This window comes from Aureibaculum flavum, from assembly GCF_016406085.1.
GTDB classification, from domain to species: Bacteria; Bacteroidota; Bacteroidia; order Flavobacteriales; family Flavobacteriaceae; genus Aureibaculum; species Aureibaculum flavum.
The window spans coordinates 1-57,671 of sequence record NZ_JAEHFJ010000012.1 but is presented as its reverse complement, the minus strand read 5'-3'; the positions used below and the strand labels follow the sequence as shown (position 1 = coordinate 57,671).

At 32.1% G+C, this 57,671-nt stretch carries 37 protein-coding genes and 1 pseudogene (1 of these 38 running past the window's edge); 18 read left to right on the top strand and 20 right to left on the bottom strand.

The features are described from left to right. The 6 genes from JBL43_RS17945 to JBL43_RS17925 all read right to left on the bottom strand — a co-directional run. A protein-coding gene (locus JBL43_RS17945; RefSeq protein WP_198842769.1) for a CvpA family protein crosses the window boundary here: on the bottom strand, nucleotides 1-459 show its 5' portion. Its footprint begins 51 nt before the window's first position; only the first 459 of its 510 coding nucleotides appear in the window; the start codon lies at nucleotides 457-459; its stop codon lies off the left edge, out of view. 69 nt (nucleotides 460-528) lie between these two features. Next, the gene (locus tag JBL43_RS17940; protein ID WP_198842768.1) at nucleotides 529-3,690 is read right to left on the bottom strand and encodes a UvrD-helicase domain-containing protein; all 3,162 of its coding nucleotides are present in this window, start codon (nucleotides 3,688-3,690) and stop codon (nucleotides 529-531) included. A gap of 28 nt (nucleotides 3,691-3,718) precedes the next feature. Beyond that, nucleotides 3,719-5,134: a nucleoside recognition domain-containing protein gene (locus JBL43_RS20495; RefSeq protein ID WP_438839437.1), complete on the bottom strand. Its 1,416-nt coding sequence runs from the start codon at nucleotides 5,132-5,134 to the stop codon at nucleotides 3,719-3,721. A 9-nt stretch (nucleotides 5,135-5,143) separates the two neighbouring features. Then, the gene (locus JBL43_RS20490) at nucleotides 5,144-5,908 is read right to left on the bottom strand and encodes a FeoB small GTPase domain-containing protein (protein WP_394344119.1); all 765 of its coding nucleotides are present in this window, start codon (nucleotides 5,906-5,908) and stop codon (nucleotides 5,144-5,146) included. Continuing rightward, on the bottom strand, nucleotides 5,898-6,932 hold the full coding sequence (locus JBL43_RS17930) for a metal-dependent transcriptional regulator (protein WP_198842767.1): 1,035 nt from the start codon (nucleotides 6,930-6,932) through the stop codon (nucleotides 5,898-5,900). Before JBL43_RS17930 ends, JBL43_RS20490 begins: the two co-directional genes overlap by 11 nt. Next, nucleotides 6,929-7,585, bottom strand: a complete 657-nt coding sequence (locus tag JBL43_RS17925; RefSeq protein WP_117883926.1) for a metal-dependent transcriptional regulator — start codon at nucleotides 7,583-7,585, stop codon at nucleotides 6,929-6,931. Before JBL43_RS17925 ends, JBL43_RS17930 begins: the two co-directional genes overlap by 4 nt. A gap of 138 nt (nucleotides 7,586-7,723) precedes the next feature. Between JBL43_RS17925 and JBL43_RS17920 the strand changes: the two genes are divergently transcribed. The 3 genes from JBL43_RS17920 (at nucleotide 7,724) to JBL43_RS17910 (ending at nucleotide 12,074) form a co-directional block, all read left to right on the top strand. Continuing rightward, the gene (locus JBL43_RS17920) at nucleotides 7,724-9,949 is read left to right on the top strand and encodes a TonB-dependent receptor (protein ID WP_233098824.1); all 2,226 of its coding nucleotides are present in this window, start codon (nucleotides 7,724-7,726) and stop codon (nucleotides 9,947-9,949) included. 82 nt (nucleotides 9,950-10,031) lie between these two features. Next, nucleotides 10,032-11,183 carry an aminotransferase class V-fold PLP-dependent enzyme gene (locus JBL43_RS17915; RefSeq protein ID WP_198842765.1) on the top strand — a complete coding sequence of 384 codons (1,152 nt, stop codon included), beginning with the start codon at nucleotides 10,032-10,034 and terminating at the stop codon, nucleotides 11,181-11,183. Between the two features lie 24 nt (nucleotides 11,184-11,207). Beyond that, nucleotides 11,208-12,074 carry a hypothetical protein gene (locus JBL43_RS17910; protein WP_198842764.1) on the top strand — a complete coding sequence of 289 codons (867 nt, stop codon included), beginning with the start codon at nucleotides 11,208-11,210 and terminating at the stop codon, nucleotides 12,072-12,074. A gap of 1 nt (nucleotide 12,075) precedes the next feature. On the opposite strand, the gene JBL43_RS17905 is transcribed toward JBL43_RS17910, so the two are convergent. Beyond that, nucleotides 12,076-12,513: a tellurite resistance TerB family protein gene (locus JBL43_RS17905; protein WP_198842763.1), complete on the bottom strand. Its 438-nt coding sequence runs from the start codon at nucleotides 12,511-12,513 to the stop codon at nucleotides 12,076-12,078. Nucleotides 12,514-12,637: 124 nt separating this feature from the next. Here JBL43_RS17905 and mfd point away from each other — a divergent pair, with 124 nt between their 5' ends. From mfd to JBL43_RS17890, 3 genes are all read left to right on the top strand, one after another. Continuing rightward, nucleotides 12,638-15,976 (top strand): transcription-repair coupling factor, encoded by a 3,339-nt coding sequence (gene mfd, locus JBL43_RS17900; RefSeq protein ID WP_198842762.1) that lies wholly within the window; start codon nucleotides 12,638-12,640, stop codon nucleotides 15,974-15,976. 58 nt (nucleotides 15,977-16,034) lie between these two features. Then, the gene (locus tag JBL43_RS17895) at nucleotides 16,035-17,045 is read left to right on the top strand and encodes an energy transducer TonB (protein WP_198842761.1); all 1,011 of its coding nucleotides are present in this window, start codon (nucleotides 16,035-16,037) and stop codon (nucleotides 17,043-17,045) included. Between the two features lie 85 nt (nucleotides 17,046-17,130). Continuing rightward, on the top strand, nucleotides 17,131-18,477 hold the full coding sequence (locus JBL43_RS17890) for a TlpA disulfide reductase family protein (RefSeq protein ID WP_198842760.1): 1,347 nt from the start codon (nucleotides 17,131-17,133) through the stop codon (nucleotides 18,475-18,477). A gap of 62 nt (nucleotides 18,478-18,539) precedes the next feature. Here JBL43_RS17890 and JBL43_RS17885 read toward each other — a convergent pair whose 3' ends face one another. Both JBL43_RS17885 and JBL43_RS17880 read right to left on the bottom strand, forming a co-directional pair. After that, a complete protein-coding gene (locus tag JBL43_RS17885; protein WP_198842759.1) occupies nucleotides 18,540-18,899 on the bottom strand; it encodes a YraN family protein in 360 nt (119 codons plus the stop codon). A gap of 108 nt (nucleotides 18,900-19,007) precedes the next feature. Continuing rightward, nucleotides 19,008-19,994: a S66 peptidase family protein gene (locus JBL43_RS17880; protein WP_198842758.1), complete on the bottom strand. Its 987-nt coding sequence runs from the start codon at nucleotides 19,992-19,994 to the stop codon at nucleotides 19,008-19,010. A 103-nt stretch (nucleotides 19,995-20,097) separates the two neighbouring features. Between JBL43_RS17880 and metG the strand changes: the two genes are divergently transcribed. The 5 genes from metG to JBL43_RS17855 all read left to right on the top strand — a co-directional run bounded on the left by metG (nucleotide 20,098) and on the right by JBL43_RS17855 (nucleotide 27,898). Then, nucleotides 20,098-22,167, top strand: coding sequence for a methionine--tRNA ligase (gene metG, locus JBL43_RS17875; protein ID WP_198842757.1), 2,070 nt, complete (start codon nucleotides 20,098-20,100; stop codon nucleotides 22,165-22,167). A 9-nt stretch (nucleotides 22,168-22,176) separates the two neighbouring features. Next, entirely contained in the window at nucleotides 22,177-22,974 is a 798-nt protein-coding gene (locus JBL43_RS17870) for a copper resistance protein NlpE N-terminal domain-containing protein (protein ID WP_198842756.1), read from the top strand. Nucleotides 22,975-22,986: 12 nt separating this feature from the next. Then, complete coding sequence (locus JBL43_RS17865; protein ID WP_198842755.1) at nucleotides 22,987-24,438, top strand: hypothetical protein; 1,452 nt, start codon at nucleotides 22,987-22,989, stop codon at nucleotides 24,436-24,438. A 302-nt stretch (nucleotides 24,439-24,740) separates the two neighbouring features. Continuing rightward, nucleotides 24,741-26,864 (top strand): Tex family protein, encoded by a 2,124-nt coding sequence (locus JBL43_RS17860; RefSeq protein ID WP_198842754.1) that lies wholly within the window; start codon nucleotides 24,741-24,743, stop codon nucleotides 26,862-26,864. A gap of 131 nt (nucleotides 26,865-26,995) precedes the next feature. Then, a complete protein-coding gene (locus tag JBL43_RS17855; RefSeq protein ID WP_198842753.1) occupies nucleotides 26,996-27,898 on the top strand; it encodes a DMT family transporter in 903 nt (300 codons plus the stop codon). A gap of 94 nt (nucleotides 27,899-27,992) precedes the next feature. Here the strand turns inward: JBL43_RS17855 and JBL43_RS17850 are convergent, their stop codons facing one another. The 6 genes from JBL43_RS17850 to JBL43_RS17825 all read right to left on the bottom strand — a co-directional run bounded on the left by JBL43_RS17850 (nucleotide 27,993) and on the right by JBL43_RS17825 (nucleotide 42,759). Further along, nucleotides 27,993-30,575 carry a phosphoenolpyruvate carboxylase gene (locus tag JBL43_RS17850; protein ID WP_198842752.1) on the bottom strand — a complete coding sequence of 861 codons (2,583 nt, stop codon included), beginning with the start codon at nucleotides 30,573-30,575 and terminating at the stop codon, nucleotides 27,993-27,995. A 424-nt stretch (nucleotides 30,576-30,999) separates the two neighbouring features. Beyond that, nucleotides 31,000-34,185, bottom strand: a complete 3,186-nt coding sequence (locus tag JBL43_RS17845; RefSeq protein ID WP_198842751.1) for a DUF2135 domain-containing protein — start codon at nucleotides 34,183-34,185, stop codon at nucleotides 31,000-31,002. Between the two features lie 253 nt (nucleotides 34,186-34,438). Then, nucleotides 34,439-38,992 carry an MG2 domain-containing protein gene (locus JBL43_RS17840; protein ID WP_198842750.1) on the bottom strand — a complete coding sequence of 1,518 codons (4,554 nt, stop codon included), beginning with the start codon at nucleotides 38,990-38,992 and terminating at the stop codon, nucleotides 34,439-34,441. Next, complete coding sequence (locus tag JBL43_RS17835; protein WP_198842749.1) at nucleotides 38,992-41,766, bottom strand: carboxypeptidase-like regulatory domain-containing protein; 2,775 nt, start codon at nucleotides 41,764-41,766, stop codon at nucleotides 38,992-38,994. Before JBL43_RS17835 ends, JBL43_RS17840 begins: the two co-directional genes overlap by 1 nt. 192 nt (nucleotides 41,767-41,958) lie before the next feature. Continuing rightward, the gene (locus tag JBL43_RS17830) at nucleotides 41,959-42,516 is read right to left on the bottom strand and encodes a hypothetical protein (protein ID WP_198842748.1); all 558 of its coding nucleotides are present in this window, start codon (nucleotides 42,514-42,516) and stop codon (nucleotides 41,959-41,961) included. Nucleotides 42,517-42,540: 24 nt separating this feature from the next. Continuing rightward, the gene (locus tag JBL43_RS17825; RefSeq protein WP_198842747.1) at nucleotides 42,541-42,759 is read right to left on the bottom strand and encodes a hypothetical protein; all 219 of its coding nucleotides are present in this window, start codon (nucleotides 42,757-42,759) and stop codon (nucleotides 42,541-42,543) included. Nucleotides 42,760-43,189: 430 nt separating this feature from the next. Between JBL43_RS17825 and JBL43_RS17820 the strand changes: the two genes are divergently transcribed. Continuing rightward, entirely contained in the window at nucleotides 43,190-45,268 is a 2,079-nt protein-coding gene (locus JBL43_RS17820; protein ID WP_198842746.1) for a TonB-dependent receptor plug domain-containing protein, read from the top strand. A 70-nt stretch (nucleotides 45,269-45,338) separates the two neighbouring features. After that, nucleotides 45,339-45,977 carry an HmuY family protein gene (locus JBL43_RS17815; protein ID WP_198842745.1) on the top strand — a complete coding sequence of 213 codons (639 nt, stop codon included), beginning with the start codon at nucleotides 45,339-45,341 and terminating at the stop codon, nucleotides 45,975-45,977. 116 nt (nucleotides 45,978-46,093) lie between these two features. Here the strand turns inward: JBL43_RS17815 and JBL43_RS17810 are convergent, their stop codons facing one another. Next, on the bottom strand, nucleotides 46,094-47,878 hold the full coding sequence (locus tag JBL43_RS17810; RefSeq protein ID WP_117883904.1) for a ribonucleoside-diphosphate reductase subunit alpha: 1,785 nt from the start codon (nucleotides 47,876-47,878) through the stop codon (nucleotides 46,094-46,096). Beyond that, nucleotides 47,878-49,152, bottom strand: a complete 1,275-nt coding sequence (locus tag JBL43_RS17805; protein ID WP_198842744.1) for a ribonucleotide-diphosphate reductase subunit beta — start codon at nucleotides 49,150-49,152, stop codon at nucleotides 47,878-47,880. Before JBL43_RS17805 ends, JBL43_RS17810 begins: the two co-directional genes overlap by 1 nt. A 322-nt stretch (nucleotides 49,153-49,474) precedes the next feature. On the opposite strand from JBL43_RS17805, the gene JBL43_RS17800 reads away from it, so the two are divergent. Beyond that, entirely contained in the window at nucleotides 49,475-50,116 is a 642-nt protein-coding gene (locus tag JBL43_RS17800; RefSeq protein ID WP_198842743.1) for a spermidine synthase, read from the top strand. 79 nt (nucleotides 50,117-50,195) lie between these two features. On the opposite strand, the gene JBL43_RS17795 is transcribed toward JBL43_RS17800, so the two are convergent. The 3 genes from JBL43_RS17795 to JBL43_RS17785 all read right to left on the bottom strand — a co-directional run bounded on the left by JBL43_RS17795 (nucleotide 50,196) and on the right by JBL43_RS17785 (nucleotide 53,601). Beyond that, nucleotides 50,196-51,257 (bottom strand): mandelate racemase/muconate lactonizing enzyme family protein, encoded by a 1,062-nt coding sequence (locus JBL43_RS17795; RefSeq protein WP_198842742.1) that lies wholly within the window; start codon nucleotides 51,255-51,257, stop codon nucleotides 50,196-50,198. 194 nt (nucleotides 51,258-51,451) lie between these two features. Further along, nucleotides 51,452-52,522 (bottom strand): N-acetyltransferase DgcN family protein, encoded by a 1,071-nt coding sequence (locus tag JBL43_RS17790; protein ID WP_198842741.1) that lies wholly within the window; start codon nucleotides 52,520-52,522, stop codon nucleotides 51,452-51,454. A gap of 17 nt (nucleotides 52,523-52,539) precedes the next feature. Further along, on the bottom strand, nucleotides 52,540-53,601 hold the full coding sequence (locus JBL43_RS17785; RefSeq protein ID WP_198842740.1) for a pyridoxal-phosphate dependent enzyme: 1,062 nt from the start codon (nucleotides 53,599-53,601) through the stop codon (nucleotides 52,540-52,542). A 236-nt stretch (nucleotides 53,602-53,837) separates the two neighbouring features. Between JBL43_RS17785 and JBL43_RS17780 the strand changes: the two genes are divergently transcribed. The 4 genes and pseudogenes from JBL43_RS17780 to JBL43_RS17760 all read left to right on the top strand — a co-directional run bounded on the left by JBL43_RS17780 (nucleotide 53,838) and on the right by JBL43_RS17760 (nucleotide 56,262). Next, complete coding sequence (locus tag JBL43_RS17780) at nucleotides 53,838-54,479, top strand: PA3715 family protein (protein WP_198842739.1); 642 nt, start codon at nucleotides 53,838-53,840, stop codon at nucleotides 54,477-54,479. Nucleotides 54,480-54,482: 3 nt separating this feature from the next. Next, the gene (locus JBL43_RS17775) at nucleotides 54,483-54,830 is read left to right on the top strand and encodes a hypothetical protein (protein WP_117883897.1); all 348 of its coding nucleotides are present in this window, start codon (nucleotides 54,483-54,485) and stop codon (nucleotides 54,828-54,830) included. Further along, nucleotides 54,827-55,896: pseudogene (locus JBL43_RS17770) on the top strand (glycosyl hydrolase family 18 protein); the annotation flags it as partial. The gene JBL43_RS17775 and the pseudogene JBL43_RS17770, both read left to right, overlap by 4 nt. 84 nt (nucleotides 55,897-55,980) lie before the next feature. Next, nucleotides 55,981-56,262, top strand: a complete 282-nt coding sequence (locus JBL43_RS17760; protein WP_157972943.1) for a T9SS type A sorting domain-containing protein — start codon at nucleotides 55,981-55,983, stop codon at nucleotides 56,260-56,262. The last annotated feature ends 1,409 nt before the right edge of the window (nucleotides 56,263-57,671 follow it).

Genomic DNA, 57,671 nt, shown 5'->3' with positions numbered 1-57,671 from the left:
AATTAAGGGTACAAAACCTCTAACGGGTTCGTACAATTCTGATTCCTCTATTTGCTCCTCTGTAAGAAAAGGTATTGTTCTATTTAATTTACTAAATACTACTAAAACTACGCTTAAAATCAATCCAATCTTAGCAACGCCAAATACACCGCCCATAAATTTATTAAAGAGGCCTAATGCTGCAACATCTGCAATTTTAGTCAATAGTTTACCGGCCAAAGAAATTGCAATAATAATCACTAGAAAAGTGACAGCAAATGAGGCAATTTGAATCTGTTTATCATTCCATTCCACACTTCTTTCTATATAATTAGAGGCAAAATGTGAAAAATGAATAGCTCCATAGAGTCCTAACGCCAAAGCTGCTAATCCGGCAACTTCTACAAAAAAACCTTTCATAAATCCACGGACCAATCCGAAAAGTAATAAGGCTGCTAATATTATATCTAAGGTATTCATAGGTTAGGTTTAATGCTCAAAAGTAGCGGTTTGAGATTTAATAGGACAATTTAATTTAAAATCAAGTTATTATAAAACCTCTTCTACTGCGATAGCTTCATCTATATAAACCAACATTTTTTTAGCAACAGTATAGCCTAATTGTGATACAACATTAGCATAACTATTCAGTTGATGATGGTATTTTTTTTCTGGTTTTCCTGTTTTATAATCGATAATTGTGGCTTTATTCTTTTCATCAATTACCAAGCGATCGGGAATGATAATCTCACCTAATTCTGTAAAGATCTCACGTTCGTTATAGACTGTATTGTTCTGCTGGTAATAACTTTCTAAACTTGGATGTGATACGATTTGATGGATTAAACCATTAATTGTTTCCTTATCACTCGCAATAATATTCCCTAAACTCACATATTTTTGAATAACCTCTTCAATATCATCTGCCGTTTTGATCTGAGCCATCAATTCGTGAATTAAATTACCATATTTAATAGATTCACCTCGCTCACTATCCCATAATAATGAAGAATTTGCCACAATAGCAATGTTATGCGATTGCCAAGAAGTACTCATTAATTGATTGAATTGTACCGTGTTTTTCTTGTCCTCAGGCTTAACAGAAACTCTTTCTTTATTTCCGAAAGTATATTCCGTTTTAGTCTCACTCCACTCCCCTTTTTTATCTAGAAAATCCATTAAAAACTGAGAAGAAGTGGCAGGTTTATCCTTCAGCGTTTTTTGCTCTCCAATAATATATAATTGCTCAATGGCCCTAGTAAAAGTTACATATAGCAAATTAATATTGTCTAATTCTTTTTCATTTCGATAGGATTGATACAACTGCTGACCTAGTTCGCCAATATTCTCTAACGATTTACTCTGATTGACCAATAAAGTCTCAAAATTATTAAAGTCTTCAGGGTTTTCAATCGAATACCAACCTTTAGACCCCATATCTCTATAAATATCTAAATCGAAAGGAAAAATAACTACTGGAAACTCCAGTCCTTTAGACTTATGAATGGTCATAATCTGAACGGCATTTTTTTCTTCAGGCACTACGATACTGAGCTTATCTTTTTTATCTTTCCAAAATTCTAAAAACGCTCGAGTATCTGTTGATTTTTTTAGTGAATATTTTAATACCTCATCTAAAAAGAATTGTAAATAGGCATCAGAAGTTTCATTAAAATGAACGCTTCTTAAAATATACTCAACACTTTCATAAAGTGGTAATTGTCCAATTTCTTTAGGGTCAAAGTCAATTTGAAAATCGTTTAAATACTGAAATAACTCTACGACAGACAAGTCAATTAATTCTTTAAAAAACAAGTGCTTATCACTAGTCACACCTAAATGATTATATAAAAAATAGAGCAGATTAAACTTAGCCTCTTTATCGTTGTTATTTTGAAGATAGGTTAATACATCAATCACATAATTAACCTTTTCAGAATTCTGTAATAACAACGTTTCTGAACTGATAATATCGACATTATTTTCTGTTAAAAAATTGGCAATAGCAACACCATGCTTCTTTGTTCTTGTGAGTACACAAATTTCATTTAATTGAAAATCTTCCGCTGCATTTTTAATAATCTGTAGTACTTTTTCTCCGTAAGCCAACTCCTTTTCATCAGCAACTAAGCCTTTTTCAACAAAAGATAACGAAACATACCCGCCCACTTTATTGGTTTGTTGTTGCCTATTCTCATTAAAGTAAATATCCTTGTAATCAACTTCATTAAAATAATTAGAAATGTATTGAAAAAAGTTGTTGTTAAAATTAATAACCTCCGTATAGCTTCGATAATTCGTTTCTAAAGACCGTAACTCTTTTTTTATATGAAAAGGGTTATGAGCATGCGTATCTCCATCTTGAGCCAATTTTAGGAACTGCTCTGGCTCACTTCCTCGCCAACGATAAATGGACTGTTTGGTGTCACCCACCAAAAGCAATCCGGTATGTTCTTGAGACAAAGCGTTTTTTATTAACGGAATGATATTATGCCATTGCAGCAAGGATGTATCTTGCATTTCATCAATAAAATAATGCTTGAATTTTTCACCAATACGCTCGTAAATATAAGGTGCCGGTTGATCTTGCAAATTTTTACTTATAAGCTGATTAAACTCAGCATTTAAGCGAATATTCTTTTCTTCTTTTATCTCGTTTAAGGTCTTGTTAATACGACTTAATACGGCAAGTGGAATTAAGTTCTTAAGAAAAAGTTGCTTTAAAATATATTCTTGATATATTTTTTCAGACTCAAAATACAAAGAGCTTAATTCAGAGGCTACGCCATCAATGGCTGCTTTTATATCAGGTGATTTTGATTTTGCATAAAACTCTTGATTCGTTACCTTTTCTCTTAAGCTATTTACATTAAAAAATTTAGCCTTTTCTAAATTGTAAGCTATATTTTTAAAATGATTGGGTAACATTGACCTAAAAAAGTCATTGAAATTTAATCCCAAATTTTCAATAATTCTTATACCTTCTTCACCAATTGACTTGAATTGGCTTTCTAGTAATTTTTGATCTTTAAGTAACTGATTTTTTAAGTCAATAAAATCTTTTATTGGTTTTTCTTGAATTTTTTCGAGCTGTATTTTATCATTTTCATTCAATAATATTTTGGCAATTTCTTTTAGTTCTCGTGTTATATCCCACGACTTATCATCATCTGTTTTCTGTAATGCAAAATCGATTAAAATGGTTGTTAATTCAGCATCTTCACCAATTTGAGAAATCAATTGATCTACAGCCTCGTCTAATAACGAATTGGCATCCATTTCAACATCAAAATTAAGCGACAGTCCCAAATCATGAGCAAAACTTCGAATTAACCGATGTGTAAAACTATCAATGGTGGTTATATTAAATGCAGAATAATTTTGAAGAATAGCATTTACTACTTTTTTGGAGCGTTGATGTAATGCAATATCATTTACAATTACTCCTTCCTTTAAAAAATCAGCTTCTATTGTCTTAAAAAGGTCTGTTTTATTTTTTAAAATATCAGGATTAGAAAATGCTCTTAGATTTTCTATCACCCTAGTTTTCATTTCTGCCGCTGCCTTATTGGTAAAGGTTACGGCTAAAATATGTTGAAAACGATACGTCTCTTCCGTTTCTAATAAAATCTTTAAATAAGACTTTACAAGCGTAAATGTTTTACCACTTCCTGCGGATGCATTATAAACTTGAAATGTTGATGGTTGCAAATCGATTTTTTTATAAAAGTATATTATATCAAAACAATCGCCAAATTTGTGCAACTAAAAAAGTAACTACAAAACCCATAATTACTGGTAAAAGAGTAGCCACAGTTGTCCATTTTAAACTATTTGTTTCTTTATATATGGTATAAATAGTTGTACTACACGGATTGTGCAACAAGCTAAATAACATCAAATTAACCGCTGTAAGCAAGGTCCAGCCTCCTGATCGTAATAAATCGCCTGTGGCATTTACTGAATCTAATTCAAACATAACTCCCGCACCTTCACCTCCTGTAACACCAGTAACTAAAACAGTTAACATCAAAATAGTTGGTATAACAATTTCATTTGCTGGAATAGCTACGATATACGCCAATAAAATGACTCCATTTAAACCCAGTAGAAAACCAAAACTATCTAAAGAATCTATTGTCCAAGCGGCAATACTTTCATTACCTATATAAATATTCGAGATTAACCATATTACCGCACCGGCCGGAGCTGCAAAAACAATAGCTCTCCATAAAACAATTAAAGTTCTGTCAATTAATGAAGTATAAATTGTTTTTAATACTCTTGGAGGACGATAAGGTGGTAATTCCAAATTAAAAGTGGAAACCTCTCCTTTTAACACCGTTTTCGTTAGAGCCCATGATGTTAAAAACATAAAAAATATTCCTAAAATTGCAATTCCAATAACCGCCGACATAGAAGCAACGGTAGAAAGTGAAGAAGGAACTACGGCACCTATAAAAATGGTAGCTATTAATATCTGAGTAGGCCAACGACCATTACATAATGAAAAATTATTAGTAATAATTGCAATTAAACGTTCTCTTGGACTATCAATAATTCGTGTTGCTACTACTCCTGCAGCGTTACAGCCAAAACCCATACTCATCGTTAATGCTTGTTTACCATGAGCTCCAGATTTTTTAAACAAATAGTCCATATTAAAGGCTACTCTAGGCAAATAACCAAAATCTTCAAGCAATGTAAATAAAGGAAAAAAGATAGCCATGGGTGGCAACATTACAGCAATAACCCATGCGACAGCTAAATAAACACCATCAATTAAAAATCCGTCTAACCACCACGGCATTCCTATACCCGCTGCCAATCCTTTTAAAAAGGGATGAACAATATCTAGCAATACATCAGCTAACATAGCTGATGGGTAATTAGCACCTATAATTGTAATCCATAATATCAAAGCCAACACTAAAAACATGATTGGAAATCCCCACGTTTTACTCGTTACAATTCTATCAATCTTCGCATCTAAACGAAACTTTTTCTTCTCATTATCTTTGCTTACTGATGCATTTGAAATTTCAGAAGCATCAGCATAAATACCTTCTGCTAAACTATCGTGAAAATCGTCGCCGATTTTCCAGCGTAAATCTGAAGATAAGGTTATTAAATTTTCTATCTCGTCTTTATTCATTTGTTATTTTTAAGCAAATTCACCTGTTTTTAACGCTTTTATAATACGATTATCACCTTCTAACAATCTAAAGGCAATCCATCGACTATTTGGTATCGTTGGAAACTGTTTTTTTATCTCTGTACTCAACTTTTCAACAGCATCTTCAATTTTTTTGGGTACATTTTTTATTCTATGTGGTTTACAAATTATTTTTCCTGAAGCCACTTCGCTAATCGTTTGTATTAAATCAGGAATCCCTTCGTTAAACCGAGCACTTGTTGGCACCACAGGTATTCCCAAATCTCTAGAGAGCGTTCTTTCATCTATTTTAATGTTATTTCTTTTGGCCTCATCCATAAGGTTTAAGCATAACACTGCTTTATCTGTAATCTCTAATATTTGTAATACTAAATTTAGATTTCGTTCTAACCTACTGGCATCTACAACAATTACAGTTACATTAGGCTTTCCGAAAAGAATAAAATCTCGTGCCACCTCCTCATCTTGCGATGTAGATAATAGTGAATAGGTTCCTGGTAAATCAACCAATTTAAATTTACTGTCATTATACTCAAAAGCACCTTCGGCTCTAACCACCGTTTTACCTGGCCAATTTCCTGTATGTTGACGCAAACCAGTTAATGCATTAAAAACGGTACTTTTTCCTGTATTTGGATTACCCGCTAAAGCGACTACATAGTCAATATTATCTGTATGAACGCCTAACTTTTTTAATCCTTTCGCATTAAATTGCGGGCAGGTTTCACAAGCACTATTTACTTTATTTTCCATTTTCTATACCCTTTTTGATGAGAATTTTAGAAGCTTGATCATGCCTTAAAGCAATGCTGGTGCCTTTAATTAAATAAGCAATAGGATTACCAAAAGGGCTCTCTAAATCAATGCTTATTTTAGCACCCCTTACAAATCCTAAATCCAATAATCTTCTTCTGCTATCTCCTCTACTTTCTTTTGAAATTCCTATAATAGAAGCCTCTTCATTATCTTTTAAACTAGATAATCTAGCCATATTCTCTTCTAATGATTCTTCTTTTTCAAGAAGCGTAATGGTAATATTTGCCGCAACTATTGGAGCTAAAACAAACTCTTGGCCTTCCGCATAAAAAACCACGCGTTCTTTATTATTTTCTATAACTCTTATTTGAGAACCAATATGAATTTTCTCTGCAAGTATTTGTTTGTAAATTACATCAGGCTCATCTTCTATATGCACTATTCTACCAACAGAACCAACTTTTAAAGATGACAAAAATTCACCTTCTAAATCAGCCACTTTTCCCAATTTGGTGGGAATAGGATCTCCATGTGGATCATATTGCGGATTTCCTAAATGTGTGGCTAATAAATCGGTTTCCTCATGGCTCAATTTATGCTCCATATCTTCTGCTCGATCGTGCCACTCCATTTTATCAAAACCTGTTTTTTCAGCTAAATATTTTTCCCAAAGCCTATGCACTCTAACAATTCGCAATGCATAATCTCTACCAGAATCCGTTAATTTTAAATTTTCGCCATCAAAGGTTAACAATTCAATAATTGTCATTTTTTTAATAACATCAACTATGGTTCTTTCATCAAATTTCAATGAATTACTTAGCTGATGTAAATTCATATCTTTTCCGGCATTCTCCGTGTGATATAATTGTTTTAAAACATCTTCAATAACTATTTTTTCGTTTGATTTTAAATTATTCTTAATGACCCAAAACCATCCTGATTTTGGTCTAAACAATAAATATGATATCAGAACCAGTCCGAAAAATATTAATAATGCATATGTTGGATTGTAATTCATTTTTTTATTAAATATAAGTTATGAGCCGCTTTTTGTGAAATTAACATCTCCTTTTTTCCAACTTTAATCGTTAAAGAATTATCAAAAGGCTCTTTAGCAAGTACCGTAATTTTTTGACCTATTGCAATCTCGTTTTTATCTAAATATCTTAAAAATTCGTCTGACGAATCTTTAACTCCTAACAAAGTACTTTCTTGGTTTACCTCTAAATAAGACAATTGAATTTTTTCCCTTTTGGTAATGTTACCATCCTTATCTGGAATAGGGTCCCCATGTGGATCTATCGTTGGGAAATCCAAAAATTCATCAAGCTTATCCACCAAATCGTCTGACTTTATATGCTCTAACTGTTCTGCAATTTCATGTACCTCATCCCATGCAAAATCTAATTTATCTACTAAAAAACATTCCCATAAGCGATGTTTTCTTACCAAATAAACTGCAATTCCTTTTCCCTCTTTAGAAAGTTGAACACCTTGATATTTTTTATAGACTACCAATTTTTTATCAGATAACTTCTGTACCATATCCGTTACAGATGATGCTTTGGTATTCATTTTTTTTGCAATAGCATTGGTACTAACTCCTTTGGGCTCAAGAAGCTCAAGATGATAAATCGATTTTAAATAATTTTCTTCAGAAGAACTAAGCATATAATAATTTTGACTATGCAAATATACGTTTTTAATTTTATTAAATATATTTTTAGTCAAACCTAAAAATATATTTATATTTGTCAAAATATTAATATACAATTACCAACTATGTTTAGAGTATTTACCCTTATTTTTATGATACATACTGCCGCTTTATTTAGTCAAACCAGTACTATTTCGGGATTAATCACTAGTAATGATGGGCCTTTACCTTTTGCAAATGTTTATTTATCTGACTCAAAACAAGGTGCTGCAACCGATAAAAATGGATTTTACACCATAGTGAACGTTAAGGAAGGTTCATACACTATATTTGTTTCCTTTTCAGGATACGGTACCGTAAAAAAGAAAATAAATGTTACCAATACTCCATTAAAAATAAACTTCAATTTAAAAGAAGACAATTCTTTAGAAGAGATTGTAGTCACTGGCACATTAAAGGCCGTAAGTCGATTAGAAAGTCCCGTACCAGTTGAAGTTTACACGCCTACTTTTTTTAAAAGAAACCCTACCCCAAATATTTTTGAAGCCTTACAGAATGTAAATGGAGTACGGCCACAATTAAACTGTAATGTTTGTAACACAGGTGATATTCATATTAACGGATTAGAAGGTCCGTACACTATGGTTTTAATTGATGGAATGCCAATAGTTAGTGGATTGTCAACAGTCTATGGATTATCTGGAATTCCTAATTCATTAATTGAACAGGTAGAAATTGTAAAGGGACCTGCGTCCTCTCTATATGGTAGTGAAGCTGTTGGTGGACTCATAAATATAATTACAAAAATACCTGAAAATGCTCCTCAATTTTTCTTTGATGGAAATGCCTCATCATGGGGTGAAATAAATGCTGACTTTGGATTTAAATCAAAATTAGGAAAAAAAGCAACAATGCTATTTGGAGCAAATTACTTTAACTATAGCAATCCTATTGATAACAACGACGATAACTTTACAGATGTAACTTTACAAGATAGAATTTCACTATTTCAAAAATGGGATTTTAAACGCAAGGATGACAGAGTTTTTTCAATTGCTGGTAGATACTTTTATGAAGACAGATGGGGTGGTGAAATGGATTGGAATAAAAGCTACAGAGGAGGAAATGAAGTTTATGGTGAGAGTATTTACACCTCTAGATTTGAAGTTTTGAGTAAATACCAATTACCCATAAAAGAAAAAATGATGCTTTCATTTTCCTATACCGATCATGACCAAAATTCTGTTTATGGCGACGTTGCCTATTTAGCTCAACAACGTATTGGTTTTGGACAATTAACATGGGATAAAAAACTCAACAATCACGATATTTTAATGGGTGTTGCTGCACGGTACAATTATTATAATGACAATACTCCAGCAACTAATAAAGCGGATGAAGTTACCATTCCTTCATTATTTCTTCAAGACGAAATAGCATTTAACAAAAAGCATACCCTCCTTTTGGGTGCTAGATATGATTATGACAGCCGACATGGTAATATTTTTACACCAAGGTTAGCCTATCGATTTAAACCTTCTGAAGAAGCTATAATCAGACTAAATGCTGGTACAGGTTTTAGAGTAGTGAATTTGTTTACTGAAGAACATGCAGCACTAACAGGTTCACGAGAGGTTATTATTACTGAAGACTTAAAACCAGAACGTTCTTACAATGTTAATCTTAATTTTCTTCAAAAATTCTATACTAAAAATGATATCATCTTTTCAGTAGATGCTTCTGCATGGTATACTCATTTTACCAATTTAATTTTACCAGATTATGATAGCAATCCAAATGAAATCATCTATAGTAATCTTGATGGACATGCAACTACAAAAGGTTTAAGTGCAAATGTTGATGCTGTTTTCAGCAACGGATTAAAAGTAATGGCAGGTGTTACTTTTCAAGAGGTATCAAAAACTGAAAATAATATAAAAACCAACCAGATTTTAACGGAAAAGTTTACCGGAACATGGTCAATATCCTATAAATTTTTCAAACCAAATATCATTGTTGATTATACAGGTAACATTTACGGACCAATGCGATTACCTCTTTTGAGTGATTTAGATCCTCGAAATGAATACTCGCCAGCTTGGAGCATACAAAATATTCAATTCACTTATGATGGATTTAAAAACATAGAACTTTATGGAGGTGTAAAGAACTTATTAAACTGGACACCAAATAAAGGAAATCCCTTTATAATTGCCCGTGCTAATGATCCTTTTGATAAAAATGTACAATTTGACCCAAATGGTAATGCTGTAGCCACAGCCGATAATCCGTATGCCCTAACTTTTGACCCTGCTTATGTTTATGCACCGAATCAAGGAATAAGAGGTTTTTTCGGGCTCCGTTATTTATTACATTAATTTTTTACCTATTTTTGATTCAGTAGAAACAATCCAGCACATACATCGGTATTCCGTTTTATAGACATCAATTCTTTATTTCATGCTAACAAATCAAAAATCATTATTTAACCTTCCTGAATCCATAACTTATCTTAACGGGGCTTACATGTCTCCGCAATTAAAAAGTGTTGAAAAAGCAGGACATGACGCAGTATCAAAACAAGGATTTCCTCATACAATAGGTGTTGACGATTTTTTTAATGGTCCAGAAATGCTAAAAAAAGCTTTTGCTGAACTAATTGATGTGCCCGATTTTAACAATACAGCAATAATTCCTTCCGCCTCGTACGGTTTAGCAAATGCCGCTAATAATGTAAAACTTGAAGCTGGTGACGAAATTATAATAGTAGATGCTCAATTTCCTAGTAATGTTTATGCTTGGCAAAAAGTAGCTGCCCAAAAAAAAGCAACAATAAAAGTAATTGCTACTCCAAAAAATCTCACAGAAAAAGGTAAAGCGTGGAATAAAAATATATTAGATGCCATAAATAAAAAAACTGCTGTGATTAGTTTAGGTCCAATTCATTGGGCAGATGGTACAATATTTGACTTAATGGCAATTAGAGAAAAATCAAAACTGTATAACGCAGCATTGATTATTGATGGCTCACAATTTATTGGAGCCGCTCCATTCTCCGTTAAAGAAATAAAACCAGATGCCGTCATATCTGTGGGTTACAAATGGCTAATGGGCCCTTATGGATTAGGTATGGCCTATTATTCTGACGATTTTAACGATGGCGAACCGCTTGAAAATAATTGGATTAACCGTTATAAAAGTGAAGACTTTACACAATTGGTAAATTACAATCCTGGCTATCAACCAAAAGCAGGACGCTATAATATGGGGGAATGCAGTAATTTTATTTTGGTTCCGATGTTAACTGAAAGTATTAATCAACTATTGAAATGGCAACCTGAACATTTTCAAAATTATTGCCATTCTATTTCTAAGAAAGGAGTTTCTGAACTAAGAAACTTAGGATGTATTATTGAAGATGATGCTTATAGAAGTAAACATCTGTTTGGTGTTTATTTACCTGAACATATTCAATTACAACAATTAAAAACAAAATTTAAAGAGGAACAAATTCATGTTTCTTACCGTGGTGATGCCATTAGAGTTTCACCAAGTGTTTATAACTCTGATGATGATTTTCAAAAATTTGTAAGTTGTTTTAAAAACAAATAATAGACCTGAAATTTACCTTCTTTTATGAATTTTTCTAAATACGAAGCACAAAATCATTCAAACCCAACATCTGCAATATTGGGATTTTTCTTTATTTTTTTAATATCAGTATTTCTAGGTTGGCTTTATAATCTGACATACTTAATACCAATTATATATTTTAATTTTTTTATAACTGTTGGATTAGGATTTACTGTAGCATTTTCTATTCAAATAACCGGTAAAATATTTAAAATTACAACAAGAACAAGAAGACTTTATTTGACCCTTTTTTCGTTAATTATTGTTTATTATTCACATTGGATTGCTTTTATACTATTTACTCTTTCAGGCAGTATTCCTAACCTAAATGAATTTACTAGCTATTTCTTTTATCCTAATAACTTCTTTTCAATAATTGCTGAAATAAACAAATATGGCACATGGTCTTTAGGCAGTATGGATGCTCCAGTAAATGGGTTAATACTTACCGCTATTTGGATCGTTGAAGCTCTAATTATTTTCTTTATAGCAATCAGATACACCTTATTATTTCCTGAAAACCCATATTCGTTAAAATTCAACAATTGGTATACTAAACTAACTTTAGATTTTGATTTTAATTCTTTTTATACAGAAGAAAAAATAATTGCAAACCTAAAAGAACAAGGTATCGATTTGATTAGCAATGCTGAAAAAGGATTGGCTTATAAACATTCAAAAGTTTCTATCTTTTTTCTTAAAAATGAAGAAAATCAATATCTCTCAATTGATAACATTTTTATAGAGGTAAGAAATAAATCTAAAAAAACAATAACGCCAATGTTAAGTCCAATAAAAATTACGAATACTGACGCTCAGCTATTAATCACCAAATTTGGAACTAAAAAGGCCTTTTATTTCGATTTTTAAGCTATTTGCTTTTATTTACTGCTTTAATTGCTTGTGTAAATTCTTCGAGGTCTTCGTCATTTAATACAAGGTGAACGGCTTCATCACAAATTGTTTCTACATTAGCTGTTGGAAAACCTAAGCCTATAGCAACACGTCTCAACACAATCATTTCAGAACCGGTAACTTCATCATCTGCAAAAATCATTTGTGTCAATTTAAACAATCGCTCAATACGTTCATCGTAACTATTCGGTGGACGTATAGCAAATTTATCAGCATCTTTTACTATTTCTTGATACTTATCATCTCCAATTTCAAATGTTTTTGACAATTTCTCCAATAGTCCATTTTCAGAATCTGTTAGCTTTTCATCAGCCAAAGCTAATTGAACAATATTGGCAAAATGGCTCAAATTATCTTTTTGAGCACCACTTGAATATAAATCTGATATGGACATGTCTAATTTTTAAGTTGTCAAATATAAATAAACTGAGGATATTTTAATAAGGTTATTTATAATTTTATCTTTGCACCCTCACACTCGATTACCATTTGGCTAATGAGTTTAAAATTCTAAACAATTGAGCAAACAAGCCATTGTTAAACTTTATGAGCAATCTGACAACGTAAAGCGAATTGCTACATTATTAAAACAAGAAAACCAAAAGCTATTTTTATCGCATTTGGCAGGTTCTTCATTGTCTTTTGTCATTTCAAATACTTTTTTATCTGTAGAAAAACCGTACGTACTCATTTTTAATGACAAGGAAGAGGCTGCTTATTATCTCAACGATTTAGAGCAACTATTAGGGGACAAAAATGTGCTTTTCTATCCTGGCTCTTACCGTCGTCCCTATCAAATAGAGGAGACAGACAATGCCAACATTCTATTACGCTCTGAAGTACTTAATCGAATTAATTCTCGTAAAAAACCTGCAGTAATAGTTACCTATCCTGATGCTCTTTTTGAAAAAGTAGTTACAAAAAGTGAATTGGACAGAAATACCCTAAAACTGAGTATTGGTATGGCAATTTCACTCGATTTTGTCAATGAAATGCTTTTTGAATATCATTTTAATCGCGTTGATTTTGTTACTGAACCTGGAGAATTTGCTGTAAGAGGTGGAATTGTAGATGTTTTTTCTTTTTCTAATGATGAACCTTATCGAATAGAATTTTTTGGAGATGAAGTAGATAGTATCAGAACTTTTGATATTGAAACGCAGCTTTCCATTGAAAAGCTAAAGAGAATAAGTATTTTACCGAATGTTGAAAATAAAAAACTGCAAGAAAAACGAGAGAGTTTTCTTAAATACATTTCCAGTAAAACAGTTGTTTTCGCAAAAAATACTGACCTAATTTTTGATAGCCTAAATGGACTATTTGAAAAAGCAAAATCAGCATTCTCGGAGCAAAAACAGACCGTAAAATTAGCGGAACCTGAAGAGTTGTTCTGTGATGGTAACTTTATAAAAAATCAGCTCCAAGAATTTAGCTTGGTTGCTTTTGGTAATAAACAACACGGAGAACATCAAGCGGTTGAAATTTCATTCCAAATTAAACCGCAACCTTCATTTAATAAGCAGTTTGATTTATTAATTAACAACCTTAACGAAAACACCAAACTTGGCTTAAAAAATTATCTTTTTTGTGCCAATGAAAAGCAAGCTCAACGTTTTCACGATATTTTTAAAGACATTGATGAAAATGTTAAGTATAAAACCCTTGTTTTTCCAATATATGAAGGATTTATCGATAATGATTTAAAAATTGCCTGTTATACAGATCATCAAATTTTTGAACGTTATCATAAATTCCGACTTAAAAGTGGCTTTTCGAAAAAGCAATCTATTACGCTGAAAGAGCTGACCAATCTAGAAATTGGTGATTATGTGACCCATATGGATCATGGAATTGGTAAGTTTGGTGGACTGCAAAAAATAGATGTTGAAGGTAAAAAACAGGAAGCAATAAAACTAGTTTATGGAGATAGAGATATTCTATATATCAGCATCCATTCACTACATAAAATAAGCAAGTTTAGTGGCAAAGAGGGTAAACCGCCTAAAATTTATAAATTGGGTTCTGGTGCTTGGAAAAAACTCAAGCAAAAAACTAAAACTCGTGTTAAGCAGGTTGCATATGATTTAATTCAACTCTATGCCAAGCGAAAATTACAAAAAGGGTATCAATCTAAACCCGATAGCTATATGCAGTTGGAATTGGAATCGAGTTTTATGTATGAAGATACGCCTGACCAATTATCGGCTACGCAAGATGTAAAGTCAGATATGGAGAGTCAGCAACCTATGGACAGATTGGTCTGTGGTGACGTTGGTTTCGGTAAAACAGAAGTCGCCATTCGTGCAGCTTTTAAAGCAGTCGATAATGGCAAACAAGTTGCAGTATTGGTACCTACAACTATTTTGGCATTCCAACATTTTAGAACATTTGCTGAACGGCTAAAAGACTTACCTGTTGTGGTAGATTATATGAACCGATTTAGAACTACCAAACAACGAAATGAAATTATTAAAGGTCTTGAATCTGGAAACATTGATATTGTTATTGGTACACATCAATTGGTGAACAAGAAAGTGAAATTTAAAGATTTAGGGTTGCTAATTGTTGATGAAGAGCAAAAATTTGGCGTTGGCGTAAAGGACAAACTAAAGACTATAAAAGAAAATGTAGACACATTAACGTTGACCGCAACTCCTATTCCGCGTACCTTACAATTTTCATTGATGGCCGCTCGTGACTTATCAGTTATCAATACGGCTCCACCCAACAGGCACCCAATAGAAACGAACGTGATCCGCTTTACTGAAGAAACTATTAGAGATGCCATTCAATATGAAATCTCAAGAGGTGGACAGGTGTTTTTTATCCATAATCGAATAGAAAACATTAAAGAAGTGGCGGGACTCATACAACGCCTTATTCCAGATGCTAAAGTTGCCATTGGCCATGGACAAATGGACGGAAAAAAGTTAGAACAACTTATGATGGCTTTTATGAATAATGAGTTTGATGTATTGGTTTCTACAACTATTGTGGAAAGTGGTCTAGATGTACCTAATGCGAACACTATTTTCATTAACAATGCTAATAATTTCGGATTGTCAGATTTACATCAAATGCGAGGTCGTGTTGGACGATCTAACAAAAAAGCCTTTTGTTATTTTATAACACCTCCATATCATATGATGACGGATGATGCCCGAAAGCGTATTCAAGCATTAGAAGTGTTCTCTGATTTAGGGAGTGGTTTAAATATAGCCATGAAAGATTTAGAAATTCGTGGAGCTGGAGATTTATTAGGTGGTGAGCAAAGTGGTTTTATTAATGATATTGGTTTTGATACCTATCAGAAAATATTAAACGAAGCCATTGAAGAACTAAAAGAAAATGAGTTTAAAGACTTGTATAAAGACACTTCAGATAAGCCTAAGCCATTTGTAAAAGAAATTCAAATTGATACGGATTTTGAATTGCTTTTCCCTGATGATTATATCAACTCCATAACGGAAAGACTCAAGTTATACAATGACTTAAACGACTTAAATACCGAAGAGGAGCTTAACATCTTTGAACAACAATTGATTGACCGTTTTGGTGAATTACCCGTACAAGCTGAAGATTTATTAAATAGCGTTCGTGTAAAATGGTTGGCAAAAGACATTGGTTTTGAACGCCTCATTTTGAAGAAAAAAAGAATGATTGGTTATTTTATTTCCGACACGCAGTCTAGCTATTATCAGACCGAAATGTTCACTAGAGTGTTGCAATTTGTTCAAAAAAATCCTACCACTTCTGTAATGAAAGAAAAGGAAACCAGAAACGGTCTGCGTCTGTTATTGACTTTTATTAGAATTGATTCTATTGAAAAGGCGTTGGAGATATTGCGTAAGGTTTAAGCATTAAATTACTTTTTTTTCGGTACAAATTTTGATACTTCTATATAAAGTATCAGCCATGAAGAAGCAGCTCCACATTTCTATTCCGAAACCGTGCCATGAAGATTGGCATGAAATGACCCCAAATCAACAAGGTAAATTTTGCAATTCTTGTGCAAAAACGGTGGTTGATTTTACCAAAAAGTCTGTAACTGAAATACAATCTTTCTTTATTGAAAATCAAGGTAAAAAGGTATGTGGTCGCTTTCAACAAAAACAATTGGACAGCATTATTATAGAGATTCCAGAGCAAGTCTTATTTCAACAAAGATCTTATTCAAGAATGTTTTTATTAGCTTTATTGATAACCATGGGTGCAACGTTGATGAGTTGTAACAATGATGGTAAAAAGCAGAAGATAAATCAGGTAATTGTGTTGGATAGTATTGCCAATTCTGAGATATCAATCCATGAGAAAATTGATTCATTAGGAGCAAATACCAAAGTAGATAGTATTCTTGAAAAGAAAAAAGATACTTTAATAGAAAAACCATCAATATTACCACCGATTCCTCCACCACCACTTGTTACACCTGGTTTAACAGTCTTGAGACTTCCAGAAGCCGTAGAACCAGTAAAAATTATAGAAAAAGATAGTTTAGTTTGCAAGAGCCAAGACAGTGTAGAGATCATTGAAATTACAGAAATTACTGGTGACGTCTTTATTGAACCTTTGGTTTTTGGTTTGATCGAAGAATCACCACCTACATTTAAAGGGTCAAGAGCAAAAACAAGTTATGAAAAGAAAGAAGAGTTTACTAAAAAAATAAATGAGTTTGTGCTTTCTAAATTTGACGCCAATTTAACTAGCAATTTAAATTTAAAAGAAGGAAAACATAGAATTATAGCCACTTTTAAGATTGATAAAAATGGGAAAGTTCAAGAATTAAAAGTCCTTGCTCCTCATCTTAAACTTAAAGAAGAAATTCAAAGAATTATAAACGAATTACCTCAACTTAAACCCGCCACGCAAAGAAACAGACCTGTTTCTATTAATTATACTTTACCTATAACATTTATGGTAGAATAGTTATCTTTGGTTTGATTTTTGACTAGTTCTCGATACACCACGCGAAAAGCGTGGCACTCGAACTGACGTTTTTATAAAATATATTATGATTAAGAAACTTATACTTTTATTTTTTTTAGCAACTACTTTTGGTTATGCCCAACATACTATTACCGGTAAAATGCAACCTGCTGGCGATTATGAATGGATGATTTTATACCACATGCAAGGAGCAAAACAAAACTATATTGCTAATGCTGACATCAAAGAAGGAGCATTTTCCTTTACATTATCCGACACATTAAATGTAGGTATTTACCGTCTAGTGTACGATTTACAAAATCAGCTTTTTATTGATGTTATTTATAATAACGAAGACATTGCTTTTACATTTAACCCTGAAAACCCAAACCACGAAATTCAATTTACAAGTTCGGAAGAAAATAAATTGTATTATTCTTATTTGAATAAATCTGCTGGAATTCAATACACTTTAGACTCGCTACAAGTGGCCTATTTTAGCACTCAAAATAAACCTAAACTCAACACTTTATATCAGAAAAAACATGCCGATTTAGTCAAAACACAAGAGCAATCAGAAAAACAATCAAAAGGAAAACTTGCATATCATTTCATAAAAGCAAGTGGGCGTTATAACGCATCGCAACCTATTGAAAAACCAAATGATTATCTTAAAAGTACAAAAACACATTTTTTCGATACTGTTGATTTTAATAATGAAACCTTGTTGGGTTCAACTTTTATAACCGACAAAATAAACGACTATATTTTTTACTTGAATGCCTCTGATGACTATCAAGTTAACAATCAGCTTAAAAAAGAAGCGATTACAACGGTAGTTACAAAAATTGGAACGAACTATCGCTTAGCGAAAGATATTGAAGAAGTTCTATTATATAACTTCACACAACAGCAAAATGTACCTATAGTTCAATTTATACTAGAGAATTATTACAATAAACTACCTGCTAGTTATCAAGATTTAGACTTTAAAAAAGATGTTGAAGTTAAAATTAAAACAGCCATTGGTAATAAAGCACCAAATATTAATTGGACTATTAACAATGTAAAGAACAACCTCTATAAGTTATCAGAAAGTGATACCTACATCGTAGTTTTTTGGAGTTCACAATGTGGACATTGCCTGAAAGAAATTCCTGTTCTAAACGACTATTTAAAGGGAAACACAAAAATAAAAGTTATAGCGGTCGGTATGGAAGAAGAAACTAGTAAACCGATCTGGCAAAAATTAATTTTAAACTACCCTTCGTTTATAAATGTGTATGGAGCACACAAATGGAAAAATGAATTTGCTCAAGAATACGGTGTAACCTCTACTCCTTCTTATTTCATATTAGATGCTAACAAAAACATTTTGGCAAAACCTGATACTATTGAGGATGTAAAGGCGTTTTTTGAGGGAAAAAATTAAACCCCTCCACCTATCGGCACCTCCCCTTGAAAAAAGGGGAGGAATTAATTATATTCTATTATTTAAAAATGATAAAAGGCATCTTCTAAATGCTCAATTTCAAATTTGCCATTATCGTTTATTATCGCAATAATATCAAACCGTACATTTACATCTAAATCTTTAGAAACAACGTAATGGTCAGCAGCCATAACTAACAGCTTTATTTTCTTTTGGTTTACAAAGTCTTGTGGAAGTCCAAAATCTCTTGTTGAACGTGTTTTAACCTCAACTATGGCTAAAATAGCATCTTTTTGTGCTATGATATCTATTTCTGCTTTTAGATATCTATAATTGATATCGCGAATTCTATATCCATTTTTTTTTAAAAACGCAATGGCCAACTCCTCCCCTTTTTTTCCTAATTCGTTATGCTCAGCCATAATTTATAAGTTTAAAATGATATAGATTATTCAGGAATTGTAAGTTTAAAAAAAGTGTTTCACCCTCAAATGCCCTTCCTTTTGGAGAGGGTTAGGGAGGAGATTTTTCTATTTATCAAACTTTACAACCGTCTTACTTCCTTTAACTTTCATTTCAATTTTTCTTCCTAGAATCAAGGTACGGTTATCCGTAATATGACCTGCAGGGAAATCAAATGCTACTGGGAAATCATATTCTTTTACAGCATCTAAAATTATTTCTTCATAAGTCATTCCAAATTCCGAAGCATCGGTTTTTCGATCGGACATTCCACCAATAATAAGCCCTTTACAGTTTTCAAAATAGCCCGCTCTTTTTAAACTAATCATCATCCTATCAATATGATACAAGGCTTCACCAACTTCCTCTAAAAATAATATTTTACCTTTCGGATCTATCTGTGATTTTGAACCTAACATACTATAAACCAATGACAAGTTTCCGCCAATAACTTCTCCTTCGGCATCACCTTCACGGTTATAATCAGATTCGGCTATTCTATATTTAACTTTTTTACCAAAAAATGCCCTCTTCAACGACTTTAAGGCTTGTCGCTGTTCTTTACTATCCGGTTTATAGGTTAATGGCATTATACCATGCATCGTTTCAATACCCATAATGTGCACTTCATTATGAAAGGCCGTTATATCAGAAAAACCAATAATCCACTTAGGGTTTTGCTTAAACTTTGTAAAATCAAGATCATCTAAAATCCGAATGGCTCCATAACCACCTCTAGCACACCAAATGGCTTTCACATTATCATCATCTAAGGCTTCTTGAAAATCAGCCAAGCGTTCTTCATCAGTACCGGCAAATCTAAAATGTTGATTGAATAAGTTCTTACCTAATTTCACTTTCAGTCCCCACTTTTTTAACAAGTCAATCCCATTTTTAACGCCAACAGAATCTCTAACAATACCTGCCGGAGCTACAATCATTACTAGATCACCTTTTTGTAAAGTAGGTGGTTTAATCAATGAAGTATTACTTTCATTCTGTGCTAAAAGCGTTATTGAGATAAATAATAAGAAAACGCTAAAAATTTTATTCATGATAATTATAATTGATGGGGTTTTGTGTAAAAGTATATAAAATGCTAAATATAACTAGTGTTATGAGTGCTTTTTCTTACTTTTGCTCTACTAAAATTGAGGAATGAACACACCGAAAAGATATACTATTACTGCAGCATTACCCTACACAAATGGACCCGTACATATTGGGCATTTAGCAGGGGTTTATGTACCTGCAGATATTTATGCCCGTTATCAACGTTTACAAGGTAGCGATGTGCTTTATATATGCGGTTCTGATGAGCATGGCGTACCCATTACTATAAAAGCGAAAAAAGAAGGAATTTCGCCTCAACAAGTGGTTGACAAATACCATGAAATGATTAAAAAATCATTTGCCGAATTTGGAATTTCATTTGATAATTATTCGCGTACTACCGCAAAAATACATCACGATACTGCTTCTGAATTTTTTAAAAAATTATATGAAGACGGTAAGTTTATAGAAGAAACCAACGAACAATTATACGACGCGGAAGCCAATCAGTTTTTAGCAGATCGATTTGTTGTTGGTACGTGTCCCAAATGTGGTTTTGAAGAAAGTTATGGCGATCAATGTGAAAATTGTGGTACAAGCCATAATGCTACTGATTTAATCAATCCGAAATCAGCTATTACTGGAAACACACCTACGTTAAAAGAAACCAAACACTGGTTTTTACCTTTAGATCAATACCAAGATTGGTTAAGAACTTGGATAGTTGAAGGGCATGCTAATGACTGGAAACCTAATGTATTGGGACAAGTAAAATCTTGGTTAGATGATGGTTTAAGACCAAGAGCGGTAACTCGTGATTTAGATTGGGGAATCCCTGTACCTGTTGAAGGTGGTGAAGGCAAAGTGCTTTATGTTTGGTTTGATGCTCCTATTGGTTATATTTCTTCCACAAAAGAATGGGCAGAACGTACCGGTAAGGATTGGGAACCGTATTGGAAAGATGAAGACACCAAATTATTACATTTTATAGGTAAAGATAATATCGTTTTTCACTGTATTATTTTTCCGAGTATGCTTAAGGCGGAAGGCTCTTATATTTTACCTGAAAACGTACCCGCAAATGAGTTTTTAAATTTGGAAGGAAATAAACTTTCCACATCTAAAAACTGGGCGGTTTGGTTGCACGAATATTTAGAAGATTTTCCTGGCAAACAAGATGTGTTGCGTTATACACTAACTGCAAATGCACCTGAAACTAAAGATAATGACTTTACTTGGAAAGATTTTCAAGCAAGAAACAATAATGAGTTAGTTGCCATTTTTGGGAATTTTATAAATCGTGTCGCAGTATTAACTCATAAATACTACGACGGTATTGTACCAAGTCCGAATGCATTTAGCGAAGTAGATGAAGACACCTTGATGCTATTAAAAAAATATCCTCAAATTATTTCAAAATCTATTGAAAGATACAGATTCAGAGAGGCTCAAAACGAGTTAATGAATCTTGCCAGAATGGGTAATAAATATTTGGCCGATGAAGAACCTTGGAAAGTTATAAAGCAAGATGAAGAACGCGTAAAAACGATAATGTTTGTAGCACTTCAAATAGCGACGGCACTTTCAATTTTGAGTGAGCCCTTTTTACCATTTACTTCTAACAAACTAAAAGACATGCTCGGCGTTAATTCAAGTGAGATGTTATGGGGAAATGTGTCAAAAGAAAATGTTTTACTAAAACCAGGCCATCAAATAAACAAAGCCGAATTGTTATTTGCCAAAATTGAAGATGTTGAAATTCAAGTTCAGTTAGACAAGTTAGCGGCTTCAAAGAAAGCCAACAAACTGGAAAACAATCCTGAAGCATCGGGAGTTGAACCTCTAAAGGAAACCATTGAGTTTGATGATTTCACCAAACTAGACATTAGAATTGGTACGATTTTAGAAGCCGTAAAGGTAGCTAAAACGAAAAAATTATTACAGTTAAAAGTTGATGTGGGTATAGATGTTAGAACCATCGTTTCTGGCATTGCTCAAAGTTTTAGCCCAGAAGACATTATCGGAAAGCAGGTTACTGTATTAACCAATTTGGCTCCACGTACTATTCGTGGTGTAGAAAGTCAAGGAATGATATTAATGTGCGATACTCCCGACGGAAAATTAGCATTTGTAGAGCCAGATGCTAAGATTGTAAATGGTGGGCGGATCTCATAAATAATGATTATGAAAACGATAAAGTTAACTCTAATTACACTTGCAATTATTTTGTCTGCGTGCAGTACAAAGAAAAAAATAAGTGAAGAAAAAGTAGAAGAAACAGTTATTGATATGCATAGTAGTATGAATTCCTTAGATTGGAATGGCACCTATCAAGCTACATTACCATGTGCTGATTGTGAAGGGATTCAAACCGTTCTTAAATTAAATAATGACTTAACTTTTGTTAAAAAATCAAAATACTTAGGTAAAAAAGATACTGTTTTTGAAGACAAAGGTTCTTTTTCTTGGAGTACATCAGGGCAAATAATCACATTGAAAAATCAAAAAACAGAACAGTATTTTGTTGGTGAAAATAGGATTTGGAAATTAGATGAAAACGGTAATAAAATTACAGATCCCGACGCTTCGGGATTAGCTCAATATTATATTTTCAACAAACAAAATTCACAACTTACAGACAGACATTGGAAATTGGTTGAACTGAATGGCCAAAAAGTAGACTTTGACAAGAAAAAAGGTAAACAACCTTATTTAATTTTAAGGCCTGAAGAAGAAAACAAAATTTATGGTAATGCGGGTTGTAATCGCTTTTTTGGGACTTTCGAACTTAAAGAAGGGAATCAAATTGTTTTTTCACAACTAGGAGCCACCAAAATGTATTGTCCAAATATGGAAACTGAAAAACAGTTTTTAGAAGTACTAAATACTGCTGATAATTATTCGCTTAATGGAGAAACGATGACTTTGAACAAAGCGAAAATGGCTCCGTTAGCAAAATTTAAAGTGGCCTATTTTTATTAGAATGAACTGTTTATGAAAAAAGTAATACTTTTTATTTATGCCTTAACTATAAGTTTTTCTTCATTTGCTCAAGAAGAAATAATAACATTTAATAATTATTTAAAAACTTCAAAAGCACATATTAAAGAAGTCATTCCAATAGTAAATGAACAAAATCAAGAAACTTCACTATTTATTACAGATGCCAAGCAAGCATATGGTTATTTATTTGATAGTAATTTTAAAATAATTGATGAAATAGTTTCCGACAAACGGAGTCGAAAATATAAAACAATTATTGGCAGTAGCATCTATAACGGGAATTATACAATTTTCATGACCAATAAGAGAAGAGATAAATTTGCTTCCTTATTATTTTCTTATGAAAACGACAATTCTAATGTAGCTGAAATACCTTTAGAATTAAAAGACGAAAAGTTTATTCAAACTGTTGAATACAATAATAAATTCTACATCTTAACTATTGTCAGACGTACTTCAAAATTGAACGTTTATGTCTTCGAAAAAGGTTCTCATTTTGTAAAAAAAGAAATCGATTTATCACAAGATTTCGAGGAAAAAGAATCACTCTATAACCTTTTGACAATATCTGCCGACGGTAGTTATGGCTTAAAAAAATTAGTGGATATAAATAAAATTGAAGAAATAAATCCAAATGCAATTGAAATTACCTCTGAAAAAACAAAAATGTATAAACGAGGTTCGGAAATTATATTCTCATTTGATGAAAATGAAGATTTCACAAAAGTTGTAACATTAAGCTTAGATTCGTTTGCTTACCAAGTTATTGAATTTGACAAACCATTTAAAGAGACTCATTTAAAAGAAACCAACACCTTCATTAATGGTGACAACATTTATATGGTAGCCGCTACTAAGAAAAAATTTAATTTTTCTATTTATAATTTTGAAACAGGTAATTTAATAAAAGAATACAATACTACTGTTGATGAGGTTATATCTTTTAAAAACACACCCATAATTCAGGTTGGAGGGGAATTTGATAGTTACAGAGAACTCGAAAAAACGAGAAAATTTCTAAGAAAAATAACCAATGGTAATATTGGTATTTCTGTTTTTAAACATAACGATACATATGAAATTTCTATCGGTGGTAAGAAAGAAGTTAGCTCAGGCGGTGGCATGATGATGATGCCGATGGGTATGCGGCTACCAATGGCTACATTTGGTGCAGTTACTGTTTTTTTTAACCCAGCTATGTTTGCGTACAATTCTTATTCTCGAACTAAATCCATACAGTTTAAAGGGCTTTTTGATGATAATTTTAATCACATAAAAGGTGAAATAGAAAAAAATGCCTTTGACAAAATAAAAGATTATGAAGATGAAAATAACTTGTCATCAAAAGGGAAGTCACTTTTCAGGTTTAAAGATTATTATATTCTGGGGAATTACTCTCCTTGGCCAAAAGAAGAATACACGTTAGCCTTGTTCAAGGATTAATTTTTCAATTCTACATTATTGTACTTATTTAGATTTAATAAAAATAACTATATTTGTAGTGTTATTTTATGATCTGAATAATTTTGGGTAAAAAAAAGAAAAAAAAAGCAATTAAAAAGTTACAGAAATTGGGTCTTATACCTGATAAAGTAAAAAGTGATTGCTGTAAAAAATTCAAAAAAGGCGAACAAAAACGTTGTAAAAAATGTCCTTGTTTTGATTTACATAAAAAGGTAGCATAACTTCTATTTTAATCTATATTTCTGCGAGATAGTTTTTATATTGCATCTTCAATTTAAGCAATGCAATTACTCAACTACATAAGATCTTTTACCAACCTTCCCGATAGAGGAATACAAAACACTATTGAATTATTAAATCAAGATTGTACCATTCCGTTTATATCTCGGTATCGTAAAGAAGCAACGGGGAACTTAGATGAAGTTCAAATTGGTGATATTGTCAAATACAAAGAACAATTTGAAACATTAGCAAAACGTAAACTTTCTATTCTAAAGTCATTGGAAGAACAAGGTGTTTTAACTACTGAACTCAAACAGAAAATTGAAGCAACCACCGACTTAACCACACTAGAAGATCTTTATTTACCCTATAAGAAGAAACGTAAAACTAAGGCTGAAACAGCTCGAAAAAATGGCTTAGAACCGTTGGCAAAGATTATAATGAGTCAGAACACTCATGATCTAGATTCAATTGCATATAAATACCTAAATAATGAAATAACATCAGTTGAAGAGGGTTTAGAAGGTGCTAGACATATCATTTCCGAGTGGATTAATGAACGTACTGACATCAGAAATAGTATCCGTAAACAATTAGAGCGATTTTCCCAAATTACAACAAAGGTTATTGGAAGTAAAAAAGAAGATGAAAAAGCTCAAAAATTTAGAGATTATTTCGATTGGTCAGAAAGTTTAAGCAGATGTCCATCACACCGTTTATTAGCAATTTTAAGAGCTGAAAATGAAGGTTTTATTCGTGTAAAAATAGAGATTGATAATGATAAGGCTTTATACAATATCGAAAACCGTGTTGTCCGTTCTAATGGAGAAGCTGCCAATCAAATTATAATCGCAATTCAAGATGCGTATAAACGCTTATTGTTTCCTGCTCTATCTAATGAAATATTAAGTTTATCTAAAGAAAAAGCGGATGAGAGTGCCATTCTCGTTTTTGCTAAAAACCTCAAACAATTACTGTTGGGTGCTCCTTTAGGTGAAAAAAATATATTGGCTATTGATCCGGGGTTTAGATCTGGCTGTAAAGTGGTTTGCCTTAACGCACAAGGCGGATTGGCACATAATGAGACCATTTATCCACATGCTCCACAAAATGACAACATAGGAGCCATTAAAAAGATAAGTTCTTTGGTAGATGCTTATAAAATTGAAGCCATTGCTATTGGTAATGGAACTGCATCTCGAGAAACAGAACACCTCATCAGAAAAATACGATTTAATAAAGACATAGAAGTATTTGTGGTAAGCGAAGCTGGTGCCTCAATATATTCAGCATCTAAAATTGCCAGAGATGAATTTCCTAATTATGATGTTACCGTACGTGGTGCCGTTTCTATTGGCAGAAGGTTATCTGATCCTTTAGCTGAATTGGTAAAAATTGATGCTAAATCTATTGGTGTAGGGCAATACCAACACGATGTTGATCAATCAAAATTGCAACAAAGCTTAGATACTGTGGTGGAGAGCTGTGTAAACACTATTGGTGTAAACATTAATACAGCCAGTGAATCATTATTGAGTTATGTTTCTGGTATCGGTCCTAAATTGGCAGAAAACATAGTGACATATCGAGAAGAAAATGGTGCATTTACCTCAAGAAGTCAAATAAAAAAAGTTGCCCGTTTGGGGGATAAAGCATTTGAGCAAGGGGCTGGGTTTTTACGAATTAAAAACGCTAAAAACTCGTTAGACGATTCTGCTGTACATCCAGAAAGTTATGCTATTGTAAAAAACATGGCCAACGATGTAAAAAAGGATGTAGAAGATTTAATTGGAAATTCTGATCTTTTGAAGAAAATTGATCTTAAAAAATACGTTAACCAAACTATAGGATTACCCACGCTAACGGATATTGTTTCAGAATTAGAAAAACCAGGATTAGACCCTCGTGAAAAAGCTAAAGTATTCACGTTTAATCAGAATATTAAAACCATCACTGACGTAAAAGAAGGGCAGTTATTACCTGGAATTGTCAATAACATTACCAATTTTGGCTGTTTTGTAGATATTGGCATCAAAGAAAGTGGACTTATCCATGTTTCTAACTTATCTGACTCCTTTGTAAAAGATGTCAGCGAACATGTAAGTTTACATCAACAAATTATCGTAAAAGTTCTGGAAGTAGATGTGCCTAGAAAAAGAATTCAATTGAAATTACACAAATAAATAATTAGACCTCACTGTTTTTCACCTTGAACTATCGGGGTTTTGAGGGCTTAGAAATCTTCTCTTCTAATTAATTATTTTTTTAGTTTCCATTTTACAAATTATACTACTTTTGCATCTTTTCATTTCTTATGAATACACCAAGAATAGCATTAGCAATAGGGATAATCTGTATCAGTATTTTCCCTGTATTAGTAAAATTAAGTTTGGTATCTGGAGTAGTTTCAGCCTTCTACCGAATGGCATTTTCGTGCGTTTTAATTATACCATATGTTTTGCTATTTAAAAAATTTAAATTCCCTTCGTTAAAAGTAACCCTGCTGAGTGTTCTTTGCGGTGTTATCTTCGCTTCAGATGTTACAGTTTGGAATATTTCTATTATAGATTCAACGGCTACACAGGCTTCTTTGCTTACGAACCTATCTCCTGTTTGGGTAGGTATTGGAGCGTTCTTCTTCTTAAAAGATAAACCTAAAAGAAATTTTTGGATAGGTACTGTTGTTGCCATAATAGGTATGATACTATTAGTTGGCATTCATGTATTTAGAAATTTAGATTTTGATCGTGCTTTTGCTTTTGGCGTACTTTCAGGGGTATTATATGCCTTTTACATGCTTATTAGTAAAAATGTATTAAATCAAATAGACATATGGCGTTTTATGACCATAAGTATTACTTCAGCTGCAATTTATTTAGGCATAGTTAGTTTCTTTATGAACGAACCTGTCATTGGATTTTCTAACACCAGCTGGTTAATTCTTATTGCCATGGCCATTATTTGTCAACTATTAGCATGGTTACTTATTAGTTATGCTACTCAAAATATGCGTGCCACTCGAGTATCTGTAAGTTTATTAGGACAAGCTATTCTAGCCTCTATATTGGCATGGTTGTTTTTAAATGAGGAAATAACTCTTCAAATGGTTCTAGGAGGATTAGTGCTCCTCTTTGGTATTTGGATTACCTTTTATCCCACTCCAATTGGCTTACGGGTATTCCATAAAAAAATAGTAAAGGTCAAAAGCACGAAATAAAACTTTTATTCACATTAAACAAACTGTAAAGACCACACAAGTTTAGAAAACTTGTGTGGTCTTAAATTTTATGGTTATAAATGAAGAAATACTATTATGCCGAATTCCTAGCCGCATTAATATTTCCAAATAAAGAACGTGTTACCAGTTTTTCATAAACCTTAATCTTCTCCTTATCTTTTGGATCTTCTTTTTCTAATTCTTGAATCTTTTTTAAAGCATATTGTTGTATGGTCAATAATGGTAATACAATAGATTCTCGAATATCAATAGAAGCTTTACCAGCAGGCTGATTATCCATTAACGCCTTTGAACCTGTAAGTTTTAACAATAATCTTTTAGAAGTTTGATATTCTTCATGAATGATATCCCAAAAAGGTCCAAACTCAGCATCTTCTGACATATACTTTGTCAAATCAAAAAAGGATTTTGACAAGGACATCATACTATTTTCTACTAATGTTTTAAAGAATTTTGAATTTTTGTACAAGGCTTCTACCTTATCAAACTCACCTCTGTCTTCATATTGTTTAATAGCAGTTCCTACACCGTAAAAACCTGGAACATTTTGTTTTAACTGACTCCATGAACCTACAAAAGGAATGGCTCTTAAATCTTCAAATTTTAACGTGTCCGATTTTCCTCTTTTACTCGGTCTACTACCAATATTTGTTTTTGCATAGTATTTAAGCGTACTCATACGTTCTAAATAGGGTACAAACATAGGGTGATTCTTAAAATCAACATATTTTTTATAACTGATGTTTGCCATTTCTTCCATCACTACTCTATCCTCTTCTGTCATAGCCAAATTGGTTTCCAATTTGTTGTAAATACCAGAACTAATTAATTGCTCTAAATTGTATTGCGACGAATCTAAAGTTCCAAAATTAGAACTAATGGTCTGCCCTTGAATAGTTAATTGTACTTGTTTGGCTTCAATTGTTGGTCCGAGTGATGCATAAAACTGATGTGTTTTACCTCCACCTCTAGCTGGTGGCCCACCTCTACCATCAAAGAAAATAACATCAATATTATATTTCCTAGAAACTTCTGTTAAACGTTCTTTGGCTTTAAAAATAGCCCAGTTGGCCATTAAATAACCACCATCTTTGGTTCCATCAGAAAAACCGAGCATAATCAATTGTTTGTTTTTACGCTCTTTTAAATGTTTAGCATATGCTGGATTGGTATACAATTCTTCCATAACCTCATGGGCAATTTCCAAATCAGGTACCGTTTCAAATAATGGACCAATATCAAGCGTTACATCATCACCAAATGCCGCCAATTTTAACATTGCAAACAATTGCATAACATGTAATGTACTCTGTGTATTACTGATAATATACCTATGCACAGCTCGTTCTCCATTATTCTGTTGAATTTCCTTTACCGTTTTTATGGTTTCAAAAGACTTTAATAATTCTTCATCTTTTAATTCCGATACATCAACACTACCTTTTACTTCAGATAAAAGTTTCACTTGCTCTTTTGCTGTCAGTTCAAAATAATCCTTAGGAAAAATAGTACTATTAGATGCGATTAAACCTTCAACTAACGTATTAAAAACACCTTCGTGCACACGACTATCCTGCCTAATATCTAAAATGGCAAAATGATACCCAAACAGTTTTATTTTATTCAACAAACTGTTTATTTCATTTAAGTACAATGATTGATGTTCTTCAACAACTAGAGTTTTAATATCTTTTAATTCCGCTACAAAGGCTTCTAAACTTATTTGCGGAGAGGCTCCTTCTTCAACAAAACTGTTATATAATTGACGCTCTAGTTTTCCTAGACGCTCCTCTAGTCCATTAAAGGTTAATTTTCTTTTTATTCTTCGTATATCTCTATAATAATTTTTAAGTATTGTTTCTCTTAATCTGTTTGCAACTTTTCTTGTAATTTCAGGGGTTACAAAAGGGTTTCCGTCTCTATCGCCTCCTGGCCAGAAACCAACATTAATGATGTTGTTATCAATATCTTTATTTTCAAAAATGTTTTGTTGAATATAGTCGAAAATAGAACCGAAAGAATAATAAAACACGTTTTCTAAATACCATATTAAACTTACAGCCTCGTCATAAGGAGTAGGTTTTTTCTTTTTATAAAAAGCAGTTTTACCTAATTGAGCTAATAAATCGGTAATGGCTGTTAAGTCAGTTTCCTTTATAGCTTTTGTTAAATCGGTAATGATTCCCAACACACTACCAGGATAAAACTGAGTTGGATGTGCTGTTAAAACGATACGAACCTTAAACTCTTCTAAATACTGTCTCAACTGCTCCAATTGACTCTCTGCTCTGGCATTTTCTTTCAAATTTCGCAATGTTCCAATACCATCCATATTATGAACAACTGGAAAAGCCGCATCTTCGATGGCATCAAACAATACTACCTGTCTTTCGATATATTGAATAAAACGAAATAACAAATTAATTTGACTTTCTTTATTTCGTCTCGCTTGATATTTGTTAAAAAAAGTATCAACAATTGTAGTGGGATTCTCACCGTTTTTAAAACCGTTTTTACAGGTTTCATGAAATAAGGGCAATAAAACGCCCGTCTTAGTAATAGAATCAAACGGCAATGTCATAAAAATACTATTGTAAATTTGATATTTAGACAATACGTTTTGATTGAATCGTTGTAATCTTGGTTGTACAGACATATATTATGTTATAATATTTTGGTAAAAATACGAATGCCAAAGTGATTGTAGATGGCTTCTTTTAATTTTTATGATATATTTAATTTTTTGAAATTGAAATTGCTTTATCATTGTGTTAATGAATAATAACAAAGTAATCTATAATATAACTATTGTAGGTTTATAAAAAAAATTCAGGGTGCATTATTATCTTCTTCAGATTCATTTTTTTTCTTATCACTCTTTCTAGGTGATAGTTTATAAATTAAATATCCGAAGCCTATCACAAAATGGAGAATTACCACCACCATTATAAAATAGAACCAAAAGTTTGACATTCCCATAGTTCGAAAAAATTGCTCTTACAAAGTTACATCGCAATTGTTGTTTTGGGCATGGAAAAATTGAATAAATTTTAACTTTTTTGGTTTATTCTTAAAAAACTTTAAAACGTTAACTTAGCAATTATTTCTTCTTCATCGTTTTTAGTAAGCCTTATAATTTGAGTCTCCTTTGTTTCCTTTTCTGATCCGAACTTTTTATAAATTGTAACTTTCATAAATGTAGGGTTTTCAACCTTTTGGTATCTATCTCCAAAATATTTAATTTTTACATAATATGTTCCTTTAATAGCATTTTTTAAAGTGAACTCTTCGGGCCCAAAACCTTGTGTCATATCTTCAGTCATATAACCACCAATAGTTGTTTTATTATGACTGTAAAAACATTCTTCTAAATTTGGATCTATAATATGCAAATCGATATCAGTATCATTACGGTTCCAATCTACAACAACTCGTATATCATAATTTACCGAATCTAACAGCTCTTTATCAACCTTACTTAGATCCAAATCATCTTTGTGTTTTTGAATAAGGTATCTGATTTCATTTCTGACAACAGTTTCTATCCCTTTAAATTTACGTCTATGAGAATCTTTATAAATTTCACCCGTAATAACACTGTTAAATAAATCTAACGCTTCTTGACAATAGCCTATGTTCTGATATGCAATTGCCAAATCTCTGTACGATTGAGAATCTTCAGGTCTTAAGTTCAATATTTGCTTAAATATGAATAGTGCCATATCATCGTGTTTGTCAATTTGTAATTGATAGGCAAACACCTTTAATAATTCATAATTATCAAAATCTATTTCTGCTATATTAGATAGAATTCTAGATGAATAAATAGTATCATTATAATCGAGCTTAAAGTGATTGGCAACATCTACAAAGTAAGCAGGTGTTTCTAAATAGTTTTCTCTTTGTTCTAGATAAATTTGATAGGCTTGTTCTTTGTTTGTGGCCAATTCTAATTCGCTTAAATAATCAGTTTTAACGCCTCTCTCTTTTACAGTGAGGTCTCCTTTATATTTTCTATAATTAGCTACATCTCGAGAAGGTGTAAACACATATGGTTCTACGGTGAATGATTGCCCTTGACTACCAGAACCTATTTTGAAAACTATAGGTAACGTATAATTAACTGCTACTGATCTTCCTCTTTGTTTTCCAGGAATCATTTTTGGTAACAAACGCAGCACTCTAACGGTTTCAACTTCTAGTTTTCTATGTGGTCCTCTTGCTAGTAAATTCACAACATTACCACGTCTGTTTATAGTAAATCGTGCATAAACTCTGTATGTGCCTTTCGGAAGACCTAAATTATTACTTAGTTCACCATTAAAGTTTTCACTAAAATGATGAGTTATACTATCACTAAAACATTTTTTCTTTTCATCATTGGAACCCTCGCAACCTGGATACACCGGTACTTCTTCAATTATGGAAAAGGGTACATCTTCAATAACCTCACTATCCTCAACAATTTCAACGATTTCATTCATTACTATTTCATCAGATTCAATTATTTCCTCATCCAACTCTATAACATCATTCATAATTCGTATAGATTTAGGGTTTGGTGAAATTCTCATCATACGAGCATTATCCCCAACCACATTTCGACTCGGAGGACTAACATTTTTTTCTTCTTGTTGAGCCATTATTTTGTTGTATTCTTCTAATAATTCTTCAGGAGGTGTTATTTGATAGGTAACATAATCTCTAACATCTTCCAACACAATTAAAGAGGTGTACTTAGTTACCAAACTAAATGCTTTACCTAATTCTGTTATTTGATGTTTATTCTTTTTGACATTTAACATTAGGTTCTCTAATTTTTTCTGAGCCCAAATTCTTTCTACAATTTTGTGAATTATAGGTTTTTTCACGTCTATTTCAACCCTTTGAAGGACCTCGTTTCCGTATCCAAATTTTAAAACAATACTTTTTATGTTGTCTGAATATTTACCAGAAATAGAAAAATCATTTGAAACACTAATAGGTGAAACAGGATAAATCTCTAAGGTCTTATTATTAGATTCGTAACCCAAGAACTTATAAGGTTCAAATTTCATTTTTGATATTGCTTCAGAAATAGCGTTGGTTTGGAGATTAATATAACTTCCATTTGTTACTTCAGCAAGTCTTTTCAACCCTGCATGATTAGATTTTAAACTACTATTTATAACAAAAACTGGAGTCTCACTTTTTAATTCCAAATCACTCAAAGTTGCTATTCCGTCCGTAAATAACAGGCTAGCATATGTATTTCTTATTTTTGAAGAAAGTATTGAGTAATTAGTCCCACCATCATAAACCACCTTCTTTAATTCCTTTTTTAAAGATTCCCAATTACCATTTTTTACGGTAAATGGTTTATCCGTTAATATCGTATTACTAAATGTAACCAATTGTACTTTTACATTTTTCTGATACGCAAAATACTCCTGTAAAAAATTAATTTCCTTCTCAATATTCCGTTCTCTTAATGAAAGTGACGCATCCCAATAGATGGTAATAAAATTTGGTTTTTTTCGGAGTCTTTTCTTTGGAGATAGCGTTTTATAAATATAAAAGTAATTGTCACTAACCATTACTTTTTCTGTGGTAACAGATAAAGGGATTTTAATTAATAATGGCTTATTTGCAATGTAATTTCTCTTTTTAATGTCAATTGTATAATTCTTATTCCAATTTGAAAATTCAAATTCTGAAATGCCATTTTTCTCAATAATTGGTTTGTATTTTTGATCAAAGACCGAGATATTTAACTTGAAGGAATCTAGTTTATTCTTAAAATTTAAGGGTAATTCATAAGCATGAGAATTTAGATGAAAAACAAGTTCTTGCTCATAAGCCAATAAAACCCTTTTATAGCCCTTTGCGGGAATAGGATAAATACGAGCTTTGTAATTGTTACCCGAACCCTTTTCAAGTAATGCCGGATCGACTCCCCTTCTAACCACATTTTCAAAAGCAATTCGACCTAATTCTTTTTCAACGACAACTGCTTCTCTTAATTTCCCATTCACCTCTAAGGCAAATCGTGAAACATTATGATCTTCTCCCAAAGGAAATGATAATTCCCCTTCTAACACTGAATTTGTAGGATTGTAAAAAAGCATATCATAGGTTGTTGTTGCTATATTACCTACGATATCAACCTTAATATCTAATGATGACAGGCCTAATTCTTGATTTTTCACTTTTAATGTTGGACATCTTTGAGCATATCCAAATACTAAAATAAATAAGGAAATACAAAGGCTAATTGCTTTTTTCATAGGGTCAATTTTAGAAAAAAATTGTTTTAAGAAATCTGCAAATTTTATGCCAATTGCTTGTGAAATTTATTTAATATATACGTTACTAATGTTATAAACACAAAAAAGCGTCAACTTATGTTAACGCTTTTAGCTACTTACTCACTGAAAAAATCTCCTTTAATTGAGATACCAGACCACCATTACCTGATACAGATATTTCAATTTTATATTTTATGTTTTATGTTTTATGTTTTATGTTTTATGTTTAAAATTATTTTATTTCAATTTTATTACCTCCAATCCAGTATTTATACTCGCTAGCATAATATAAATAAGCAGTTGAAGCTGGTGCTTGGTAAACGCCTGCTACTTCTGATTTTAAATCAAGTTGAATGGTTTTATTTTCTTTCGCGGCAAAAGCTCTCCAATATAAAACCAAATAATTATCGAAAATTTCATAAAAAGCAACTTCTTCTCTATCTACAATTTCCTGCAACTGCCATGATTGAACACTTGCTCCTGAAGGAATTCCGATAATGGCGATTGGCATGGATACATCTTCATTCGTTTTGTTTTCTAAGTTAACGGACATCCTGATATTATCACCGACTTTATAATTTTTATTTTCAATTTGAATGCTTAAATTAATTCTCGTTTCAGGTGATGAATCTGGTAAATAGCTGTCCCAACCTATAGTAAGGCTATACGGAAAAGTTACTTCTGGGTTAGAAAATTTTACTTGTACTTTTTGACTTCCAGAAGTAATATGTTTATTAAAATCATCAATAGTAATTTTTCCATTCTCATCTATATTTAAATCAGATTTAAAAGACTTTCCATTAACTATTAATTCAATAGGGTCATTTTGTTCAATCATTTTTCGCTTACTTATTTTAGTAAACTCAATTAAGGATTTCAGAGCCATTGAAGTAGATTGTGTTGAACCAAAACCGCCATTTTGTCTGAGACTTACAAGGTGTTCCACGCCTTGTGAAATTATATCAACATGATCTTTAGATTTCATTAGTGCCAGTAAAACAAATGCCGTAGTTTCAATATTTTTTGAATTACCATAGGATCTTGTAATGGTGTTTTCAACTGGCAATTTTTCAAACCCGTATTTGTTTAATTGATCTATTATCTTGTTTGTCAAAACAGTGGCATTTTCAGTTTTATTCATATTATAGCTCGTCAAAGCCATTAAAGCCATACGATATATATCTTCACTCTTTATTGCTTCAGTGTAAGCCTTATCAAATTCTTTAATAATATCTACTGAAACTCCTGATTCCGAAAGTGCGTATACTATGTAGGCATTTGCAACTTCTATGAGAGATTTTGCAAAACTATCATAACCTAAATCGCTCTTTTTAAAACCACCTTTTCCATCTTTTCTACTTATTAACCATTCAACGGTTCTTTCTATCATCTTCTGGTCAACATTAGGATAAACGGCTTTCATTTCATTGAATTCTAGAATCCCATAAGCAGTTAAAGTTTCATGTGGTGGGGTTTTTCCGAACCATTCAAACCCACCTTGGCTAGTTTCATAAGCAATCAATTTTTTATATCCATCTTCTATGTATCCAAGGGCTTTATCTTCAATTTCAGGATTGTTCTTACCCGTTTCTTGTAAATATTTTAACACTAAAATATTTGGATAGGTACTTGAAGAGACCTGCTCAAAACATCCATATGGTTGCCTAATTATGGATTCTATTCCATCCATAACATCACCCACAATATCAGTGTAAATAGTAAAGTTTGCCAAAATTGTATTAGGTACGACATGGTTTACATCAAAGTCAAAAGTTTGATTTTTAGTACCCGACATAGAAACTTCTGTAGGAAAATAAGGACTGACAATCGCTATTTTTTTATCTAACACATCGTTCAAATTTTTAGATTTCACTGTTACAGTTATTGTTTCTTCTTCAGATTTTTCTATTGGAATAATTTTTACATTCACTATTGAACTGCTTGCTGCATCAACTGAAATTGAAGTGTTAAAATCAGTAAGCAATTTTATACCTTTTGGAAAATTAATATCCAACTTGACCGTTAATATTTGGTCCGATTCATTTCTGACCGTAATAGGTAAAACCACAGTATCATTAACTGTTAGATAGGCAGGGACCTTAAAATCGACATTCAGTAGTTTTTTAGTGCTGAAAAATTTTTCTTGTCTTCCTATTAATCCGTTTGCACCAATACCTTCTGCTGTGATTTTAAAGGAAGTAATAGCATCTGAATTGTAAAACTCAAATTCCGCTTCTCCGTTTTCGTCAGTTTGTACTACTGGATTCCAATAAATTGTTTGTCTAAAGTCCGAGCGTTCTTCTGACAATTCTTTACTGTCATATTTCGGCATATAAAACGCACTCCGTTTATTGAAATTTCTGCTTTTTTGAGGATAAAAAGTAGCCACAGAATAATTATTATACTTAATATTATTTAAACTTTTTTTACCATAATTATTAATTTTCCTATTTTTAGATCGCATTACAATAACACCATTTGCCCCTCGACTTCCATATAATACGGTTGCAGAAACGTCTTTTAAAACAGTTACGCTCTCTATATTATCAGCAGCAATAGCAGCAACATTTTCTACTACAGTTCCATCTAGAATAAATAATGGTTCGCCGTTTCCTGAAACAGATCTACTTCCTCTTATAGAGATATTTCCAGTGGCTCCCGTTACCCCATAAATTTGAGTATTAGCAACCTCAACCCCGCTTACTTTCCCTTGAAGTACTTTTACCAGATCTCCATTTTCAGCCAGCCCTTTTGAATTGATAATGGCAACACTTCCTGTTAAATTTGATTTTTTCATTACACCGTAACCTATAACTACAACCTCATCTAATGCACTGTCAGATGCCAACATGATATCCGATATTTCCGCCTTTTGTTGAATTGTTTTTTTTATAGGATTTTCGTTGCCAATAAATTGTTGTTTTTGTTCATCATCTACATCAATAATTGTACTCGTAGCTTCACTTGAAAAATTGGCTGTTGTACTTTTTTGGTTGTTAATCAAAACGTGACGTTGGTCATCAGTATAAGCGAGTAAAACATAGGTAATTCCTCCCTGCTTTTTAAATGAATATTGTCCCTTTTCATCTGTATCAAATACACCAACTTCATTGCCAATCATATCAAAAAGTAATAAATGTGCTTTTACAGGTTTTCCATTTTTTAATGTAACAATACCTGATTCAATAGATTGCTTTTCAGGCTTAAACTTGGCATTTTCAAATGTAACTTCAGTGTAAGTTCTCCAGCCATGTGTTAGCATTACATAATCTAATGCTTTATCGGCTTTTAATTCTTCTTTATCAAAGTAAAAAATAGGCTTATAGATTTTACCTTTCAATTCAGATGACATCAATAAATAAGACAACATATGGTCTTGCTTATCATCCGCCAAAGAAATTAATTTATTATCTGCAACTGCGATGGATAAGTTTGACGGAATGGGATTGTTGTTTTTATCTGTAGTTTTTAATTTAACTTTTACTCTTTCTCTCGTTTGATAGCTTTCTTTATCTAAAGTTATATCTACATTAAGTTCTTGATCTTTATTGATAAATACAAGTCTTTCTGCTATTATGTTTCCATACTTATCCTTAATAGAAAACTTTGAAATTCCCATTGGATAATCCTTTGTATTTACTTTTATAATTTGCGATTTGGAACCGATTTTTTTTGTTAATAGCAATTTATTATTATTTTGAACTTCTAAGGATAAATTCTCGTCTAGCGTTGATACCAAATTTACAATTGTATGTTTTTTTTCGGTGGTTACTGAAAATTTAACCCCTTTTACAATCGACATTGGCAACGTAATACGTTTTGAAGACTTAAAAGGTGCTGTAATTTTAGCATAATAGTTATTTGTCCTCGTTGACAATTGAAAAGACCCCATACCATCATGATAACTCGAAAAATTTGCTACTTTAATCCCTTTTTCATCTACTATTTCACCAGAAACATCTACTGGTTTTCCGAATTCATTTAAGGCTTTAAACGCAATGTTATTTTCATTGTCTATTAATATCTGTCCGCTTTCTGGGAAAAATTGTAAGTCAATATTATCTAATACAACAGGTACACTTCTCGCAATAGATTCCGTGCTTCCTTGGTAAGGAATTTGCACATTGAGTAACACATCAGAAGTTTCTAAAGTATCAGGTAATTGAAAAGTTGGATTTGCTTTTCCATCATTATCTGTATTTATTTTTTTTGTCAAAAAAGATTTTCCACTCACCATTACATCAAAAAGAATGTTGTGATTTTTTAGAGGCTGGTTTTTTAAATCTTTTACCTCGAAATCGGCAATAACCTCTGAACCACTTCCATAGCCTTCTTTTTGAAATTTTAAGTTTAATAATAGGTTGGGTTTTACTACTTTCTGAACTGTAATCTTTTTTTTGAATAAGGCTTCTTCCCCAAAATTACGCATCCAATTGGTGTATAGTTTTAAGGTATAAACTCCTCCAGACCAATCATTTGAAATATTAAAATCGCCATAAGCATAACCTTGGTTAATTTCTAATTTTAATTTCGATACTACGGAACCTTTTGGTGATATCAACTCTGCAGTTAATACATCACTATATGCAGTAATTTTGTTTTCAGCATCGATAACATAAGCTTTAAACCAAAGGGTTTCTCCTGGAAAATAGAACGTTCTATCTGTCTGAGCGTATACTTTTTCTATAGTATTTTTTTGATTATTTTCTGTAGCTTTAAATGAAAGCATCATTAATAAAGCTATACAAAAGATAATTGTGTTCGAATATTTTTTAGTTGAAACCATTATATTTCTAGATTTAATTTTAAACCAATTTCTGTGATTAAAGGTGTGTTAAAAAAATTGAGTGCTGTACCCGTTGAAGCTCCAAATAAGCTGCTGTATGGATTGGTTCCTTTAAACTTTGAATAGGTAAATAGATTATTTGCGTAAATTTTAACGTTTAGATTTCTTACAAATCGTTCGTTCCAATGCTTTGTATAACCAATTTCTACAGATTTCAAATTGAGATAACTACCATCAACAATAGCACCTTCCGCTACTCCTGAAAATCCGTAACGCACAAACTTATTGCCTTGTAATCCATTTTCGGGATTGGCAAAATCTACCGGAATAGTATTTACATCACCTTGCTGATTTACACCCTCAAAAATATAATTGGTAATTTGACGGTCATTGGCAGAGCGTGAAGAGCGTCCTAAATAATCTAAGACGTTTTGAGTTCCATTCCAGACATCTCCACCTTTTCTGACATCTATAACAAAATTGAAACTAAAGTCCTTCAGCTCAAAATTATTTGAAAATCCCATATTAAAATCAGGAGTTGGGTCGCCAATAATTTTGAGTGTTTCTGCCACCATTGGAAAACCCGAAGCATCAATAATTTTATTACCACTTACATCTCTTGCATATGCAGAACCTACCAAAACTCCAGCAGGTTGATTGGTAACTAAATTTTGAGAAATGGTCTTAAAACCTGCAATGGGTACAGATTCATGGTTAAGCATTTTCGTAACATTTGATTGATATGTAGCAAAAACAATATTTGGAGTGTATTTAAAATGGTTATACCGATCTCTAAAAAAAGCTTGAAAACTAAGTTCAAATCCATTCGTTCTTACGTCAGCAACATTTGCCAATTCATAGTTGTTTTGATTAAGTATTGGAAATACAGAGTTATTCGTTTTATTTATATAATAGGTAAGGTTAAGGTTTAAACCAATTTCTAAAACTCTTGCTTGTAAGGAAGCGTCAATTTCAAAATTTGTTTTTTCTTCCAGATTAAGGTCTCCTGTTAGAAATAAATCATTGTTATCTAAATAAAATCTAGATTGTTCTGGTAACAGATTAAGGCTATTGTGACTTCTATTGGTATATAATAGTGGGCTTTCATTTACATTTTTTGAAACACTTGCAGACAAGGACAAATTATTGATCCAATTTGAATTTAGCATATTTCTAAACTCTCCAGTTACATTAAGAGCTGGCAACCATAATTTTGAGTTTTGAATAGAGGAAACAAAGCTATTATTTGTTAACACTACGGTTAATTGTTCATTCCAGAACTTTGAAGTAATAGTATTATTCCATTGTAAGGTATTTCTATTCTTATGTTGCGATTGATTGTTAATAACCAATCCGTTTATTTCATTTAAATCATAATCCAAACCCTCGTTTTGATAACTAATATTTGATTTTATTCCAAGGTTAAACACACTCAAGTATTTGCTATAATTATATTGAATAGCAATGTTGGTTTTTTGATCATCTACTTTTCTATTTTTAGCATATCCATCAAGAAAACCAGCAGTGTTTTTTGCAAATTTTACAACTTCCGTGGAACTAGAATTTGTAAAATTAATAGCTGGTTCAAGACTTGAAACATCAGATAGTTTAATTTTCTGTTTCAGGCTTGCAATAAAATTGTCCGTTTTTATAGTATTGTCAATATTGTCAAATATCCATGATGGGTTATTTAATATATTACTGAAACTACGTTGAGAACCATCATTTAATACGACACCTTGTCTGTTTTCAAAGCTGATTGGTGTTGCCATTGCATTTAACAACAAATTTGTTTGATATCCATTCAAATTGGATTGATTATTATCAGTAACCGTATAATTAATAAACGCATCCCAATTGATTTTTTTGGTATTGTTTTGCGTTAAAAAATTGGCATTAAATTGATTGGTGGTGTTTTTATTGACATTAAAAATATCATTATCTATAGTATTTTTATAATCTAAACCTAAAAGGTAATAAGCAGAAGAAACATTAAAATACAAATGATTATTTTGTCTTAGAGATGTGTTCAATATTGAATTGTCATAAACATTGGCAGGTTTTGCTGAACCTGTACCTTTTGGAATTAATTTTCCGTTTACATCATAAGGATAATTGCTATTGTCAAACTCCAAGTTGGAAATTCGTGGTCCAAAAGAAAAAACACTATTACTTTCCGGACCAAGGTGAGTAGTATTGTTATTTACAGGTTCGCCTTGACTATAGGTATTCTGTAAAGATGGTAAATTGCTATTTTTTATTGACTTTACAGTAAAATCTGACGTAAATCCAACTTCATAAAAAATATCAGGAAGAAAATAACTTAATTTAACCTTTTCCTTTTCTATCTCAATTTTTTTGATTCTATCATATTGGAAATAAACATCACGATTATACTCTTTTTCATTTCTTTGAATACTGAATGGCTCATTATCACTTTTTACAGCATTATTATAGGCATCAGAGAGTATATTTTTAACAGGAATTTCTGGTGTTAGTGTCAGGTTATTAGCATAACCCAACATTCTGGAAGTAACTGTTACTTCTTTAGTATTCATACCTATGAAACTGTAAATCAGAACATCGCGAACAGAACAATTAATGCTGTATTGTCCATCAAAATCAGTCTGTGTGCCTGTGTTTGTTCCCTTAATTGTTATTGAAACTCCTGGTAATGGACCAGATTCATCTGATAGCACTCCAGAAATTATTCCCTGTTGGGCAAAGGTTAAAATTGGGATAAAAAATGAGATTAATATAAGTAGCCTTTTCATTGTTAGTTGATTTGATTTCAAAAATAGTATGCTTATACTTTAAAAAAAACTAGTAATGAGCGAACAGGTTTTTTGAGTTAGGGAAGATGTTATAATTTCAATAAACTGTCAATCCGTAAAAAAATTTACTCTACTTCATAAGGTTAAACTTAAACCCTACAAATGCAATTATAAATATCATGACGAGGATTATCACAAAAAAAAACATTCATTGTGTATTTTATCATCAATATATTTGTCATAATCCATCCCCACATCATAAAGTTGTTCATTTTTTGTACTCATATTGTATACTAATGGTCTCTTGTAGCGATGGTAGAAATTGGATAGGAAGTTTGGGTTTTTTGCTTGCGTGAGGGCATTATTTAAATAAACAATTATAATTGTGTCACCTGATTTCAGATTTATGTTCCTAAAATCAGAACCACCTAAAGATGCACTTTCGGGTATAAACTGTGGAGAACGGAACTTAATGGGACTATTTTTGACTGAAACAGTTATTTCGGCAAATGAAGGTTCATAATATTGCCTTAGCATTTCAGGAATTGGCATCCTATAAAGGAATTCTACATATGCCGAATCAACAACAACTTCTTCTTTAATAAAATCTTTGTCAGTTAATTGAGCTGCTTCACTCTTTTGGATATTGGCTTTTAAAAATGCACCACCAATAAAAACAGCCATTGTAAAAATAAAGGCTATCAATCCGAAAAGAATCCGTTTCCATAATTTGGATTTTGACTTTTTCATTTTGGATCGATAACCTTTTTAATATTATTCTGGTCGTTGAACCTCTACCTCTTCTTCTGTATCTCCACTTGCTCCAATAAAGAAAAGTACAGCACCTAGCACTACAAGTCCTATTCTAATAATCCAAGCTGTAGTTTCTCCCCAAGCACCGATCCAACCAAGGATTCTAAGCTCATAATTAAAGAAATATAAAATAATTGATGCAATTCCGAAGATTGCAATGTATCCTCCTATTTTTGACATAATTTTTGGTTTTAGTTAAACTATTAAACGTTTCAAATGTATAAAACTTATGTTTCCAAAAAATTAGGCAATCTATATTCGCGGCTTATCGAGGAATATTTAGACTATTTGAAGAAATATTTATAATTAAAAAGACCGCCTAGCAGACGGTCTTTCACTTTTTCTCGCTCAAAGCGATTTTCCGCCTCTAGCATTTTGTAGAACTATAACGCAAATAATGGTTAAATATTTTTTACAACTTTTATTTATATTATTAAAACATGATTATTAGTAAAATGTTTAAGTAATAAATAGCACATACAACTTTACTAAGTGCTTCATTTTTAATAATCTAATTTTAAATGTATGAAAATAATTAAATTTTAACTCAACCTATTTAGATTGATTCAAAATAACCCATATATTTGCACGAAATTTCACCAAAACGGATTTGAGTAAAAAACATATCTTTACTTTATTATCACTTTTTTTCACCTTTCTTGTATCTTCTCAAGAGGAAAACCCTACTACAAAAGATTCTGTAAAAATTGAAAATTTAGAAGAAATTATAGTTACGGCTACTAGAACGATTAGACAATTATCTTCACTCCCATTACCTGCCCAGATTATTTCTCAGAAAGACATTCAACGCTCTAATTCTGTTCGTTTAAATAATATTTTGAATGAACAAACCGGATTAATAACGATACCCGATTTTGGTGGTAGCAAAGGTATTCAAATGCAAGGTTTAGATGGTGCATATACCTTAATTCTTGTAGATGGCGTACCCTTGGTAGGTCGTTTAGCGGGTACTTTAGACATTAGTAGAATAACTGTAGGTAATATTAAACAAATTGAGGTAGTACGCGGTGCTTCTTCTAGCCTCTATGGCAGCGAAGCTCTTGGTGGTGTTATTAACATTATTACAGAAACTCCTAAAAATGGTTTTCATGGAAACCTAAATTATAGAATAAGTTCATTTAACACACACGATTTAGGGACAACATTAAGCTACAAAAAAGATAAATTAGGTATTAGTACGTTTTTTAATAGATATAGTAGTGATGGTTATAGTTTAACTGATCGTAACGAGCTAAGTACTGTTGATCCTTTTCGAAATCATACTATTAACCCCAAACTAACCTATAAATTTTCGAACAGAACTGATTTGATTGTTGCTGGTAAATATTACAATCAAAAGCAAGATTATGTTGCCTCGTCATTATTAAAAGGTGAAACAAAAATAGAAGATTGGAATACGCATATTAAATTAAATAATAAATATAGTGATACATGGAGTAGTTATTTTGAATTCTATGCTACCCAATATAACGCCAATGAATATTTAGATGATGCCAATTCTACATCAGCAACTGATGCTTTTTATAAGCAATTGCTTGTTCGTCCAGAAATTAGGGCAACCTATAACCCGAATGATAAATCATCATTTATCGCTGGTACTGGCTTTAATCATGAAACTTTAGATAGGACTGATTTTTCTGAAAAGCCCATTTATAATTCACCATATGCCTATTTACAATATGATGGTAATCCCACAGAAAATATAAATATTATTTTAGGTGCACGTTTCGATGGCCACAGCGAATACAAATCACAGTTTAGTCCAAAAGTAGCATTACGCTATGAAGTAAATGATAAACTAGCTTTAAAAGGATCTATAGGTTATGGATTTAAAGCTCCTGACTTTAGACAACTCTATTTTAACTTTACAAATGCCACTATTGGCTATACACTTTTAGGATATAACGCAGCCCCAGAAGCCATAAAAGCATTAGATGAGCAAGGTCAATTAGCTATAATTTCTATTTCATTAGACCAATTTGATAGTGAATTAAAACCTGAAAATTCTGTGAGTATAGATTTAGGCTTTGACTATAAAATATCTACAACACTTAAGTTAGACCTGAACTTATTTAGGAATAATATTGATGATTTAATAGATAATAAAATAGTTGCAACCAAAACGAATGGACAAAGTGTATTCAGTTATTTTAATATAAACAAAGTTTACACACAAGGTTCAGAATTTAATATCACTTGGAGGCCTGATAATCAATTAAAAATTACTGGAGGTTATCAATTGCTATATGCAAAGGATAAAGACGCAGAAAAAGCATTTAAAAATGGAGAAGTATTTGCGAGAGTAGATGCCAGCTCCCCTTCATTTCAACTCAAAAAGGACGATTACTTTGGTTTGTTTAATCGCTCTCGTCATATGGCAAATTTAAAAGTCTTTTATAATATTCCTGAATGGAATATGGATACCAACATTAGAGGAACTTATCGAAGTAAATATGGTTTAAATGATAAAAACGGCAATAGTTACTTAGACAGTTATGACGATTTTGTAGACGGCTATGCAATTGTAAATGTTGCCGTAAACAAAACCATTTATAAAAACTATAGATTAGGACTTGGTATTGACAATATTTTCGATTTTACGGACCCCCAAAATATTGGTAATATACCAGGTAGAATTCTTTACGCAAAACTTAATATTCAATTATAATTTATAACACTAAATAAACATGAACTTTTCAAAGAAAAATCACGAACACATTACAAAAAATAGTAATTCTATGAGTAAAACAATAAAATTTTTAATAGTAGTAGCATTATTTGTAGGATTTGCATCATGTAGCGATGATGATGATCCAACTCCGTTAGTAGAAGTAAAATCTGAAAGTATAGTTAATTTACATGCACCAGTGGAAGGTGGAAGCCAGCAGGGAGCACCTACTTTTTCTGGAGAGTTTACTAAGTTTGATTTTGCAACAGGTAAAACCACGACTAGCGAAACAGAATGGGATATCGCCTTTAGAGGACTTTCAATTATTGTAAATGGCGGTACGTCTGCGGGCACAACAGATGAACCGATAAGAACTAAAGAAGCCGCTGTATATATTGCTTCTGGAACTATAGCATCTGTTACCGAAGCGAATTTATCAATGTTTAAGCAAGATTCAGAGACAGGATATGCCATCCCTGAAGGAAGTGGTAATGGATGGTATACTTATGCAGGAGACCCTACACATTTAATCAATCCTACACCAGGAAAAATATTGGTAGTTAAAACTAGAACTGGAAACTATGCAAAAATGGAGATTTTGAGCTATTATAAAGATGCTCCAGCAGAACCAGATGCATTTACTGATGAAAGTCCTTATTTTACTTTCAATTATGTTTATCAACCAAATGACGGTGTAACAACCTTCTAAAAAAAAAGAAGCAAAACCACTTTATTATTGGATTTGAAATCTATTTAAAATAGTCAATAAAAAAGCCAGATACATTTAATTGTATCTGGCTTTTTTTATGGATTGTAAACTAGCTATTACGCTTCGCAACTACTACACTCTTTCTTTTGTTTAAACTTCTGAGCTGCATTCATACTGTGTTGATAGTACAATGACTTTAAGCCCATTTGCCATGCTGTAACGTGTATTTTGTTGATTTCCTTAACAGGAGTATCTGGGTGTATAATTAGGTTTACCGATTGCCCCTGGTCAATATGATTCTGACGATTGGCTGCTTGATAAACAACATCCATTTGATCTATTTCAGGATATGTTTTAAACACCTCTTTTTCATTCTCACTTAAAAACTCTAAATGTTGTACTGAACCATCCCGTTCACGGATACTATGCCAAACACTAGTTGTATTTTGACCTTTCTCCTCCAATAACTTAACTAAGAATGGATTTTTAATAGTAGTTTTTACTTTCGCAATATCTTTTACATATATATTAGACCAAATTGGCTCAATACCTTGAGAAACTTGTCCTAATATAAAAGCGGATGATGTTGTTGGTGCAACAGCATTCAATGTCGCATTTCTTCTTCCGTATCCTTTTAAAACCGCTGGCTCTCCAAATTTATCAGCTAACTCAGCAGATGCTTTGTAAGATTTTACTTTAATATTTTTAAAGATCTCGTTGTTTAACATGTACGCTTTTTCACTATTAAATGCTAGATCCTTAGACTGCAATAATGAATGCCAACCTAAAACGCCTAGACCTAAAGCACGATTGTCTTTTGCAAAATTATAAGCACGCTCCATAAACAAAAACGTTTGACGGTCTTCACGACTATCAGAATCTCGATACCTTTCTAACTTCTCAAGAAATTCTGAAATTACTGCATCTAAAAAGTAAACCATAGTTTCAACAGCATCTGTATCTTTCCACTTATCATAATGAAGCACATTTACTGATGATAAAACACATACAAACGACCAATCATCGTTTGATGGTAACATGATCTCTGTACATAAATTACTAGCGTAAACTGTATGTTGTTTGTCTTTATAAACATCGGCCGCAAAATTGTTAGCATGATCTTTAAAGAAAATATAAGGATACCCCATTTCACCTCTACGTTGTAAAACTTTGGCCCAAATGGTACGCTTATCAGCATCACCATCAATCATTTCTTGCATCCACTTGTCTGTAACCGTTACACCGTGCGTTAACTCTTGAATCGGATTACCTTCAGTACCAATTTCCAAAAATTCCATAATATCTGGATGCTCTACAGGTAAGTAAGGCGAAAAACGACCACGACGTATAGAACCTTGGCTAACGACATCTACCATAGATTCAAAAAGTTGCATAATATGCACTGCTCCAGACGCTTGTCCGTTATCTGTCACTTCAGCACCACGACCTCTTATTTTTCCAAAATATCCTGAAGTTCCACCTCCAAGTTTAGACATCATACCCACTTCAGATTGGGTATAAAGTATATTACCCATATCATCGCCAATATGCGAACCAAAACAGCTAATTGGCAAACCTCTTTCTTTACCGAAGTTTGACCATACTGGTGATGCTAATGAGAAAAACCCTTCTGACATATAGCCAAAGAATTTATCTGAAAAACCAGGCATATCTAAAATTTGTTCTGCTCTATCAGCAATTTCTCTAATTCGTTGCTCTGCATTTACGCCTTCTGATAAATAGCCCGAATTTAAAAAATTACGACTATGTTCATTTAACCATTCAAAACCGGTTTCTTTTGATGGAGCTAAATTTTTAAGCGTTTCTTTTCTTGCTTTTAAAAGTTGTTCGTTTAATAAAGTTGTCTTTGTTGATTCTTGTGTTTTGTTTAAGTCGTTCATTAAAATAAGTCGTCGCTGGTTATACTTTTTGTTCTTTTACTATAGTTGATTGATCGTTTTACGAAAAAATCGCCATGTTTGGTGCCAATAATTTCATCATCAAACCACTCGGTTTCGTTTAATAATATTTCGTCTACTTCAAATACTTTCTCAATGCCAATACTTTCTAAAGAATTGTTAAAACGTTTTTTGATAAATTCATTTACCAAGGCTTTTGGTAGAAAATCTAGTTCGCCTGCTTCAAAAATCCAATCTACAATACTGCTTTCAGAAACAAATGCTTCTCGACACATGTCTTGAATCATTTTGGCGTGATCATCATCAAACCAATCAGGATTTTCATCTTTAATTATTTTGATAATATCAATACCAAAATCACCATGAATTTGTTCTTCTTTAGATGTTGCTTCTACAACATTTGAAATACCTTTTAACATGTTTTTATGCTTGTTAAAAGCCATTATAATTAAAAACTGAGAAAACAATGATACATGTTCGATAAATAATGAGAAAAGCAAAATAGATTCTGCATATTCTTTATTATCATCACTTTTGGCATTCTTTAAAGCGGTTTCTAAATATTGAACCCGTTTCATAATTACAGGCTTTTTCTTTAGGTTCTTAAATTCATCGTTCAAACCTAAAATTTCAAGTAAATGTGAGTACGCATCATGATGACGCACTTCACTTTCTGCAAATGTTGCACCTACTGAACCTATTTCTGGTTTAGGCATTTTATGATAAATATCACCCCAAAAACTTTTAACGGCTACTTCAATTTGAGAAATTGCCAACATTGTGTTCTTTATCGCACTTTGCTCTACTTCAGTTAAGCGAGTTTTAAAATCTTGAACATCACTTGTATAATTATATTCAGTATGAATCCAATATGAATGACGAATTGCCGAAACATATTCATAAAGTGCTGGATACTCGTAAGGTTTTAGGTTAATTCTCTTTTCAAAAATATTCGATTTACGTTTTTGAGCTTGCTCATTTCTATAAAGAATATACCCTTTAGCAACATCAAAAAAGCCACTTTCCATTAACTTGTTCTCAACAAAATCTTGTACTTGCTCAATGGTAGGCAAATAGTCTTGATGTTTTGCTTTTCTCTCTAAAAGAGATTGATAAACACTTTCAGTAATTTTTTCAGCATCATCAATATCACCATGCTCAGCAGCTCTCATTGCTTTAAAAACCGCTTGAGTTATTTTATATAACTGAAACGATTCTTTAGTATAATCCCGTTTTACTAAATGCGTAATTTCCATGGCAAATTTATTTTAAAATACTCGTGAAGTTGAGGACTGTAAAATTGCTGTTTTATCGCTTTCATTTCACATACCCAAGATTATCTTTTTCCAATTTTTATTAACATTGTGTTAGTATCACTTCAACAATATTGATTTACAAACGTTTAACTATCAATACTTAATTTGCGTAATTAAGTTGACAAAAATCTATTATTTACATTGACTTTTGTACTTGTTTGAAACTAACAACGTTGGCAAAAATTTCATTTATCTACAACCGACTTAGCAGTCGAAATTTTATTAACAAATGTTTTAAATTAATCGTAAATTTGTTTTTCAAATGAAAAAACTCTTCAGCTATATTTACCCAGTTACCAAAAAAATAACCTCTAAATTTAGTGGCGAATTGGAAATTACTTGGTACAACGGCATTAAGCACCTAAATTCTACAAATGCCAACTATTCATACGGCTCTCTGCAGAAAATATTAAAAATTGGCTTGCAAAAAATTGATCTTAGTACTTGTAAAGAAATCCTTATTTTAGGAATGGGAGGTGGTAGTGTAATAAAAACCTTACAAAACGATTTCAATTATCAACATAAAATTACAGCCGTAGAAATTGACCCTGTAATTATAAAAATTGCCGATGAAGAGTTTGATGTTAAAGAAGGTAAAAATCTTTCTATTATTTGTGATGACGCCAAAATTTTTATGCAACTCAACACCAAAAATTTCGATTTAATAATCATCGATTTATACATTGACACTAAAGTGCCCAGTCCATTTTTAGAATACCCATTTTGGAGAAACTTAATGAACGCTTCTTCTACTATTTTATGCAATGCTTCTTTGGAATTGAAAGATGGAAATAAAATTGCCAAAATTGTGCAATTATTAGAAGGTAAAAACTATGATGTTGCCCTTGAAGAAAAAGTTAATGGCTCAAATACATTGCTTATTGCCAATAAAAATATAAAATAAAACAGACCGATTAGTATAAAAACACTAATAAACTACTGAATTTCAATCTTCTAAAACTAAACTTAACACCTGAAACATACTAAAGATTTAAATTACCCAATCCAGGATAAGAACTAGGATAAAGCACTCCATCTTTTAAATCAAACAGACCTTTACAAGGATCGTTAATCATGTCGAGGTGCCCGTCTAAGTCAGCATAATGAATATTAGGTCTAGAAAGAGCAAAATGCAAGCCTGCTGAAATACCTAAACCACACTCATCGATACAACCCACCATAGCTTCTAGTTTTGCCGATTTAGCCACAGAATTTATGTGCAACCCTTCTAAAATACCACCTACTTTCTGCAATTTAATATTCACCATATCTATATGCTCATTTTGAGCGAGACGAAAGACATCTTTTAACGTTTTTAAACTTTCATCAGCCATTACTGGCAAGTGCACATTTTGGGTCACTTTACCTAATTTTTCTTCATTTTCTACTAATGTTGGTTGTTCAAATACTTCTATTCCAATTTTTTTAGTTCCTTCTACAAATTCGATAGATTCAGAAAAAGAATAACCTTGATTTCCATCAAATCGTAATTTAATATTTGGATAAGCTTCATGAATTTGCATCATTTTTTCAATATCTTCTGACACATTTAGTCCACCTTTAACTTTTATAATACCAAACCCTTGTTTTACAAATTCTTTGGCTTGTTTCAATGTTTCTTGTATTGGAAGAATTCCAATAGTGATACTTGTCGCAATACTATTGCGATAACCTCCCAAATATTCATACAACGGCACGTCGGCTTTTTTGGCGATTAAATCATGCAATGCCAAATCTACCATTGCCAAGGATGATGACTTTTCTTTTAACAACACTTTTAAATCCGCTAGTATTTTAGCATAATGAAATGGGTTTTTACCTTTTAAAAAAGGAATGATGATATCATTAATAGCTGCTTCTACCGCATCAGGAGTTTCATTCGTAACCACAGGGTCTGGTGCTGCACAACCGTACCCTACCAAAATGGATTCGGTTTCTATTTTTAGAATAAAGTTAACCGATTTACTTATGGTTTCATACGCAATGGTATAAGGTTCTGATAATTTAATATCAAAACGTTGGTAAGATATTTTATTAATTTTCATTTTATTTAAAAGCTAAGCGGACTGCTTGATTAATAACGATGTACTAAAATTAGAAGCAGACCTAAATATTTAAAACACCTAATAGGACCAAGTGTTAATTTGATAATGTTATACGTTACTTTCATCCTTATACGCTCAACGATTATTTGATAGAATTATAAAGAGGAAAATAACGTATACAACTTCAGTGGTTATTATAATTTAGATTTTAACAGGCCAATTAACTCGTCAGCTCCATAAGCTAATACATCAAAAGTTGGTAATCCTGTTTCTTTTTCTACTGCTTCGCAAGCAGGTAAAATTTCATCTGCTGTCATTTCTTCATGATTTATAGTAATTGCAATTACTTTTTTACCTGAAATAACCTCAATAGCATTTATTTGCTCCTTTATTGAATGCAATTTATATCCAGGAAATCCATCATACTCAACACGTTTAGGAGCATGTTGCAAAATAACATAATCCGGTCTTCCGGCAGCCAAAATTTCAAATCCACCTGGATAGGCAGGATTCATTAAACTTCCTTGACCTTCAATGACAATAACATCAGGCTTTTCATTATTGTAGGCACTGACTACTGCGTGTTCAATTTCTCCAGAGACAAAATCATTGATACAACTATCCATAATCATAGAATACTTCGCCCCTTGCATCCAAGCAGTTTGACCAGTTCCTATCATTTCCGATTTTAGTCCCGCTTTTCGAAAAGCGTGAACGATAATCCAAGCTGTGGTGCGTTTTCCAATGGCAGAATCTGTACCTAAAATGGCTAATTTTAAACAATTAACTTTTTCTATATCTCCTGTAAAAAAATGTAGTTGATCTCTATCTGGAGTTTTACGTACATCTCTAATAGTGCAATTATTTTCAGCAGCTAACTTTGTTAGCACTTTATCATTTGTTAGAAAATCATGTAATCCACTATCAACGTTCCACCCCATTTCTAAGGCTTTTTTAATAGTATCTTTAGCCTGAACTGGCAAACGACCTCCATCAGGAGCCAACCCAATAACCAAAGATCTAGGTGTATTATTCGTTTCTGTCAGCTTCTTTACAGCACTTTCAATACTTTTAAAAATTGGTATATTATTTGCCTTTCCATCCAATACTTGTCCAGCATCTTGCCCAGCATAATTACCATCAATAACACCAACAACGTCGTATCGTTCGGTAAAACGAACTAATCCGTGAGCCGTTTTTCCGTTAGGCGTATTAAAAGCATCGTCACAATAAACTAATGCTTTTCCATCAATTGAATTTTTCATCTTTAACTAATTTTATTTTAAAATTTTGCAGTGATAACTGCCACAAATCTATCAGGTTTAAAGTTTAATTTTTCATCTAATTCTAACAAGGCAATAAGACCTGCTGTAGCCGCTGGCAATATTTTTATCCCTTCTTTTTTCAATAAAAACGAACACATTTCTTTCATTTTTTTATCGCTAATATTGAATGCCTCACCTTCCGATTGTTGTAAGGCATATAACGCCTCTTCACCATCAAAACTGTGCCAATTAATTAAGGGTTCATTGTATTTTGTTTCTTTTATAGCTTCAGGGTTTAAATCTTTACAATAATCTAAGCCTTGTTTAAAAGATTGTACAATAGGATTTTTACCAGAAGAAGATCCGGCAATCATTTTAGGAATTCGAGAGGTTTTCCCTCTTTTGTAAAGACTTACAAATCCGCGATAGATACCAGCAAACAAAGTGCCGTTAGAAACCGGGGCAGCACAACACATAGGTGCATCACCTAATTCTTCAACAATTTCAAAAGCGATTTGTGAATAGGCTGAAATTTGCAAAGGTGTATTTACGCCTCCTGGGTTGGCATCATACCATCCATTTATTTCAGCAATTTCTGTGCTACTCATAACAACATCTTCATAACTTCCGGGCAAACGTATAATTTCTGCATTGAGTGACTCCATTTCAACAATCCGATCAGTATGATAGGTTTCTGGTATATAAATTTTACATTTAATGCCAGCAAGATTTGAAGCTAATGCCATTGCTACACCATAATTACCACAAGTAGCTAAAGAAATTACATCAAACTCTCTACGCAATGCATCATAAACTTGAGCAAAAGCTATGCGATCTTTTTGAGTACCTGTTGGATTATCTCCTTCATATTTAATATACAATTGACGAATATCAAACTCACGTTCCAGCGTTTTTGCTCTATTCAAACCTGTATCTCCAGATTCCAAATTAATAATATCTTCGAAACTTTCTAATCGATCTATCAATGAATTGCTTTTATCTTTAACAAATTCACATAGCTTATAAGCTTCAGAGGATACTTTATTTTCCGATGTTTTTACACCATCTTTTAAATCCATTATAGTACGTAATTAACTAAGCTAAATTACTGAAAAATAGAACATCTACTTAAAATATTATTAAGTATTGAAAGATTACTTACTAGTGTATTTAATCAAGGCTTAACTGAATGTAAACGGATAAATTGTATATTGCATTATATATAATGATGACCATGAATTTTAAAAGTATTCTATTTTTTGCTTTTTGCTGCCAAATTTCCTTTGCACAATTATCTGATTTAACATTAAATGTGATGAATCAATTAAATATTAATGTAGAAGATTGTGATGGTTCCTTCGCCGAAATGCAATTACCTTACAATACAGATGAAACGGTTATTGTAATACCCAAAATAGGAAAACTAGAAGAAGATTTTACAGCGTTAGATAGTTATGTCGTTTTAGTCAACAACAAAACGAAAGAAATTAAAAGTTTATTTTTTGAAAGTTACGAAACAAGTGGTTGGCAGTCTGACGCGATTTTTATTTATGACATTAGTATTGACACAACTTCGCATTTAATTAATAAAAACACAAACGCATTTGGTGTTGTTTTACATGAAAGAAGCATGTCGCAACCGAATCCCTACTATGCAAAATCAATTTCATTATTTATCAGTCAGGGCAAAGAATTAAAAAATATTTTAAAAAACTACCCTATCTATGAATCGATAGGCGAAACCGACATGAAGTGTTATGGAAAATTTGAAATTGAAAGCAGACAATTTTCAATATCTAAAAACGCAACTAATGGCTTCTTAGATATCGTTGTTGACATTACCAACAAAACTGTTGTGTATGAGGAAAGCAAAGGTGAATGTGAAGACAAGGTAACTTCTGTGCAAACTGAAAAAGTTACCCTGACTTATGAAAATGAGAAATATAAACAACAATAATCTATGGAAAAATTATGCCCCGAATGTGGATCAAAAATTATTGGCCGTCAAGATAAAAAGTTTTGTTCTGATTATTGTCGTAATGCTTTTAATAATAAAGTAAACAGAGATAGTAAAAACCTAATTAGAAACACCAATAATCGCTTAAGAAAAAATTACAAAACACTTTCAGATCTTAATACAACAGGTAAAACAAAAGTAACCCGAGCAAAATTATTGAATCACAATTTTGATTTTACCTTTTTCACATCAATCTACACTACAAAAACTGGAAACACCTATTTTTATATATATGACCAAGGTTATTTACCATTAGAAAACAATTATTATTTACTCATAAAAAAAGAATGAACCCCATGAAAAAAACATTACTAACTTCCCTTTCATTACTAGTATTTACCTTAAGTTTTAGTCAAGAAATTGATAGAAAATCAACCCATCAACAACATAGTGAAGAATTTGGATATACTAAAATATTAAAATCTTCTTACAATCCAAACGGAGTAGATATAATCCCGCTTCAAACAAAAAAATCTACAAACCTATCTAAAATAATATTTGGATTTCTACCCTATTGGGAATATTCTAGTGGAGCCCATGACAACCTTCAATATGATTTACTTACACATATCGCGGCATTTGATTTTAAAGCTTCCGCTTCAGGTACAATTACAAACCCTTCAGGCTGGCCATGGACAAATGTTATTAATGCAGCACATACTGAAGGTGTAAAAGTTATTATGGCTGTTACTAATTTTAACAGTTCTCAAATTCATACATTACTTACGAACTCGACTTCTAAAACAGCATTATTTACTGCTATAAAAAACACAATAACAACGTACCAATTAGATGGTGTAAATATTGATTTTGAAGGCTTAGACTCTGCGGATAGGGGTTCTCTTATAAATACCTTTATGGCCGATTTAACAGACTACATCCATACAAATTTACCCGGAAAAGAAGTTTCTTTTGACGCACCGGCTGTCAATTGGAGCGGTTGGGAACTTAATGATTTGGCCGAAGCTGTAGATCAGCTCATAGTTATGGCTTATGACTATAATGGGTCTGGAGTTCATATACTGCTGCGGTAGCTCCTTTAACACATCCCAGTGGAGGTATTAGCGTAACTAAATCGCTTACTAATGACTACGGTGAAGCCATAGCTAATTACCCTGAAAAAATAGTACTTGCAGTTCCTTATTACGGCAAGCACTATAAAACATCTTCGAGTTCTGCAGGCTCTTCAATAACATCATATGAAGGTTCCACTTTCTACCAAGATACTGTCATAGAATCTGATAATCATGGTGGCGATGTTTGGAACGCAAGCTCACAAACACCATATTATGCGTGGCAGTCATCCGGTGACTGGCATCAAGTTTGGGCTGACAATGAGCAAAGTTTAGATTTAAAATATAGCTTAGCTTTAAGTAAAAACTTAGGGGGCATAGGTATATGGGCGTTGAATTATGATGGTAATAGAAGTGAATTGTGGGACTTGATTGATACAAAATTTAGTAGCATACTTGCCGTAGATGATTCATTCATAAAACAGAGCTTAAAAGTATATCCCAACCCTGCTAAAGACAACCTTACAGTTTCAAATAATGGTATAGATATTACAAGTATCGAAATTTACAACCTATTAGGACAAAAATTAAATAGTTACAACCCTAACAGAGAGATTCTAGATATTTCAGGACTTAAAAGTGCGGTTTATTATCTGAAAATTAAGGATGAAAATGGTAATAAAGCAACTTATAAAATAATTAAATCTTAAACTGAACTGTATGATATTCAATACATTTTACATCAATCATGATGTTGGTGTGATTTATCTTTGCTAAAGAACAATAAGATATTTATAACTCTAAACACCAGTAGATTAGAATCTATTTAATAATTATTTTCCTTTTTTAGGGGGAATTTCTCGTAGTTAATTGTTTCATATTCGAAGCAACGTTATAAACAACGCTTCAGTCGAAAACGGGAAAATTGCTATGAAAAAGACAATAATTTAACCGATAGACTCATGTCTCCTTTCTCCCCAGAATTAAGACAAAAATTAGTTTAAGTTGATAGTTTAGTTAGAAAAAATAAACCCCACGTAGCGTGGGGTTTTTTTGTATAAAAAACCTCCGTTTACCTGTAAAGAAAACTTCCCAATTCAGAATTAATAATTATATGTAGTAACAAAATAGAAATGAATTTAATATGCAAAAGAAAAATTAAATACGAATCTGTTTTGTAATCGACAGCAAATAAAATTGGTGGTAAAATCACTTTTCAAAATAACAACTAAAATTAATTATATTTTTATATACTGTTTATCAGTTTGTTATAATTTTTAAAACATTTTATTTACTTTTTTAGGGGGAATTTCTCAAAGCTAATTGTTTCATATTCGAAGCAGCGTTACAAACAACGCTTCAGTCGAAAACGGGAAAATTGCTATGAAAAAGACAATAATTTGACCGATAGACTCATGTCTCCTTTCTCCCCAGAATTAAGACAAAAATTAGTTTAAGTTGATAGTTTAGTTAGAAGAAATCAACCCCACGTAGCGTGGGGTTTTTTTGTATAAAAAACCTCCGTTTACCTGTAAAGAAAACTTCCCAATTCAGAATTAATAATTATATGTAGTAACAAAATAGAAATGAATTTAATATGCAAAAGAAAAATTAAATACGAATCTGTTTTGTAATCGACAGCAAATAAAATTGGTGGTAAAATCACTTTTCAAAATAACAACTAAAATTAATTATATTTTTATATACTGTTTATCAGTTTGTTATAATTTTTAAAACATTTTATTTACTTTTTTAGGGGGAATTTCTCAAAGCTAATTGTTTCATATTCGAAGCAGCGTTACAAACAACGCTTCAGTCGAAAACGGGAAAATTGCTATGAAAAAGACAATAATTTGACCGATAGACTCATGTCTCCTTTCTCCCCAGAATTAAGACAAAAATTAGTTTAAGTTGATAGTTTAGTTAGAAGAAATCAACCCCACGTAGCGTGGGGTTTTTTTGTTTAAAAAATGTCCCGTCCTGAAATAGCGATACACTAAAACTATAGTGTAATGAAAACAATAGCAAAGACGGGTTACGTCAAGCGTAGCCAAAAAGATTATTCGCTTTCTTTCAAGCTTCAATTGGTTGAAGAAATTGAATCTGGCCAACTTAATAG

Excerpts from the sequence above, each read along its gene's own strand:
- JBL43_RS17810 (WP_117883904.1), bottom strand. The coding sequence starts at position 47,878 with ATGAACGACTTAAACAAAACACAAGAATCAACAAAGACAACTTTATTA.
- JBL43_RS17920 (WP_233098824.1), top strand. The coding sequence starts at position 7,724 with ATGATACATACTGCCGCTTTATTTAGTCAAACCAGTACTATTTCGGGA.
- JBL43_RS17800 (WP_198842743.1), top strand. The coding sequence starts at position 49,475 with ATGAAAAAACTCTTCAGCTATATTTACCCAGTTACCAAAAAAATAACC.
- JBL43_RS17795 (WP_198842742.1), bottom strand. The coding sequence starts at position 51,257 with ATGAAAATTAATAAAATATCTTACCAACGTTTTGATATTAAATTATCA.
- JBL43_RS20495 (WP_438839437.1), bottom strand. The coding sequence starts at position 5,134 with ATGAATAAAGACGAGATAGAAAATTTAATAACCTTATCTTCAGATTTA.
- JBL43_RS17790 (WP_198842741.1), bottom strand. The coding sequence starts at position 52,522 with ATGAAAAATTCAATTGATGGAAAAGCATTAGTTTATTGTGACGATGCT.
- JBL43_RS17825 (WP_198842747.1), bottom strand. The coding sequence starts at position 42,759 with ATGTCAAAAATAGGAGGATACATTGCAATCTTCGGAATTGCATCAATT.
- JBL43_RS17870 (WP_198842756.1), top strand. The coding sequence starts at position 22,177 with ATGAAAACGATAAAGTTAACTCTAATTACACTTGCAATTATTTTGTCT.
- JBL43_RS17845 (WP_198842751.1), bottom strand. The coding sequence starts at position 34,185 with ATGAAAAAAGCAATTAGCCTTTGTATTTCCTTATTTATTTTAGTATTT.
- JBL43_RS20490 (WP_394344119.1), bottom strand. The coding sequence starts at position 5,908 with ATGGAAAATAAAGTAAATAGTGCTTGTGAAACCTGCCCGCAATTTAAT.
- JBL43_RS17860 (WP_198842754.1), top strand. The coding sequence starts at position 24,741 with ATGCAATTACTCAACTACATAAGATCTTTTACCAACCTTCCCGATAGA.
- JBL43_RS17905 (WP_198842763.1), bottom strand. The coding sequence starts at position 12,513 with ATGTCCATATCAGATTTATATTCAAGTGGTGCTCAAAAAGATAATTTG.
- JBL43_RS17850 (WP_198842752.1), bottom strand. The coding sequence starts at position 30,575 with ATGTCTGTACAACCAAGATTACAACGATTCAATCAAAACGTATTGTCT.
- JBL43_RS17775 (WP_117883897.1), top strand. The coding sequence starts at position 54,483 with ATGGAAAAATTATGCCCCGAATGTGGATCAAAAATTATTGGCCGTCAA.
- JBL43_RS17910 (WP_198842764.1), top strand. The coding sequence starts at position 11,208 with ATGAATTTTTCTAAATACGAAGCACAAAATCATTCAAACCCAACATCT.
- JBL43_RS17785 (WP_198842740.1), bottom strand. The coding sequence starts at position 53,601 with ATGGATTTAAAAGATGGTGTAAAAACATCGGAAAATAAAGTATCCTCT.
- JBL43_RS17890 (WP_198842760.1), top strand. The coding sequence starts at position 17,131 with ATGATTAAGAAACTTATACTTTTATTTTTTTTAGCAACTACTTTTGGT.
- JBL43_RS17925 (WP_117883926.1), bottom strand. The coding sequence starts at position 7,585 with ATGCTTAGTTCTTCTGAAGAAAATTATTTAAAATCGATTTATCATCTT.
- metG (WP_198842757.1), top strand. The coding sequence starts at position 20,098 with ATGAACACACCGAAAAGATATACTATTACTGCAGCATTACCCTACACA.
- JBL43_RS17880 (WP_198842758.1), bottom strand. The coding sequence starts at position 19,994 with ATGAATAAAATTTTTAGCGTTTTCTTATTATTTATCTCAATAACGCTT.
- JBL43_RS17885 (WP_198842759.1), bottom strand. The coding sequence starts at position 18,899 with ATGGCTGAGCATAACGAATTAGGAAAAAAAGGGGAGGAGTTGGCCATT.
- JBL43_RS17865 (WP_198842755.1), top strand. The coding sequence starts at position 22,987 with ATGAAAAAAGTAATACTTTTTATTTATGCCTTAACTATAAGTTTTTCT.
- JBL43_RS17895 (WP_198842761.1), top strand. The coding sequence starts at position 16,035 with ATGAAGAAGCAGCTCCACATTTCTATTCCGAAACCGTGCCATGAAGAT.
- JBL43_RS17840 (WP_198842750.1), bottom strand. The coding sequence starts at position 38,992 with ATGGTTTCAACTAAAAAATATTCGAACACAATTATCTTTTGTATAGCT.
- JBL43_RS17835 (WP_198842749.1), bottom strand. The coding sequence starts at position 41,766 with ATGAAAAGGCTACTTATATTAATCTCATTTTTTATCCCAATTTTAACC.
- JBL43_RS17915 (WP_198842765.1), top strand. The coding sequence starts at position 10,032 with ATGCTAACAAATCAAAAATCATTATTTAACCTTCCTGAATCCATAACT.
- JBL43_RS17815 (WP_198842745.1), top strand. The coding sequence starts at position 45,339 with ATGAGTAAAACAATAAAATTTTTAATAGTAGTAGCATTATTTGTAGGA.
- JBL43_RS17780 (WP_198842739.1), top strand. The coding sequence starts at position 53,838 with ATGAATCAATTAAATATTAATGTAGAAGATTGTGATGGTTCCTTCGCC.
- JBL43_RS17930 (WP_198842767.1), bottom strand. The coding sequence starts at position 6,932 with ATGAATTACAATCCAACATATGCATTATTAATATTTTTCGGACTGGTT.
- JBL43_RS17855 (WP_198842753.1), top strand. The coding sequence starts at position 26,996 with ATGAATACACCAAGAATAGCATTAGCAATAGGGATAATCTGTATCAGT.
- JBL43_RS17805 (WP_198842744.1), bottom strand. The coding sequence starts at position 49,152 with ATGGAAATTACGCATTTAGTAAAACGGGATTATACTAAAGAATCGTTT.
- JBL43_RS17830 (WP_198842748.1), bottom strand. The coding sequence starts at position 42,516 with ATGAAAAAGTCAAAATCCAAATTATGGAAACGGATTCTTTTCGGATTG.